Raw genomic sequence first — 55737 nt, 5'->3', positions numbered from 1 at the left:
GAGGAACTCGGGGCGGAAGTGCTGCTTGAGCTCCTCGCCGACCTTGGCCTTCATCCGCTCGTAGCCGGTGGCGGTGTCGCCGGTGGCCGCGAAGCCCAGGTTGAAGCCCTTGGAGATGTCCCGGGTACCGAGGTTGGTGGTCATGATGATGACCGTGTTCTTGAAGTCCACGACCCGGCCCTGGGAGTCGGTCAGTCGACCGTCCTCCAGGATCTGCAGCAGCGAGTTGAAGATGTCCGGGTGGGCCTTCTCGACCTCGTCGAAGAGCACGACCGAGAACGGCTTGCGGCGCACCTTCTCGGTGAGCTGGCCGCCCTCCTCGTAGCCGACGTAGCCGGGCGGGGAGCCGAACAGCCGGGAGACGGTGTGCTTCTCGCTGAACTCCGACATGTCGAGGGAGATCAGCGCGTCCTCGTCGCCGAAGAGGAACTCCGCCAGCGTCTTGGACAGCTCGGTCTTACCGACGCCCGAGGGGCCGGCGAAGATGAACGAACCACCGGGACGCTTCGGGTCCTTGAGGCCGGCCCGGGTGCGCCGGATGGCCTGCGAGAGCGCCTTGATGGCGTCCTTCTGGCCGATGACGCGCTTGTGCAGCTCGTCCTCCATGCGCAGCAGCCGGGAGGACTCCTCCTCGGTCAGCTTGAAGACCGGGATGCCGGTCGCGGTGGCCAGGACCTCGGCGATGAGCTCCTCGTCCACCTCGGCCACGACGTCCATGTCGCCGGCCTTCCACTCCTTCTCGCGCTTGGACTTGGCGTTCAGGAGCTGCTTCTCGTCGTCGCGCAGCGAGGCGGCCTTCTCGAAGTCCTGCGCGTCGATCGCGCTCTCCTTCTCGCGGCGGACCTCGGCGATCTTCTCGTCGAACTCGCGCAGGTCCGGCGGCGCGGTCATCCGGCGGATGCGCATCCGCGAACCGGCCTCGTCGATCAGGTCGATCGCCTTGTCCGGCAGGAAGCGGTCCGAGATGTACCGGTCGGCCAGGGTGGCCGCGGCGACCAGCGCGGCGTCCGTGATGGACACCCGGTGGTGCGCCTCGTACCGGTCGCGCAGGCCCTTGAGGATCTCGATGGTGTGCGGCAGCGACGGCTCGGCGACCTGGATCGGCTGGAAGCGGCGCTCCAGCGCGGCGTCCTTCTCCAGGTGCTTGCGGTACTCGTCGAGCGTGGTGGCACCGATGGTCTGCAGCTCGCCACGGGCCAGCATCGGCTTCAGGATGCTGGCGGCGTCGATCGCGCCCTCCGCGGCGCCCGCGCCGACCAGGGTGTGCAGCTCGTCGATGAACAGGATGATGTCGCCGCGGGTGCGGATCTCCTTGAGCACCTTCTTCAGGCGCTCCTCGAAGTCACCGCGGTAGCGCGAACCGGCCACCAGGGCGCCGAGGTCGAGCGTGTAGAGCTGCTTGTCCTTCAGCGTCTCGGGGACCTCGCCCTTGACGATCGCCTGGGCCAGGCCCTCCACCACGGCGGTCTTGCCGACGCCGGGCTCACCGATCAGCACGGGGTTGTTCTTGGTGCGGCGGGACAGCACCTGCATGACCCGCTCGATCTCCTTCTCGCGCCCGATCACCGGGTCGAGCTTGGCCTCGCGGGCGGCCTGGGTCAGGTTACGGCCGAACTGGTCCAGCACCAGCGAGGTGGACGGGGTCCCCTCGGCGGGCCCGCCGGCCGTGGCCGACTCCTTGCCGCCGCCCTGGTAGCCGGAGAGCAGCTGGATCACCTGCTGGCGCACCCGGTTGAGGTCGGCACCCAGCTTCACCAGGACCTGGGCGGCGACGCCCTCGCCCTCGCGGATCAGGCCGAGCAGGATGTGCTCGGTGCCGATGTAGTTGTGGCCGAGCTGAAGGGCCTCGCGGAGCGAGAGCTCCAGCACCTTCTTCGCCCGGGGCGTGAAGGGAATGTGTCCGGACGGGGCCTGCTGGCCCTGGCCGATGATCTCTTCGACCTGCTGGCGGACTGCCTCAAGAGAGATCCCGAGGCTCTCCAGGGCCTTAGCGGCGACACCCTCGCCCTCGTGGATCAGGCCCAGGAGGATGTGTTCGGTGCCGATGTAGTTGTGGTTGAGCATCCGGGCTTCTTCCTGAGCCAGGACGACAACCCGCCGCGCGCGGTCGGTGAACCTCTCGAACATCGTTAATCGCTCCTCAGAGCGGTCGGTCAGTTCGGGGTCGGTCCCCGCCCTGTCCTTCCGCATGCTAGTCCCGCTCAGCGGCGCGGCTTTGGGCCCCTCCTGCCCGATGGCGGGCGAGAGGGAGGTACTCCCTCACGGTTGTGAGGAATCGTGCTGCGCGACCGGCCGACACCCTTCCCAACCTGATGCTGGGAGACGGTGTTCCCTCCGGTACGCCCATTGCACGTCTTGCCGCTACGCCAATGGCGAACACGCCCCCGGTCCCGCTCGGGGAGAAGGGCGCCCTCGCCTGGTTCGCCGGCTTCGCGGCCTACCTCCGGTCCGGGGTCGGACCCGTCCCACCTGCATTCATACCGGAAATTCGGACCGTTCTCGTGCAGTTTCCCGGGTGGCGTTGTTCGCCTGGCGAGAAGTCTGCCGATCGGCGCCGCGGACGGTACGGTCCCGGGTCGGCCGGTCCTCGCGCTCCGGACCCTGGTGGGGCCAATCGGGGCGGACGGCGTGACCGGCCCGCTGCTCCAGCGTTGCACAGCCCGTGAGTGTCCCGCAGTGCGAGCGGCCCCCGATCCGGAACAGCCCGGAACCCCCGACCCGGAAGGCGGCCCCGGAACAGCCGCGGGGCGCGGAGGAGTGCCTCCACGCCCCGTGAGCGCTGCGCGCGCGGTCGGGCGGACGGATCGCCGCCGGGGCCGCTCCGAACCGGTGGGAGACCGTCGGGAGCGGGGCCTCGACGGCCCTCAGGAGACGTTGGCCGCCTCGTACGCCTCGCGCACGTTGCTGGGGACCCGGCCCCGGTCGTTCACGTTGTAGCCGTTCTCCTTCGCCCACGTGCGGATCTTCGCGGTGTCCGCGCCGCCGGAGGCCGCCCGGGCGGCGGCCCGGCCGCCGGCGCGACGGGCGCTGGTGAGCCGGCCGCTCTGCTTGCGGCCCTTGTCGACGTACGGAGCCAGCAGACCACGCAGCTTCTCCGCGTTGTCCGACTTCAGATCGATCTCGTAGGCAACGCCGTCGAGGGCGAACGTCACCGTCTCGTCCGCCGAACCGCCGTCGAGATCGTCTTCAAGAATGACCTGCACCCTCTGTGCCACGGGCTTCCCTTTCCGCTTAACAGACCCAATGCCTTAGGGAAAGGAAACCGCCTTTTCTCGGAAAACACAAACCCCGGTCTCTTCGGGCAAGCCCGGCAAGCACCCCCGGGGCGCCGTTCAGAGGTGCAGCAGCATGCGCGAGTTGCCCAGGGTGTTGGGCTTCACCCGCTCCAGGTCGAGGAACTCGGCCACGCCTTCGTCGTACGACCGGAGGAGTTCTTCATACACTTCCGTAGCGATGACCGCCGGGTCTGTCGTACCATCATTGGTTTCGCCGATCTCGATGAAGCCGTGTTTCGCGAAGAAGGCCACCTCGAACGTCAAGCAGAAAATCCGACGGACGCCCAGCCAGCGTGCGGTGTGCAGCAGCTTCTCCAGCAGCAGGTGGCCGATGCCGTGGCCGCGGCAGATCGGATCCACCGCGAGGGTGCGCACCTCGGCGAGGTCCTCCCACATCACGTGCAGCGCGCCGCAGGCGACCACCGTTCCGCTGTCGTCGCGCTCGGCCACCCAGAACTCCTGGACCGATTCGAACAGGGTGACGGTGGGCTTGTCGAGCAGAATGCCGTCCCGTGAGTAGCCGTCGATGAGCCGCCGTACGGCCCGCACATCACTGGTCCGCGCCCGGCGGATGGTGACCTCCATGCCGGGACGCTATCGCGTCGTGGGCGGTTCGGACTCACCGGTTCCGGGTTCCCCGACTTCCCCGACTTCCTCGACGCGCTCCGGCCCGACCACCCGCAGCGCGTCCCGCAGTGCCGCGCGCTGCTCGCCGGTCATCAGCCCGAAGAAGTGCACCAGTGCGGCCGCCGGATTGTCGCTGGTCGACCAGGCGTCGTTCATGAGTGCCGCGGTGTAGGCCTCGCGGGAGGAGACCGGCACATATCGATAGGCCCGGCCCGCGCGCTCCCGGCGCAGCCAGCCCTTTCTGTACAGCTTGTCCAGCACGGTCATCACGGTGGTGTACGCGATTTCCCGTTCCGCGCGCAGATCGAGCAGTACCTCGCGAACCGTCACCGGGCGGTTCCACTCCCACACCCGGGTCATGACGGCGTTCTCCAGTTCACCGAGTGGCCGCACCATGGGACCACCCTAAGGAAACAATCCGACAAACCGCACTAATTGCGTCGGGGCACGCCGCAGGCCGCCACTCCCGGGTGGGGGGTGGCGGCCTGGAAACCGGTGGGGACTACTCGCCGGAGGCGCGGGTGGTGGTCGCCATCGCGTCGGCGGCGGCGTCCTCCTTGCCCTTCTGGGCCCCGCCCTGGCTGCGGATGATGGCCCGCACCACGAACCCGAAACCGATCGCCATCACCAGCGGCGGCACGATCGCGCTGACATACTGCACCAGGTCACTCTCCCTCGGTCGTCTCAGTGGTCCCCGTGGTCTGCTCGCCGGCCGCGCCGGTCGTCTTCTCGGGCTTCACCAGCGGGAAGAGCACCGTCTCGCGGATGTTCTTGCCGGTGAGCAGCATGATCAGACGGTCCACCCCGAGCCCGAGCCCGCCGGTGGGCGGCATCGCGTACTCCAGGGCGCGCAGGAAGTCCTCGTCCAGCTGCATCGCCTCGACGTCGCCGCCGGCGGCGAGCAGTGACTGCGCGGTGAGCCGGGCCCGCTGCTCGACCGGGTCGATCAACTCGGAGTAGGCGGTACCGATCTCGGTCCCGAAGATCACCAGGTCCCACTTCTCGGCCACGCCCGGGACGGACCGGTGCTGGCGGGTCAGCGGGGAGACCTCGGTCGGGTAGTCCTTCAGGAAGGTCGGCCGGATCGCGTTCTCCTCGAGCAGCCGCTCGATCATCTCCAGCACGATCTGGCCGTGGCCCCAGCCCTGCTCGTAGGGCACGCCGGCCGCGTCGCAGAGCTTGCGCAGCTCCTCGACCGAGGTCTCGGGGGTGACCTCGGTGCCCAGCCGCTCGGAGATGCCGGGGTAGACGCTGATCTCGTCCCAGGGCTCGGCCAGGTCGATCTCGTGCTCGACGCCGTGCGGGTCGGTGCCGCGGACCACGGTGGTGCCCAGCGCGTCCCGGGCCGCGTTGACGATGATCGCCCGGATCAGCTCGGCCTGGGTGTCGTAGTCGCCGTAGGCCTCGTACGACTCCAGCGCGGTGAACTCCGGGTTGTGGGTCGCGTCGGCGCCCTCGTTGCGGAAGTTCCGGTTGATCTCGAAGACCTTCTCGGCGCCGCCGACCACCAGCCGCTTGAGGTACAGCTCGGTGGCGATCCGCAGGTAGAGGTCGATGTCGTAGGCGTTGATGTGGGTGACGAACGGCCGGGCGTTGGCGCCGCCGTGGATCGGCTGCAGCATCGGGGTCTCGACCTCGAGGTAGCCGCGCTCCTCGTAGGTGCGGCGGATCGAGCGGACCACCTCGCTGCGCAGCCGCAGCATCTCCCGGGCCTCGGGGTTGACGATCAGGTCCACGTACCGCTGGCGGACCCGGGCCTCCGGGTCGGTCAGGCCCTTGTGCTTGTCCGGCAGCGGCCGCAGGCACTTGGCGGTGAGCGCCCAGCTCTCCACCATGACGCTCAGCTCACCGCGCTTGGAGGTGATCACCTCGCCCTCGACGCCGACCTGGTCGCCCAGGTCGATGTCGGTCTTCCAGGCGGCCAGCCGCTCCTCGCCCAGCTTGTCCAGGGAGAGCATCACCTGGAGGTCGCCGGAGCCGTCCCGCAGCGTCGCGAAGCACAGCTTGCCGCCGGTGCGGGCCAGGATCACCCGGCCGGTCACGCCGACCCGCTCGCCGGTCGCGGTGTCCGGCGCCAGGTCGGGGTGCTTGGCGCGGAGGTCGGCGATGCTGGTGGTCCGGGGGAAGCCGACCGGGTACGGGTCGATCCCGGCGGCCCGGAGCCGGTCCAGCTTCTCGCGCCGGACGCGCATCTGCTCGGGAAGGTCGTCGGTCGCGGGGAGGCTGCTCTGATCGCTCACCTCACCAGGGTAGCGACCGAACCGGACTGCCCCGTCACCGGCTGACGCGGGTGGCGGGGCAGTGCTTCGGGCGTCGGGCGGGCCGCCGGTGGGGCGGTCAGCCGGTGCCGGTGGCGAGCTCCTCCTCGTCGGGCGCGGCGGGCTTGGCGCGGCGGGCGAAGAGTTCGGCGGGGGTGGGGATCCGGGGGCTGCGCGGACGGGCCGGCGGGGGAGGAGTGGGGGCGCTCTCGGGGCGGCGGGGCTCGGGCGTGGGGCTGCTCATCGGGATCGGTCCTCCGGCTCGGTCGGTGGGACTGCTGGGAACTGCGGCCAGATGGCGCGTCGGGACGGCGCCGCGGACGGCGTCGGGGGCGATCGCCGGGCGGGGCAGGCCGGTGCTGAGCGCGAGGCGTTCCCGGACCGCGGTCTCGGCCAGCGCGTGGCAGCGGCCGGCCAGCCGGGAGCGGCGGCTGCGCTCGGTGGTGCCGCAGGGCAGCCGGGAGAGCGAGCGCAGCGCGGACAGGTCCTCCGGGGTCGGGAGGTAGCCGTCGGCGACGGCCTCCTCCAGCCGTTCCAGGTAGCCGCGGGCACTGCCGGGCAGCGCGCCGCGGTAGCGGACCAACTCCGCGAGCAGGAACCCGCGCAGCCGGCCGCCCTCCTGGGCGGCCTCGTCGATCGCCTCGGCCAGGCGCAGTGCTTCCTGGACGTCCTCCGCCCACAGGTCGGCGCCGGCCGGTAGTGGGGCGGGGACAGCGGGGTGCAGGGCTTGGGCGAGGGCACGGCGCAGCACGCGCACTTCGTCGGCGCTGAAGGCCATGCCGCCGCGGGACCCGTGTGGCGTAGGCATGAAGTGACCCTACGTGAGGAATATCCGATTTGCCGGTAATGTCGCGCCGAGCCGCGCCCGATCCCTCGTTAGTCGGAGGGGTAGCGGATGTTCCTCCTCGGAGAGCCGCTTCCGCTGCGGCTAACGAGCGATCAGCTCGGCTTGTTGCGCTCGAACACCAGTCTCAGGCCGATCAGGGTCAGCCAGGGCTCGTGCACGTCGATCGCGGCGGCCTCGCCGAGCACCAGCGGGGCCAGCCCGCCGGTGGCGATCACCTGGACGTCCTCCGGGTCCTTGGGCGACAGCTCCCGCGCCATCCGCGTGACCAGGCCGTCCACCTGGCCCGCGAAGCCGTACAGCACGCCGGACTGCATGCCCTCCACGGTGTTCTTGCCGATCACGTTGCGCGGCCGGGCCAGCTCGATCTTGCGCAGCTGCGCGCCGCGGGCGCCGAGCGCCTCGACCGAGATCTCGATCCCCGGCGCGATCGCGCCGCCCACGTAGTCACCGCGCTCGTTGATCGCGTCGAAGGTGGTCGCGGTGCCGAAGTCGACCACGATGCACGGCCCCCCGTACAGGTGGTTCGCGGCCAGCGCGTTGACGATCCGGTCGGCGCCGACCTCCTTGGGGTTGTCCATCAGGACGTGCACCCCGGTCTTCACCCCGGGCTCCACGAGCACCGCGGGGACGTCGCCGTAGTAACGGCGGGTCACCTCGCGGAGCTCGTGCAGCACGGCGGGCACCGAGGAACAGATCGCCAGCCCCTCGACCCGGTCCTCCCGCGAGACCACCGGGTGGTGGCCCATCAAGCCCTGCATCAGCACGGCGAGTTCGTCCGCCGTGCGGCGCGGATCGGTGGAGATCCGCCAGTGTTCGACGACCTCCTCGCCATCGAACAGGCCGAGCGTGGTCTGGGTGTTGCCGACGTCGATGGTGAGGAGCATGGGCCGCTTTCCTGAGGAGGGGCGATTACGGGCGAAGGTCCAGGCCGATGTCCAGGATCGGCGCGGAGTGGGTGAGCGCGCCGACCGCCAGATAGTCGACACCAGTCTCGGCGACCTCCCGCGCGGTGGCCAGGGTCAGGCCACCGGAAGCCTCCAACTTGGCCCGGCCGGCGACCAATCGGACCGCCTCGCGCAGCTGCGGGACCGAGAAGTTGTCGAGCAGGATCAGGTCCGCCCCGGCCTCCAGCACCGGCGCGAGCTGCTCCAGGGTGTCCACCTCGACCTCGACCGGCAGCTCCGGGTAGGCGGCCCGGACGGCGCGGAACGCCTCGGCCACGCCGCCCGCGGCGACCACGTGGTTGTCCTTCACCAGCGCCGCGTCGGAGAGCGCCATCCGGTGGTTGACGCCGCCGCCGGCCCGCACCGCGTACTTCTGCAGCGCGCGCAGGCCCGGGTGGGTCTTCCGGGTGTCCCGGACCACCGCGCCGGTGCCGGCCAGCTCGTCCGCCCAGCGGCGGGTGGCGGTGGCGATCCCGGAGAGGTGGCAGAGCAGGTTGAGCGCGGTCCGCTCGGCGGTCAGCAGGTCGCGGGTGCGGCTGCGCACCGAGAGCAGCACCTGGCCGGCCTCGACCCGGTCGCCGTCCTCGACGTGCCGCTCGACCTCGAACTCCTCCTCGCAGATCAGCGAGACCACGGCCTCGGCGATCCGCAGGCCGGCCACCACGCCGGCCTCCCGGGCGGTGAAGTCCGCGGTGGCGACCGCGTCGGCGGGCACCGTGGCGACCGAGGTGACGTCCTCGCCGCCGGCCAGGTCCTCGGCCAGCGCCAGGGTGGCGATGTCCTCGACCTCGACCGGGTCGAGGCCGGCCGCCTCGAGCAGCTCGGCCAGCGCCGGGTCCAGGCCGGTCTCGTAGTCCTCGCCGTCCCCGCAGGCACAGCTCTCCCCGCAGGTGTCGGCCATCGGCAGTTCCTGGTGGGCCGTCGGCGGCTGGTGAGGCATGGTCAGTGCTCCTCGGGGGTGCTGGTGGGGACGCCGGAGACGGCGTCCAGGGTGGTGATCAGATGACGGCGCCAGTGCTCGTCGTCCCGCTCGGGGAAGTCCTCGCGCCAGTGGCAGCCGCGGGTCTCCGCGCGCTGCGCCGCGGCGGCCACCAGGGCGGTCGCCACCAGCAGCAGGTTGGCGGCCTCCCAGGTCTCCACCCGGGGGTCGGCCGGCTTCTGTTCGGCCTGGTCCGCCTCGGCCGCCCGGGCCAGCGCGGCCAGCCCCTCGGCGGTGGCGGCCATGCTGGCGGCCGAGCGCAGCACGCCGGCGCCGGCGCTCATCAGCCGCTGGACCTCGGCCCGGGCCTCCGGCGCGGGCAGCGGGACGGGCCGCGCGGCGCGCGCCGCCGGGACGTCCACCACGCGCTCGGGCAGTTCGCCGGCGCGGTGCCGGGCGGCCAGGTCGGCGGCGATCCGCTCGGCGAAGACCAGGCCCTCCAACAGCGAGTTGGAGGCCAGCCGGTTGGCGCCGTGCACCCCGGTGCAGGCCACCTCGCCGCAGGCGTACAGGCCCGGCACCGAGGTGCGGCCGTGCAGGTCGGTGCGGACCCCGCCGGAGGCGTAGTGGGCGGCCGGGGCGACCGGGATCAGGCCGGTCACCGGGTCGATGCCGTGCGCCCGGCAGGAGGCCAGGATGGTCGGGAACCGCTCCTGCCACATGGTGGCGCCGAAGTGCCGCCCGTCCAGGTACATGTGCCCGGCGCCCTGCTCCTGCATCCGCCGGGTGATCGCCTTGGCCACGATGTCGCGCGGGGCCAGCTCGGCCAGCTCGTGCTGACCCACCATGAACCGGACTCCGGCGGCGTCCACCAGGTGGGCGCCCTCGCCGCGGACCGCCTCGGAGACCAGCGGCTGCTGGCCCTCGGCCTCCGGGCCGAGCCAGAGCACGGTCGGGTGGAACTGGACGAACTCCAGGTCGGTCACCTCGGCGCCGGCCCGCAGGGCGAGCGCCACCCCGTCGCCGGTGGAGACCGCGGGGTTGGTGGTGGCCGAGAAGACCTGGCCCATGCCGCCGGTGGCGAGCACCACGGCCCGGGCCCGGATCGCGCCGACGCCGTCGCGCTGGCCCTCGCCCATCACGTGCAGGGTGAGGCCGGCCGCGTGGCCGCTCTCGTCGGTGAGCAGGTCGAGCACCAGCGCGTGCTCGATCAGCTCCAGGCCGGGATCACTGCGCACCGCGGCGACCAGGGCGCGCGATATCTCCGCCCCGGTGGCGTCGCCGCCGGCGTGCGCGATCCGGCGGCGGTGGTGGCCGCCCTCGCGGGTGAGCAGGATCGCCCCGTCGGCGTCCTGGTCGAAGGCGGCGCCGGTGGCGATCAGGTGGCGGACGGCGTCCGGGCCCTCGGTGACCAGGACGCGCACCGCGTCCTCGTCGCACAGCCCGGCCCCCGCGACCAGCGTGTCGGCCAGGTGCTGCTCGGGGGTGTCGCCCTCGCCCAGGGCGGCCGCGATGCCGCCCTGGGCCCAGCGGGTGGAGCCGTCGTCGAGCATCGCCTTGGTGACCACCGTCACCCGCAGGCCGGCCTGGCGGGCGCCGAGCGCGGCGGTCAGCCCGGCCACGCCGGAGCCGACCACCACCACGTCGGTGGTGGCGGTCCAGCCGGGCGCGGGGGCGGTGAGGCGGTGGGTCACAGGCATGGCGGTGCTCCGGTCTGGTCTAGTTTGCGGCGGTCCGGACGGCGTCCCCGCGGACGGTGTCCGTGCCGGGCAGCGCCTCGGCCGGGTCCGAGCCCGTGCCGACGATCTTGTTCTCCGCGTCCACGAAGACCACCCTGGGCTGGAACTCCCGGGCCTCGGCGGTGTCCATCTGCCCGTAGGCGATCAGGATCACCAGGTCGCCGGGGTGGACCAGTCGGGCCGCCGCGCCGTTGATCCCGATCACGCCGGAGCCGCGCGGCCCGGCGATGGTGTAGGTCTCCAGCCGGGCGCCGTTGTTGATGTCCACGATGTGGACCAGCTCGCCGGGGAGCAGGTCGGCGGCGTCCAGCAGATCCTGGTCCACCGTGACCGAGCCGACGTAGTGCAGGTCGGCCTGGGTCACGGTGGCCCGGTGGATCTTGGACTTGAACATGGTGCGGAGCATTGGTCACGCCTCCTGAGCTGAGTGCATGCCGAAGTGGCTGCCGGAATCTACCGGACGATCATGCGGACGTTGTCGATCAGGCGGGTGCCGCCCACCTTCGCGGCCACGGCCAGCACGGCCTCGCCCTGGAAGTCGTCCGGCACCTCGGTGAAGTCGTGCGGATCGATCAGGGCGAGGTAGTCGAGGTCGAGGCCGGCCGCGCCGTCCAGCGCGGTCGCGGCGGCCTCGCGGACGGCCTTCGGGCCCCGGGCGGCCGCGTCCCGGCCGGCGAACAGGGCCCGGGAGAGCGCCAGCGCGTGCCGGCGGTCGTCCTCGGAGAGGTAGCGGTTGCGCGAGGAGAGCGCCAGGCCGTCCTCCTCGCGGACGGTCGGCACGCCGATGACCTCCACGTCGAAGTCGAGGTCGGCCACCATCCGCTGGACGATCGCCAGCTGCTGGGCGTCCTTCTCGCCGAAGAAGGCGAAGTCGGGGTCGGTGATGTGCAGCAGCTTGGCGACCACGGTCAGCATGCCGTCGAAGTGGCCGGGGCGGGTGGCGCCCTCGAAGCGCTCGCCCATCGGGCCGGCCGAGAGCGTCACCTGCGGGGCGCCGTTCGGGTAGACCTCCTCGACGACCGGCGCGAAGACCACGTCGGCGCCGTTCTCCTCGGCGAGCCGGACGTCGGCGGCCAGCGTGCGCGGGTAGCGGTCCAGATCCTCGTTCGGGCCGAACTGCAGCGGGTTGACGAAGACCGTCACCGCCACCCGGCCGTCGCGGCCGACCTCCTTGCGGGCGGCCCGGATCAGCGCCGCGTGCCCCTCGTGCAGCGCGCCCATGGTCATCACGACCGCGTTGTCGACCGGCTGCTCGTCCGGCCAGAAGGCGGCCTCGAAGTCGGCGACGGTGTGGGTGAGCGCGGTGCTGCGGGTCTTGGGCGCCTTGGCGGCGGGCTTCGGGCGGGCCATCAGTGCATCTCCTCGTCGAGTACGTCCAGCAGCGCGGCGGCCGCCTCTTCCTTCAGCGTCCCGTTGGCGAGCGCCCGCTGCGCGGTGGCCCGGGCCATCGCCCGGTAGGCCGACGGGATGTCCGGGGACACCGTACTGAGCTGCGCCAGGTGGCGGCGCACCGTCCCGCTGTCGCCGCGGGCGACCGGGCCGGTCAACGCGGCGTCACCGGAGCGCAGGGTGTTGTCCAGCGCGGCGCCGAGCAGCGGGCCGAGCAGCCGGCCGGGCTCGGCCACGCCGGCCGTCCGCAGCAGCTCCATCGCCTGCGCGACCAGGGTGACCAGGTGGTTCGCGCCGTGCGCCAGGGCGGTGTGGTAGAGCGGGCGGACCGCCTCGGGCACCCACTCGGGCTCGCCGCCCATCTCCACCACCAGCGCCTCGGCGACGGTCCGCAGCTCCTCGGGCGCGGTCACCCCGAACGGGCAGCCGGCCAGCCGGGCCAGGTCGACCGAGGTGCCGGTGAAGGTCATCGCGGGGTGCAGGGCGAGGGGCAGCGCACCGGCCCGGGTGGCCGGTTCCAGCACGGCCACCCCCTGGGCGCCGGAGGTGTGCACGATCAGCTGGCCCGGGCGCACCGCGCCGGTGGCGGCCAGCCCGGCCACCAGGTCGGCCAGCGCGTCGTCCGGGACGGTCAGCAGCACCAGGTCCGCGGCGGCCAGCACCTGCGGCGGGGAGACCACCCGGACCCCGGGCAACAGCGCCTCGGCCCGGCGGCGGGAGGCGGTGGAGACCCCGGAGGCGGCGACCACGGTGTGGCCGGCCAGCTGGAGCGCGGCGCCGAGGGCCGGGCCCACGCGGCCGGTCCCCACCACGCCGACGGCGAGTCGCCCCGGCCGGCTGCCCGGGTCGGTGGGGTCGGCGGGGTCGAACAGATCGGAGGTGTGCACGGCTCGCGTTCCAGTCCTCTACGGGTACCAGACGTACCGCATCATCCTACGGCCCGCCCCGGGGTCAGTCGGCGCCGCCCGCCCGGACCAGCCCGGCCTCGTAGGCCAGCACCACGGCCTGCACCCGGTCGCGCAGGCCGAGCTTGGCCAGGATCCGGCCGACGTGGGTCTTCACGGTGGCCTCGGAGAGCACCAGTTCGGCGGCGATCTCGGCGTTCGACAATCCCTGGGCGACCAGCAGGAAGACCTCGCGCTCGCGCTCGGTGAGCGGCTCCAGCGCGGGCGGACCGGCCGGCGCCTGCGGCAGCGGCAGGACCTCGGCGAAGCGGTCGATCATCCGCCGGGTGGTGGTCGGCGCGACCACCGCGTCCCCGCCGTGCACCGAGCGGATCGCGGCCACCAGCTCGGTCGGCGGCACGTCCTTGAGCAGGAAGCCGCTCGCTCCGGCCTTGAGCGCGGCGAAGGCGTACTCGTCCAGGTCGAAGGTGGTGAGGATGAGCACCCGCGGCGCGCCCGGCAGCGGGGTGCCGTCGGCGTCCAGGCAGATCCGCCGGGTGGCCTGCACGCCGTCCAGCCGGGGCATCCGGACGTCCATCAGGATCACGTCCACCTGCGTGCGGGAGAGCACCTCCAGCGCCTGGGCGCCGTCCCCGGCCTCGGCGGCGATCTCGATGTCGCCCTGGGACTGCAGCACCATGCGGAAGCCCGTGCGGAGCAGTTCCTGGTCGTCGACGAGCATCACGCGGATGGTCACAGTGCAACTCCTGAGGGTTACTTGGCGGTCTTGAGGGGGAGGACGGCGCGGATCCGGAAGCCACCGCCGGGCCGCGGCCCGGCGTCCAGGCTGCCGCTCACCATGCCGATCCGTTCGCGCATGCCGATCAGACCATGGCCCTGCCCGTCGGCACCGCCCCGGTTGACCTGCTCGTCGGTGGTGCCACGGCCGTCGTCCTCGATCAGCACGTTGAGGTCGCGGTCGCCGAAGTCGACCGCGACCCGGGCGCTGGCGCCGGGCCCGCCGTGCTTGCGGACGTTGGTGAGCGCCTCCTGGACGATCCGGTAGACCGTCAGCTCGACCCCGCGCGGCAGCTCGCGCACCTCGCCGGTGGCCCGGTACTCGACCGGCAGCCCGGCCGTGCGGACCTGCTCCAGCAGCTCCGGCAGCTCCTCGACGCCGGGCTGCGGCACGTACTCCTCGGCGGCGTCCGCGGTGCGCAGCACGCCGAGCAGTCGGCGCATCTCGACCAGCGCCTGCCGGCCGGTGGAGGCGATGGTGCCGAGCGCCTCCTTGGCCTGCTGCGGCGAGTTGTCCATCACGTAGGCGGCGCCGTCGGCCTGCACGATCATCACCGAGACGTTGTGCGCCACCACGTCGTGCAGCTCGCGGGCGATCCGGGCCCGCTCGGCCGCCACCGCCACCTTGGCCTGGGCGTCCCGCTCGCGCTCCAGCCGCTCGGCGCGGTCCTCCAGCTCCTCGAGGTAGGCGCGGCGGACCCGGGTGAGCCGGCCCCAGGCCCAGCAGAGGATGAACGGGGTGGAGAGCAGCGCCGCGGTGAAGACGGTCTGCAGCAGCCCGTGGACCGTGTCGGGCTCCTTGGCCATCTGGAAGCCGTGCACCGAGAGCGGCCCGGCCAGCAGACCGCAGACCAGCGCGGCCCGGGAGGTCCAGCGGGAGCCGAAGGCCGCGCCGGTGTAGCAGAAGACCAGGTAGGCGAGGGAGGAGGCGCCCGGGTCGATGTGCAGGCCGACCTGGGCCAGCGCGAGCGCCGCGGCGGCCACCACGGCGGCGTTCGGCAGCCGGCGCCGGACCACCATCAGGCCGCAGACCAGCACCGAGATGGTGAAGTAGGCGGCGGTGTGCCAGCCGCTGGTGGAGACGCTGGAGACGGCGGTGAAGAAGAGCACGAGGAGCGCCCAGCCGCCATCGACCACCATGGGGTGTCCGCGAAGCCAGGCGTTGAGTCGATGCACGTCCCCAGCCTAGGCAGTCGAAAAGCCCCCTCCCGTCCGCCGAGAGGGCGATCCCGGCTCGTTCGCAGGTCGGAGCCCGGTAACGTCCCGGGCATGACCTGGATGCGCTGGCGGCCCGCCATGGAGCGGGCCCTGTACGGGCCGGAGCACGGCTTCTACCGCCGGCCGGAGGGGCCCGCCGGGCACTTCCGGACCTCGGTGCACGCCTCCCGGCAGTACGCCGAAGCGGTCGGCCGGCTGCTGCTGGAGGTGGACGAGGCGCTCGGCCGTCCCGAGGAGCTGGCGCTGATCGACGTCGGGGCCGGGCGCGGCGAGCTGGTCGGCGCGCTGGCCGGCCTGCTGCCGGGACGGCTGCGCTGCTACGGGGTGGAGCTGGCCGGGCGGCCGGCCGGGCTGCCGGAGGCGGTGCGCTGGACCGAGCGGGTGCCGGCCGGGGCGGTCGGGCTGGTCTTCGCCAACGAGTGGCTGGACAACGTGCCGCTGGACATCGCCGAGGTGGGGGAGGGCGGCGAGCTGCGCTACCTGGAGGTCGGGCCGGACGGCGCGGAGCGGCCCGGCGGTGCTCTGGAGGCGGCGGACGCGGCCTGGGTCGAGCGCTGGTGGCCGCGGGTCGCCGCCGGGGACCGGGTGGAGCTGGGCGGCCCGCGGGACGCCGCCTGGGCGGCGGCGGTCGGTGCGCTCGACCGCGGGCTCGCGGTGGCGGTGGACTACGCGCACCAGGCGTCGGACCGGCCGGCCTTCGGCACGCTGACCGGCTTCCGGACCGGCCGCGAGGTGCGCCCGGTGCCGGACGGCAGCTGCGACCTGACCTGCCACGTGGCGCTGGACGCGGTCGAGGCGGCCGGCGCGGCGGGCGCGCGCGGGTCCGTCCACAGCCTGTGGACGACCCAGCGCGCCGCACTGCGTGCCCTCGGCGTGCGCGGCGACCGCCCGCCGCTCGCCCGGGCCGGCACCGACCCGGCCGGCTACCTGCGCGCGCTGGCCGCGGCCGGCGAGGCGGCCGAGCTGACCGCGACCGGTGGTCTGGGCGGCTTCGGCTGGCTGCTCCAGGCCGTCCGCATGCCGGTACCGCGGAGCTTGGCAGACCTGCCGGGATGGCAGACTCTGAACCCATGAGCATCAGGGAGACCACGGTCGGCATCGGCGCCGGCGCGGAGCAGACGGCCACCGACATGGTGCTGAACATCGGCCCGCAGCACCCGGCCACCCACGGCGTGCTCCGGCTCAAGCTGGTGCTGGAGGGCGAGCGGATCCTCTCCGCCGAGCCGGTGATCGGCTACATGCACCGCGGCGCCGAGAAGCTCTTCGAGGCCCGGGACTACCGGCAGATCATCATGCTGGCCAACCGGCACGACTGGCTCTCCGCCTTCTCCAACGAACTGGGCGTGGTGCTCGCGGTCGAGCGGATGCTCGGCATGGAGGTCCCCGAGCGGGCGGTCTGGATCCGCACCCTGCTGGCCGAGCTGAACCGGGTGCTCAACCACCTGATGTTCGCCGGCTCCTACCCGCTCGAACTGGGCGGGATCACCCCGATCTTCCACGCCTTCCACGGCCGCGAGGAGCTCCAGCACGTGCTGGAGGAGGCCAGCGGCGGCCGGATGCACTACATGTTCAACCGGGTCGGCGGCCTCAAGGAGGACCTGCCGGCCGGCTGGCTGGACCGGGTCCGGGCGGCCGTGGCGATGGTCCGCGGCCAGCTGCCGATCCTCGAGGACCTGGTGCTCGGCAACGAGATCTTCCGGGCCCGGACGGCCGGGGTCGGCGTGCTCTCCGCCGCGCACGTCAAGGCGTACGGGGTGAGCGGCCCGATCGCCCGGGCCAGCGGCGTCGACTTCGACCTGCGCCGGGACGAGCCCTACCTGGCCTACGGCTCGCCCGAGCTGCGCGAGGTGCTGACCGTGGCCACCCGCGAGGAGGGCGACTGCCTGGCCCGCTTCGAGTGCCTGCTGGAGCAGACCGCCAACGCGCTCGACCTGGCCGACGCCTGCCTGGACAAGCTGGCCACCCTGCCGCCGGGGCCGGTCAACCTGCGGCTGCCGAAGGTGCTGAAGGCTCCCGAGGGCGAGACCTACGCGTGGACCGAGAACCCGCTCGGGGTCAACGGCTACTACCTGGTCTCGCGCGGCGACAAGACGCCGTGGCGCCTCAAGCTCCGCTCGGCGTCCTTCAACAACATCCAGGCGCTGATCGAGCTGCTGCCCGGGACCCTGGTCGCCGACATGGTCGCGATCCTGGGCTCGATGTTCTTCGTGGTCGGCGACATCGACAAGTAGCTCCCGGCTACTGCTTCTTCTTGGGCTTCTTCGGGTCGGCGGGGTGGGGGGCGAGCCTGCGGTCGCCCTTGGCGGCGATCCGCTGCTCGCACAGCTCGACCAGCACGGCGTAGCCCTGCGGGCCCATCAGCTCGGTGAGCTCGGCGCGGTAGCTGAGGTACACCGGGTCCGCCCCGACGTGCGCGTCCGGGCTGCTGGTGCACCACCAGTGCAGGTCGTGGCCGCCCGGGCCCCAGCCGCGGCGGTCGTACTCGCCGATGCTGACCTGGAGGTAGCGGGTGTCGTCCGGGCGGTCGATCCAGTCGTAGGTGCGCCGGATCGGCAGCTGCCAGCAGACGTCCGGCTTGGTCTCCAGCGGCTCCTTGCCCTCGGCCAGCGCCAGGGTGTGCAGCGCGCAGCCCTCACCGCCGGCGAAACCGGGGCGGTTGAGGAAGATGCAGGCGCCGTCGATCCGGCGGGTCTGCCGGTCGCCGTCCTCGTCGAGCATGGTGATGCCGCCGTCGAGCCGGATCCTGCCGCGCTTGTCGGTGCCCTCGGCGAAGAACTGCCAGCTCTCGGGGGTGAGCCGGGCGGCGTGGCCGGCCACGCGCTGCTCGTCGTCCTCGTCCGAGTAGTGCGCGCCGAGCGTGCAGCAGCCGTCGGAGTCGCCCCGGCCGGGCCGGATGCCCTGGCAGCCGCGGCCGAAGATGCAGGTCCAGCGGGAGGTGAGCCAGGTCAGGTCGCAGCGGAAGACCTGCTCCTCGTCGGCGGGGTCGGCGAACTCCACCCAGGCGCGGGGGAAGTCGAGCGGGACCTCGCGCCCGGGCTTCTTGATCTTCGGAGTGGGGATGTCGATGGCTGCCACCCGGCAAGGGTAAGGCCGCCGGAGCACCGGCCCCTAGCCGTGGTGCAGGCGCAGGGCGAGTTGCAGGTCGAGCGCGCGGGCCGGGCGGTGCCAGGCGGGGTCGTCCAGCAGGGTCGCCACCCGGTCCAGCCGCCGGGCCACCGTGTTCGGGTGGACGAACAGCGCCTCGGCCGCCCGGGTCGGGCTGCCGCCGGCGGCGAAGTAGGCGGCCAGGGTCGGGACGAGTTCGGTGCCGCGGCGGGCGTCGTGGTCGAGCAGCGGGCCCAGCGTCCGGCGCAGGAAGTCGGCCGGGTCGACGTCGCCCGCCAGCAGGACCTTCAGCAGCTCGGCCGCCGGCCCCCGGGCGCGCAGCGCGTCCAGCTCGGCCGCCTGTCGGGAGAGCAGTTCGGCGGTGCCCAGCGCCACCCCCGCGAGATCGGCCAGCGAGCACATCAGGCCCAGCTCCTCCGGGCTGAAGTGCCGCACCGACCGCTCGCCGCCGTAGAGCACCCCGAAGACGGTCGACCCGTGCCGCAGCGGCACCGCCAGCAGCGCGTGCAGCCCCTCGGAGTCCACCACCGGGTCGAGCGAGGAGGAGTGGGTGATCCGCTCGTCGGTCAGGTAGTCCGAGGTCCAGAACGGCGCCCCGGTGCGCCGCGCGACGGCGCCCGCCCCGGAGCCGTCCCCCGGCACCGGCATCCCGACGGTCAGCGCGGTCACCGAGCCGCTGGCCGCGCGGACCGTCGCCGGGCCGTCCGGCTCCTCCAGGATGGTCAGCCAGGCCATGTCCAGGGTGAGCAGCCGGCGGGCCCGCTGGGTGACCGCGGGCAACACCTGGTCCAGGTCGTGCCGGATGGCCAGGTCACGCGCGGTGTCCACCAGCCCCGCCAGGCCCGCCTCGCGCCGGTGGCGGCGGACCGTCAGCGCGTGCACCCGCAGCGCCAGCCGCAGGGCCTCCGGATCGTCGGCGGCCGCCTCGGCCAGCTCGGCCGGTCCGGCCTGCCGGGCCAACAGCCGTAACAGCCTGTTCTCCATGACGAGCAGTCAACCAGTCGGGCGGGAAAGCCTCCAGAGCGTCCGCGGGGGCGGCCGTGCCGGGCGGCCGGGAAATCGCCCGGTCCGGTGCCGTAGCGTGGTGGATTATGCGACTCGGTGTGCTCGACGTAGGTTCCAACACCGTCCACTTCCTCGTGGTGGACGCCCACCCCGGTGCCGCGCCGCTGCCCGCGTACTCGCACAAGGCGGAGCTGCGGCTCGCGGAGCTGCTCGACGCGGACGGGGCGATCAGCGACGCGGGGGTGGCCCGGCTGGTCGACATGGTCTCCTCCTCGCTGCGGGTCGCCGAGGACAAGGGCGTGGTCGACCTGCTGCCGTTCGCCACCTCCGCGGTGCGCGAGGCCGCCAACGGCGAGGCGGTGCTCAAGCGGGTGCAGGACGAGACCGGCGTCGAGCTGCAGGTGCTCTCCGGGCAGGACGAGGCCCGGCTGACCTTCCTGGCGGTGCGCCGCTGGTTCGGCTGGTCCTCCGGCCGGCTGCTCAACCTGGACATCGGCGGCGGCTCGCTGGAGATCGGCTGCGGGCTGGACGAGCAGCCGGACGCCGCGGTCTCGTTGCCGCTCGGCGCCGGCCGGCTGACCGCGGGCTGGCTGCCCGGTGACGTCGCCGACCCGGAGGCGGTGCGCGAGCTGCGCCGGCACATCCGGGCCGAGATCGCCGGCGTGGTCGGCGAGATCGCCCGGCTCGGGCCGCCGAACCACGCGGTGGCCACCTCCAAGACCTTCAAGCAGCTGGCCCGGATGACCGGCGCCGCCCCGGCCGAGGCCGGCCCGCTGGTGCCGCGCAAGCTCACCCGCAGCGGCCTGGCCGCCTGGGTGCCCCGGCTGTCCACCATGTCGGTGGCCGAGCGGTCCCGGATCCCCGGGGTCTCCGAGGGCCGCGCCAAGCAGCTGCTGGCCGGGGCGCTGGTGGCGGACGCCGCGATGGACCTGTTCGGCCTGGACGAGCTGGACGTCTGCCCGTGGGCGCTGCGCGAGGGCATCATCCTGCGCCGCCTCGACACCCTGGACGGCCAGGGCACACGCTGAGCGGACCCGTCCGGCGCGCGGTCCGCATACGCTTGCTCCCGTGGTGGAAGCAGACGGACCGGACGAGGAAGCGAACGCCCGCGCGGCCCGCCGCCGCGGCCGTGGGGCCGGCGGCGGGGGTTCCGACGGCGACCCCGGACCAGCCCGCCGGCGGGTCCCGGCCCGGGGGCGGGCCACCCGGAAGGCCGCCGCGCAGCGGCCCGCCCCGCTGCTGCGCACCACCGACCGGCTGGTGCTCCCGGCCCACCCCGCGCTGCACATCCCGGACACCAAGATCGCCCTGTCCACCGCCTCGGTCTACCCCGAGAGCACCTCGGTCGCCTTCGAGCTGGCCGCCAAGCTCGGCTACGACGGCGTCGAGGTGATGGTCTGGAACGACCCGGTCAGCCAGGACATCGACGCGCTGCGGGCGCTCTCCGACCAGTACCGGCTGCCCATCCTCGCGGTGCACGCGCCGTGCCTGCTGATCACCCAGCGGGTCTGGACCACCGACCCGTGGACCAAGCTGCAGCGGGCCCGGGCCGCCGCCGACCGGCTCGGCGCGGACACCGTGGTGGTCCACCCGCCGTTCCGCTGGCAGCGCCAGTACGCCCGGGAGTTCGTCCGCGGCATCGAGCGGATGGCCGACGAGACCGAGGTCCGCTTCGCGGTCGAGAACATGTACCCGTGGCGCTACCGGGACCGCGAGATGCTCGCCTACGCCCCCGGCTGGGACGTCACCGAGGAGGAGTACCGGCACTTCACCATCGACCTCTCGCACGTCGCCACCTCGCGGATCGACGCCTTCGCGCTGGCCGACCGGATGGGCGAGCGGCTGGCCCACGTCCACCTGGCGGACGGCTCCGGCTCGGGCAAGGACGAGCACCTGATCCCCGGCCGCGGCAAGCAGCCCTGCGCCGAACTGCTGGAACGGCTCGCCCGGACGGGCTTCGCCGGGCACGTGGTGCTGGAGGTCAACACCCGCCGCTCCGGCTCGCCCGCCGAGCGGGAGGCCGATCTGGCCGAGGCGCTGGCCTTCACCCGGCTGCACCTGGCCACCCCCTCGCGCGTAGGCTGAGTGGCGGACGAACCTTTCCGGGAGGCACGGCAGATGACGGACGTTCAGCGGCAGGACGGCTCCTTCAGCCACCAGGCCCACGCCGACTCCTTCGGTGCGGTGGCCGCCGAGTACGACCGGGCCCGGCCGTCCTACCCGCCCGAGCTGTTCGACGAGATCGAGCGGCTGACCGGCCGGCCGCTGGAGGGTGCGGACCTGCTGGACGTCGGCGCCGGCACCGGCATCGCCACCCGGCTGTTCCAGCAGCGCGGCGCCCGGGTCGTCGCGGTCGAGCCGAGCGCCGGGATGGCCGCCCAACTGCACCGGGTCAGTCCGGAGATCCCGCTGGTCAAGGGCGACGGCAACGCGCTGCCCTGCCACGACGGCACCGCCGACCTGATCGCCTACGCGCAGGCCTTCCACTGGACCGACCCGGACCGCTCGCTGCCCGAGGCGCTGCGGGTGCTGCGCCCGGGCGGGGCGCTGCTGCTGATCTGGAACGTCAAGGACCGCACGGGCGGCTGGCTGCGCGAGCAGGAGGAGCGGCTCGCCGCGGCGCTGCCCTCGTACCACTACTACGGCGCGCTCAACTCGGTCACCGACGCGCTGGCCCATCACCCGTTCGAGGTGCGCACCGCCCAACTGCCCTGGGAGCGCCGGGTCGGCGTGGACGACCTGATCACCGACCTGCGCTCGAAGTCGTACTTCGCGGTGCTGACGCCCGAGCAGCGCGAGCCGGTGCTGGCCGCCGAGCGGGCCGCGCTGCTGGCCGAGTTCCCGGGCGGACTGGTCACCGAGCCCTACACGGTGGACCTCACGGTGGCCGTCAAGCGCGGCTGACCGGCATGCGGACGGACCGTCCGCCGGGCCGCCGGTGGCGCGTACCCTCGGCAGAACAGCGGTGAGAGCGTTCCGCAACCGAAGGAGTGGAGTCCAGTGCCCGAGCTGAAGTCCCGTACGGTCACCCACGGTCGCAACATGGCGGGCGCCCGCGCCCTTCTCCGGGCGGCCGGTGTAGCCCGGGAGGACTTCGGCAAGCCGATCATCGCGGTGGCCAACTCCTTCACCGAGTTCGTCCCCGGCCACACCCACCTGCAGCCGGTGGGCCGGATCGTCTCCGAGGCGATCCAGCGGGCCGGCGGCATCGCCCGGGAGTTCAACACCATCGCGGTGGACGACGGCATCGCGATGGGCCACCACGGGATGCTCTACTCGCTGCCCTCCCGCGACCTGATCGCCGACTCGGTCGAGTACATGGTCAGCGCGCACTGCGCGGACGCGCTGATCTGCATCTCCAACTGCGACAAGATCACCCCCGGCATGCTGATGGCCGCGCTGCGGCTCAACATCCCGACCGTCTTCGTCTCCGGCGGCCCGATGGAGGCCGGCCAGGCGGTGCTGGTCGACGGCACGGTGCGCAAGCTCGACCTGGTGAACGCGATCTCGGACGCGGTCAACGAGAACGTCTCCGACGAGGACATCGCGATCATCGAGGAGAACGCCTGCCCGACCTGCGGCTCGTGTTCCGGCATGTTCACCGCGAACTCGATGAACTGCCTCACCGAGGCGATCGGCCTCTCGCTGCCCGGCAACGGCTCCACGCTGGCCACCCACACCGCCCGTCGGGCCCTCTACGAGGACGCCGGCCGGACCGTCGTCGAGATCACCAAGCGCTACTACCACCAGGACGACGCCTCGGTGCTGCCGCGCAGCATCGCCTCGCGCGCCGCGTTCGAGAACGCGATGGCGCTGGACATCGCGATGGGCGGCTCGACCAACACGATCCTGCACCTGCTCGCCGCCGCCCAGGAGGCCGAGCTGGACTTCGACATGCGGGCGATCGACGCCATCTCGCGCCGCGTCCCGTGCCTGAGCAAGGTCGCGCCGAACGGCTCGTACTACATGGAGGACGTCCACCGGGCCGGCGGCATCCCCGCCATCCTGGGCGAGCTGTACCGCGCCGGGCTGCTCAACGAGGAGGTGCACACCGTGCACAGCGGCTCGCTCGCCGAGTGGCTGAAGACCTGGGACATCCGCGGCGGCTCGCCCTCGCCCACCGCCGTCGAGCTGTTCCACGCGGCGCCCGGCTGCGTCCGCTCGGCCAGCGCCTTCTCGCAGTCCGAGCGCTGGGACGGCCTGGACACCGACGACGCCCAGGGCTGCATCCGCAGCGTCGAACACGCCTACTCGACCGAGGGCGGCCTGGCGGTCCTCTACGGCAACCTCGCCGAGGACGGCTGCATCGTCAAGACGGCCGGCGTCGACGAGTCGATCTGGACCTTCAGCGGCCCGGCGGTGGTGCTGGAGTCCCAGGAGGACGCGGTGGACGCCATCCTGTCCAAGCGGGTCAAGGAGGGCGACGTGGTGGTGATCCGCTACGAGGGCCCCAAGGGCGGCCCGGGCATGCAGGAGATGCTCTACCCGACCTCGTTCCTCAAGGGCCGCGGCCTGGGCAAGGCCTGCGCGCTGATCACCGACGGCCGGTTCTCCGGCGGCACCTCGGGCCTGTCGATCGGCCACGCCTCGCCCGAGGCGGCCTCCGGCGGCACGATCGCGCTGGTCGAGGACGGTGACGTGATCTCGATCGACATCCCCGGGCGCAAGGTCACCCTGGAGGTCTCCTTCGAGGAGCTGCACGAGCGGCGGCTGCGACTGGAGGAGGGCGGCGGCTACCGGCCGAAGAACCGCGACCGGCAGGTGAGCCAGGCGCTCCGGGCCTACGCGGCGATGGCCACCTCGGCCGACCGCGGCGCGGTGCGGGACGTCAGCAAGCTGGGCTGATCCGCGGTCCGCCGGTGGGCTCGGGGATACTCGGGGGGTGAGCGACGACCGCACCACCCCCACCCCCGAGCCCATCCGCTTCTTCGGCACCAGCTGGGTCGAGCGCGGCGGCGACTACTGGCTGCGGCGCGTGCTGGTGCCGGTCGGGGCGCTGGTCACGGTGGCGGTGGGCGCCCTGGTGCTGCGCTTCGCGGTGTCCGGGGTGGAGATCTCCAAGGCCGGCGGCTTCGTCAACGGGCTGCTGCTGGCGGCCATCGCGATCTGCACCTGCCTGGCCGGGCTGCGCACCTGGAAACTGCTCACCGACGGCCGCGACGCGCTGACCGGCTGGATGGCCGAGGACAAGTCGCTCGGCGCGGTCTGGCTGATCGGCTGCGTCGGCGCGGCCTTCGCGTACTTCCTGCGCAGCCTGGTCGAGGCGCCCGGCGAGGCGCTCGCCCGGGCCCGTTACGAGCGGCTCGCCGCCCAGCGGGCGCGGCGCCGGTCCGGCCGGTCGGGTCGGCCGGACAAGCGGCGCAAGCGCTGAGTCAGGTCCGGCTCTCGGTGTCGCACCTGCCGTCGTCGGGCAGCGGCTTGCTGCGGTCGTACGGGTCGACGGTCGGCCCGGCGTCCGGGCTCGCGGTGTCGTCGCCGTTGAGGTCGAAGTCGTACTGCGGGAACTCCGGTTCCAGCCAGCCGTCGCCCGTCTCGCAGTAGTTGCCGCCCATCGAGCTCTGCGCGTTCTCGACGTACAGCTTGCCGCGGTCGACGTCGTAGCTCCCGGGATCGTAGAAGCGGAAGTCCTGGACCCGACGGACGATCTCGCGGGTGACCGGCGTCGAGCCGGCCAGCGTCAGCGACGCCGACCGCGCGGAGGCGCCACCGCCGGGCGGGGCGGGCGGGGTGTACTGCTGGGGGCCGGGGGTCAGCGCGTAGACGAAGGTGTAGTCGCTGTGGACCAGCACCCCGTGGTCCCCGTCGCCCTCGAAGGTGATCCGGCCCTGGAGCTTGACGTCCGGCCCGACCGGGACGGCGGTGGCGGGGTTGAAGCGGCTGATCCAGTTGGTCGGGTCGTGGTCCTTGTCCGGGTGCGCGAGGGCCTGGGACAGCTGGTCGTGCTCCTGGCCGTTCAGCAGGGCGAGCACCGGCGCGGGGTCCCCGCCGGCCACCACCTTCGGGTCCAGGTTGCTCTCCACCAGGTAGTTCTTGACCAACTGGAGCTGGGCGGCGACCTGCTGGCCGCTGAACACCCCGGTCGCCTGGGCCGCCGGCAGCACGACGGCGTCCGGGCCGGCCGGCCACGCGTCGGCGGGGGAGCCCGCCCAGGGGTGGTCCACGGTGGGGTCCTGGGGAGCCTGGCTCGGCGGCGCGGCGGTCGGCGCGGCGGTCTCCGGCGCCTGGGTGACGACCGGGGCGGCGACGCCGCTGCCGTCCGGGCCGCCGCCGAAGCGGCCGGTGTACCAGTCGTGCAGCCGGTCGACGTTCAGCCCGGCCAGCACCACGGCGCCGGTCAGCACCACGTACAGCGGGGCCTGCCAGTTCCGCCGGGTGGGCCGGCTGTTCCCCCAGGGGTCGACCGCCTTCGGCCGGCGGCCGAAGCGGCGGCGCCGGGCCTCCGTCGGCGGGCGCCAGGGCTGCTGCGGCTCCGGGGGCTCGCGGCGCCACTTGGCGGCGAGCATCCGGGACCGTCCGGACCCCTCCCTGACGCTGGCTGAGCGCACGAACTCCTCGTCCAGGACGAGGTCGGTGAACGGGTCCCGCCCGGGCTCGGTGGAGGGCGGGAGATCGGGGTCTTCGGCTATCGGCACGCGGTCAGTATGCAGAGGTCAGAGGCGCTTTCCAGGACCGGGCGGGCAGCTGGCGGCGGCTCGGCGCGCACTCTGTGCCGATACCTCCCGCGATGCCCGGCCGGCGGACGCCCGGGGAGCTCGCTCGCGGCGAACGTCGCAGGTCGGACCCGGTCCGGGCGGCCCGATCCGACCTGTGCCCCGGCCCGGGTCAGGCGCTGCCCCGGGCGGCCTTCACCGAGCCGACCACGCCGGCGATCACCAGCAGCAGGCCGGCCGGCAGCAGCGAGGTGAAGAGCGCGCCGAACAGGCCCCAGCCGCCGAGCAGGGTCAGCGCCACGGTGTTCAGCACCAGCAGCGCGCCGCTGGCCGGGACCGCGGCCTTCCAGGGGTGCGCCTCGGCCCAGCGGCGCAGCCGGCGGTCGCCGGTGTCCCGGCGCAGCTTGCCGCCCACCGTGCCGACCAGGAAGAAGAAGAACAGGGCCAGGCTCACCGGGCCGGCCAGGATTCCGGTGGACCAGTGGCCGGTCACCACGTCCACTCCGAGGGCGGCGCCGCCCACCACGGCGCCCACGGCCGCGGCGGACTTCCACGGCCCGGTCGTCGCCGACGCGATGGCCAGCTGACGGTTCTCACCACGTGACATCTCTGCGTGTCCCATACCCCCACGTTGCTCCTCGCGCCGCCCCGGGGCCATAGGGGAAACCCCCGAGTCTTCCCCTACTGGGAGCCGGCCCGCCGTCCTCCGCCACCCCGCCGTCCGTCCCGTGGACGCCCGCCGGGCGCCCGGCGGGCAGGTGCGAGGATTGGGCGGAGTACCGTCGCGGTGATCAAGGAGCAGCCATGAGCAGCAGCGCCGTCCACCCCCAGCGGATCGCCTTCCTCGGCACCGGCAAGATCGGCGAGGCCCTGCTCTCGGGCCTGCTGCGGGCCGGCAAGGACCCGGCCGACGTCCTGGTCACCGCCCGCCGCCCGGAGCGCGCCGCCGAGCTGGCCGAACGCTACGGCGTCGGGGTGGCCAGCAACCAGGAGGCGGCCAAGCTCGCCGACACCCTGATCCTGGCGGTGAAGCCGCAGGACATGGGCACCCTGATGGAGGAGCTCGGCCCGCACCTGGCCGGCGACCGGCTGGTCATCTCCGCCGCCGCGGGCATCCCGACCCGCTGGCTGGAGGCCCGGCTGCCGGCCGGTACCCCGGTGGTCCGGGTGATGCCCAACACGCCCGTCCTGGTGGACGAGGGGATGAGCGTCATCTCCGGCGGCACCCACGCCACCGAGGAGCACCTGCGGCGCGCCGAGGAGATCTTCCAGTCGGTCGGCAAGGCGCTGCGGCTGCCGGAGTCCCAGCAGGACGCCGCCACCGCGCTCTCCGGCTCGGGCCCGGCCTACTTCTACTACCTGGTCGAGGCGATGACCGACGCGGGCATCCTGCTCGGCCTGCCCCGCCAGGTGGCGCACGACCTGATCGTGCAGTCGGCGATCGGCGCCTCCGTCATGCTGCGCGACTCCGGCGAGCACCCGGTCAAGCTGCGCGAGGCGGTCACCTCGCCGGCCGGCACCACCATCGCGGCCATCCGCGAGCTGGAGAACCACGGCGTCCGGGCCGCCCTGCTCGGTGCCCTGGAGGCGGCCCGCGACCGCTCCCAGGAGCTCGCCTCGGGCGGGAAGTGATCCGCCGGTGCCCCGCTACGACCTGGTCATCCTCGACAACGACGGCGTGCTGGTGGACAGCGAGCCGATAGCCAACCGGGTGCTCGCCGAGTACCTGACCGAACTCGGCTACCCCACCACGGTCGAGGACTCCTACCGCGACTACCTGGGCTCCGCCGCGCACCGGATCCACGACGTGATCGCCGAACGGCACGGTGCCCGGCTCCCCGACGGCTTCGACGAGCTGTTCCACGCCCGGGTCTTCGCCGCCTTCACCACCCGACTCACCCCGGTGGCCGGCGCCGTCGAGCTGCTCGAGGAGCTGCGCCGGCGCGGCGTGCCGTACTGCCTGGCCTCCTCCGCCCACCACGCCTGGATCCGCACCGCGCTCGACCTGACCGGCCTGCGCGCCGACTTCCCCGAGGAGCGGATCTTCAGCGCCCAGGACGTCGGGGCCGGCAAGCCCGCCCCCGACCTCTTCCTGCACGCCGCCCGGACCCTGGGTGCCAGCCCGGCCCGCTGCCTGGTGATCGAGGACAGCCCGAACGGCGTCCTCGCCGCCCGCGCCGCGGCCATGCCGGTCTACGGCTACGCCGCGCTCACCCCGGCCGACCGCCTCACCACGGCCGGCGCCACCGGCCTGCTCGACTCGCTGGACGAGGTGCTCGACCTGCTGGCCTGACCCGCGGGGCGGCGGGTCCCCGGTGCCGGGAAGACCGCGGGGGAGCGGACCCGGCCCCTTCCGCGGGCACAACTGCCGCTACCGGCAGGCGGGTTGACTCCGGTTTGCCTGAACCGTCGTGCCAGCCGGGGCTGCTGGGTCCGCCCGTCGGCGTCGGTACGCGGCCCGCGTCCTCCGGGCCCCGCCCCCGCCGCGGCTCCGCCGCCCGGCAGGCGCCTCGGGGGCCACCGCACGGTGCCTCCGCCGAACGTCGTGTTCGACCCCTCCCCAAATCGCCCGTCGCCCCCTACGCTCGCGCCAATATCGTCGTACCGGCCGGTATGCCGCCCGGTGGTGAGCGAGGTCCGGATGGCCAGCGAGAGACCGCACCACCCCGCACCCGGCCACCGGCTGCGCCAGGCCCGGGCCGCGCTGCTGGTCAGCTTCCTGCTCCAGGGCACCACCTTCGCCCTGCTGGTCACCCGGATCCCCGGCATCCAGCGGCAGTACGGGCTCGGCGACGGCACCCTGACGGTCTTCCTGGCAGCCGTGCCGATCCTGGCCGGGGTCGGGTCGATCAGCTCCGAGCAGCTGGTGAAGCGGACCAGCCCGCGCGCCGTGCTGCGGGTCGTCCAGCCCGCGGTCTGCCTCACCCTGGTCGGGGTCGGCCTCGGCCACCGGCTCTGGGTGCTCGGTCTGGCGCTGGCCGCCTTCGGGCTGCTGGTCGGTGCGCTGGACGCGTCGATGAACATGCTCGGGGTCGGCCTGCAGCACCGCTACGGCCGCTCGATCATGATCGGCTTCCACGCCGCGTTCAGCCTCGGCGGGATCATCGGTGCCCTGCTGGCCAGCGCCGGGGCCGGCGGGCACCTCAGCCTGCTGACGCTCTTCGGCGGGACGGTGGCCGTGCTGATCCCGGCCGCACTGGTGGCCGGCCGCTGGTTCGCCGGCCCGGCGGAGCTCGGCGACGCGGTCCGGCAGGCCGCCGAGGCCGCCGCCCGGTCGATCCCGTGGCGGCCGCTGCTGCCGCTCTGCGCCGCGATGGCCTTCGCCTACATCGCCGACTCCTCGGTCTCCAACTGGAGCGCCAAGTACCTGACCGAGACGCTGCACAGCGGCGACCGGGTGGGCGCGCTCGGCTACGCGGGCTACATGGTGGCGATGCTGCTCGGCCGGGCCTTCGGTGACCGCGGGGTGCAGCGCTTCGGCGCCGCGCCGGTGGTCCGCACCGGCGCCGCGGTGGCCGCGCTGGGCTTCGGGATCGCCGCGCTGGCCCCCGCGCCCTGGGCCGGGGTGGCCGGGTTCACCGTGCTCGGGCTCGGCATCTGCGCGATCATCCCGCAGGTCTTCGCGGCCGGCGGGCGGCTCTTCCCGCACGACTCGGACGCCGCGGTGGCCCGGCTCAACCTCTTCAACTACGTGGGTTTCCTGGTCGGTTCCCCGCTGGTCGGCGCGATCGCCGGGGCCAGCTCGTTCCGCTGGGCGTTGACCGCGCCGATGGTGATGGTGCTGGTGGTGGTCCCGTTGGCCGGCCACTTCGCGCCCGCCGCGGCGGAGCCACTACGGTTGGACCATGCCCCAAGCCCAGCCCGGCCGGCCGCCTGAGCAGCCTGAGCAGCAGTCCGGCAGCCACCTTCCCGTCCAGCCCTGCACCCTCCGGCTCTGCTGGGACGCGGCGGTCACCGGCTACGACTTCGGCCCCGGCCACCCGATGGACCCGACCCGGCTCGCGCTCACCATGGGGCTGGTCGAGGCCTTCGACCTGCCCACCGCTCCCGGGGTGGCGGTGGCCGCCGCGCCCGCGGCCGGCGAGTCGACCCTCCGGCTGGTGCACCGGCCGGAGTACCTGGACGCGGTCCAGCGGGCCGCCACGCACCCGGGCACCGTGGACGACCGGCACGGCCTGGGCACCGAGGACAACCCGGTCTTCCCGGCCATCCACACCGCCTCCGCGCTGATCGCCGGTCAGTCGGTGGGCGCGGCCGAGGCGGTCTGGCACGGCACCGCCCGGCACGGCGTCAACTTCGCCGGCGGTCTGCACCACGCGATGCCCGACCGGGCCTCCGGCTTCTGCGTCTACAACGACGCCGCGCTGGCGGTCGCCCGGCTGCTCGAACTGGGGGCCGAGCGGGTCGCCTACGTGGACGTCGACGTGCACCACGGCGACGGCGTGCAGCGGGTCTTCTGGGACGACCCGCGGGTGCTCACCATCTCGCTGCACGAGCACCCCAGCACGCTCTTCCCGCAGACCGGCTGGTCCACCGAGACCGGTGGCGACGCGGCCCCCGGTTCGGCGGCCAACCTCCCGCTGCCGGCCGGCACCGGCGACGCGGGCTGGCTGCGCGCCTTCCACGCCGTGGTGCCCGAGCTGCTGGCGGCCTTCCGCCCGCAGGTGATCGTCAGCCAGCACGGCGCGGACACCCACCTGGAGGACCCGCTGGCCCACCTGGCGGTCACCGTGGACGCCCAGCGCGCGGTCGCCGCCAGCATCCACGAGCTGGCCCACCGGCACTGCGGGGGCCGCTGGGTGGCGCTCGGCGGGGGCGGCTACGCCGTGGTGGACGTGGTGCCGCGGACCTGGACCCACCTGGTGGCGATCGCCGCCGGCCGGCCGATCGACCCGGCCGTCGAAACCCCCGAGGTGTGGCGCGGCGAGGTGTACCGGCTCACTCGCCAGCTCGCCCCGCTGCGGATGACCGACGGCGTCGAGCCGCACTGGAAGGACTTCGCGGAGTCCGGCTACGACCCCGGTGACCGGCTGGACCAGGCGATCCTGGCGACCCGCCGGGCGGTCTTCCCGCACCACGGCCTGCTGCCCTGACCCGATCCCCGTGCCGGCCCTCACCCGGTCGGCGGGCGCTCACGGTGCGCGCGGGGGCGCGGACGGGCCCGGGGCCGCGCGCGTCCGTACGCTTGCCCGAGTGCCGCGCTTCCGTGCGCCCACTCGGTCCCGGCCCGTCCCGCCAACGGTCGTCCGGGCGCAGACCAGCTGCGCCAGACCACGGAGCGACTACCTACTGCAGCAGGCGGATCTCTGACCGTACAAGGACTCCGCATCCCCCTCTTCCCACTGGTACCACCCGCAACTACTCTGGGGATACGCGTGTGTCGGTGGAGTCACCGGAGGGGAAGCCGGTGCCTTGCACACGGAAAAGGGTCGGGTGAGGTCATGAGTTCCGGCGAACGCCCCCTGCAAGAGGTCAACTTCCTGACCGTGGCGGAAGTCGCCTCGGTCATGCGGGTGTCCAAGATGACGGTGTACCGCCTGGTGCACAGCGGAGAGCTGCCGGCCATCCGGGTCGGCCGCTCCTTCCGGGTTCCGGAGCAGGCGGTGCACGACTACCTGAAGGACTCCTACGTGGGTCGGCAGACCGCGTAGCGGCCGGGTGACGGCCCTGGTCGGCGTCCCGATTACGGCCACGGGCGCGCGGACGGTAGGCTAGGCCCTCCGTCAGTCGTATGGACTCCGTCTCTCACGGGCGGGAGTCTCAGTGAGCGAGGGTTGTTCCGTGGGCTCTGTCATCAAGAAGCGTCGCAAGCGTATGGCCAAGAAGAAGCACCGCAAGCTTCTGAAGCGGACCCGCGTGCAGCGTCGCAACAAGAAGTAACACCTGCGGAGCCTCGCTCCAGGTGCACAGCTGCCCGTCCCGGCTCGGCCGGGGCGGGCAGCACCAGTTTTCCGGCCCCGACGCGGTACGGTGCAGGCACGGCCCGGCGGGAACACCGTCCGGGCGGGCCGGTCGGAAGCGGAGGGGCAGCGTGGGCAGGGTCGTGCTGGTCACCGGAGTGGCCAGGCATCTCGGCGCCCGGTTCGCCGAACGGATCCGGCGCGAGCCCGGCGTGGAGCTGGTGGTCGGGGTGGACACCGAACCCCCGCGGCACCGCCCCGAGGCCGCCCCCGGCCCGCTGGCCGAGTACCACTTCGCGCCCGCCGACCTGCGCCGCCCCGCGATCGCCCGGGTGCTCGCCGAGTACGGCGTCGACACCGTGGTGCACCTCAACGTCAGCGCCACCAACCCCGGGGCTCCCGGCCGCGCCGCGGTCAAGGAGATCAACGTCATCGGCACCATGCAGCTGCTGGGCGCCTGCCAGCAGTCGGCCGGTCCGCGCCGGCTGGTGGTCAAGTCCACCACCGCGGTGTACGGCTCGACCTCGCGCGATCCGGCGGTCTTCGGCGAGCGGACCCAGCCCAAGACCCTGCCGGCCGGAGGTTTCGCCAAGGACGCCGCCGAGGTCGAGGGGTACGTCCGCGGCTTCGGCCGGCGCCGCCCGGACATCGCGGTGAGCGTGCTGCGGTTCGCCAACATCGTCGGCCCGGGCGCCGACACCCCGCTCGGCGAGTACTTCGCGCTCCCGGTGCTGCCCACCGCGCTCGGCTACGACCCGCGGCTGCAGTTCGTGCACGAGGACGACGCGGTCGAGGTGCTCCGGCTGGCCGCGCTGGACGCCGCCCGCGGCACCACCAACACCGGCACCTTCAACGTCGCGGGGGACGGCGTGCTGCTGCTCTCCCAGTGCGCCCGCCGGCTCGGCCGGCCGACCGTGCCGATACTGCGGCCCGCCCTGGGCTGGGTGGCCGCGCTGGCCCGGCAGACCAGGGTGTCCGACTTCTCCCCGGAGCAGATCGGCCTGCTCACCCACGGTCGGGTGGTGGACACCACGCAGCTGCGCGAGACCTTCGGCTACCAGCCGCGGTTCACCACCCCGGAGGCGTTCGCGGACTTCGCCGCCGCGCAGACCGGAGGGCTGCTGCCGCCGGAGCGGCTCACCGTGCTCACCGACCGGCTGGCCGGCTGGCTCGGCGGCCCCGAGCACGAGGGCCCCGAGCGCGACCCGCATTCCCCTACCGCAGACAGGAGTTGACGGGCCGATGACAGCCGCTTCGAGGCGCGTTCCGGACCAGGCCACGGTCATCCCGATCGAGTCCGCGCCGAGCTGGACGCCCCCACCGGGCGCGGCCCCCGCCTTCGCCGACCGGCTGGCCGAGGCGGTCGGCGGCGCGCTGGCGGGCCGGCTCGGGCCGGTGGCCGAGTCGGTGCTGGGCAAGGACTGGGAGGGGCGGGCCGCCAACGGGCTGGCCTTCCTGCGCCGCCGGATCACCGGCGACTACGAGGTGGACGAGTTCGGCTTCGACCGCGAGCTGACCGAGGAGGTCTTCCTCTCGTTGCTGCGGCCGCTGGCGGAGAAGTACTTCCGGGTCGAGGTCCGCGGGATCGAGCACATCCCCGCCGAGGGCGGCGCGCTGGTGGTGGCCAACCACTCCGGCACCCTCCCGCTGGACGCCCTGATGACCCAGGTGTCCATCCACGACCACCACCCCGCCGGCCGCCACCTGCGGATGCTCGCCGCCGACCTGGTCTTCGTGCTGCCGGTGGTGAACGAACTGGCCCGCAAGGCCGGGCACACCCTGGCCTGCAACGAGGACGCGCAGGCGCTGCTGGAGCGCGGCGAGGTGGTCGGGGTCTGGCCGGAGGGCTTCAAGGGGATCGGCAAGCCCTTCTCGGAGCGCTACAAGCTGCAGCGTTTCGGACGCGGGGGGTTCGTGGCCTCGGCGCTGCGGGCCCGGGTGCCGATCGTGCCCTGCTCGATCGTGGGCGCCGAGGAGACCTATCCGATGATGGGCAACGCCAAGGCGCTGGCCCGGCTCCTCGGCCTGCCGTACCTGCCGATCACACCGACCTTCCCCTGGCTGGGGCCGCTCGGGCTGGTGCCGCTGCCGACCAAGTGGACCATCCAGTTCGGCGAGCCGATCCGCACCGACGGGCACCCGCCGGAGGCGGCGGACGACCCGATGCTGGTCTTCAACCTGACCGACGAGGTCCGCGAGACGATCCAGCACACCCTCTACCGGTTGCTGGTCGAACGGCGCTCGGTCTTCTTCTGAATCCCGGGAAGGGCTGACGAACCCCGGGAAGGGCTGACGGCCGGGCCCCACCACCGCGTGGGAGCCCGGCCGCCAGCCCTTCGCTCAGTTGCCGGTGCCGCCGATCACCCCGAGCCCCGGCAGCAGGCCGGGGACCAGCGGTGGCAGGTCGAGCCCCGGGTCGTTCTGCGACGCGCCCGGCGAGGCCCCGGCGGCGGGAGCACCGCCGGCCGGAACGCCCGGCGCCGGCGCGGCCGGACCGTTCTGCGGCGAACCGGCCGCCGGCGCGGGCGAGGACCCCGCACCGCCGGCGGTCCCCGTCAGGTTGCCGGTCAGGCCGTTCACCAGGCCGCCCACCGGTCCGCCGACCGCGCCGCCGGCGGACCCGGCCGCCGGGCCCTGGCCCTGCCGCTGAGCCGTGCCGGAGCCGTCGGAGGGCTGCGCGTCGCCCGCCTGGCCGCCGGTCGAGGACGCCGGGCTGCCGCCGGACTGCACGGCCGAGGCGCTCCCACCGGTGGGGGAGGACGACCCGACGGCCGGCGATCCCGGCGCCTGGGCCGGCGCGCCCGACCCGCCCTGGCCGGTGCCCTGGTCGAGGTGGAGCGGTGCCACCTCCGCGTTGAAGTTGTCGAAGAGCTGGTCCACCTGGCCGGCCTCCGGGGTCAGCTGCGGCGGCAACTCCCGCTGCAGTGCGGCCCAGTGGTCGTCCTGCCGGTCGGTGAACGCGGCCAGCCGGCGCATCGGGTCGAGCGAGCCGTTGGCCTGGTAGACCCGGCGCAGCAGATCCCCGCCCTTGGCCGCCTCGACGTTCATGTCCTTGAGCGCCGCGCCGAGTCGGGCCACCGTCTCCGGGCTGAGCGCCGAGCCGTCGCCGGCCCGGCCGACCAGCTCGTGCGCCTCGGCGAGCCGGTTGGAGGCCTGGTCCAGCAGCAGCGCGCCGCGCTCGGCGTCGCTGCGGGCCAGATCGAGCCGCAGGTCCTCCAGGCCGCGCTTGACGGGATACAGGGTCTCCCCGGGCAGCGCGCCGGTACTCGCCGCGGCCACCCCGGCCAGACTGCCCACCGTCACCCCGGCCACCAGGCCACCGATCGCGAACCGGCGGCCCCAGCGGCGGCCGCGCGGGGCGATCCGGTCGGCCCGGTGCCGCCGCTGGCGCGGCACGGACGGCAGTCCGCCGCCGGCCACCGCCTGCTCGAACGCGGCCATCAGCTGGGCGCGTTGGGTCGTCCGGACCTCAAGGTCCAGGGCGGGCACCGAAAGCTCGCCCAACGCCTGCGCGGTGGCCACGAGTTCGCCCAGCGCGGGGCTGCCCGCCTGCTGTCCTGTCCGGTGGGCCTCCAGCGCCTCGGCGAAGGCCTTCGCCCGCCGGTGCTCCAGCACGTTTGCCGTCACGGGCCACACCTCCCTTCGTCGTTGTCGACTCCCCGGCCTGCCGGACGGTTGCCCCGGCGGGCCAAATCCACTCCATCGGGTGACTGTTCGCGGTCTGACTTGACCGTGCGTCCCGAGATGGTCTGCACGCTGGGCAACGAGTGGCGTCGGTCGTCGGTTACGCACGAGTGATCATGTGACCGCATTCTCACTCGGACGTGTGGGAACGGTCCGGAGGATGACGGGCAGTCAATGGTGGTCATCGGGCGTCGGGCGGCAGCAGCCGGGCCAGCGTGCGGACCGCGCGGTACTGCAGGGTCTTGATCGCGCCCTCGTTCTTGCCCATGATCCGGGCCGTCTCGGCGACCGAAAGCCCTTGCAGGAAACGGAGCGTGACGCACTCCTGCTGCTGCGGGTTGAGCCGCCGGACGGCGTCCAGCAGGGCCGCGTTGGAGAGCGACTCCAGTACCGAGTCCTCGGGGCTGCGCTCGCACTCGTTGGAGTCGAGCATCTCCCCGGTGGTGACCTCCAGCCGGAACCGGCTGGACTTGAAGTGGTCGGCCACCAGGTTGCGGGCGATGGTCACCAGCCAGGCGCCGAAGTCCCGGCCCTGCCAGGTGAAGGTGCCGATCCGGCGCAGCGCGCGCAGGAAGGTCTCGCTGGTGAGGTCCTCGGCGGTGGCCCGGCTGCCGACCCGGTAGTAGATGTACCGGTAGACCGTGTCGCAGTAGTGGTCGTAGAGCCGCCCGAAGGCCTCGCTCTCGCCGGCCTGGGCCCGCTCGACCAGTTCCATCACCGGGTTGTGCTCGGTCTCGGTGCTCTGGTGCGGCAGGGTCGCCCTGGTCCGGCCGCGGGAGCCGGCGCCGCCGGTGGTGCCCCGGCTGCGGGTGGGGGTGCCGGTGCCGCCGGCCGCGGTGCTGCGCAGCGCCAGGCCGGGCCCGAACGGGGCGCCGGCGGTCGCGAGTTGGGGGGTGGCCAGGAGTAACTGCCGGTGCAGCAGGGAGCGCAGCTGTCGGAGGTTGCGGGCGGCGGCGACGGCGGCGACGGTGGTGACGGCGGGCGACGGGCGGGCGGGAGCAGGCGCGTCGTTCCGGACGGGTGGGTACACGGGACTCCCAGAGGCAGAACTGTGGACGGATCACCTCCGCCTGCGCGGAGAGCACACTCCCCGGCACCCCGCCGGGGGGACACGTGGGGTGGGCGTGCATCCAGGAGAGGATAACGCTTTGTGCAATGACAGCTACACCCTGTGGCCGAAGTGGTCGATAGGGATCCACTTTGCGTGGTATATGAGCTGAAAGTGACCGAACAAAGCTCCGAGCTGGGCACTCTGGCGGGTCATTCAGCAGCGCAGTGTGACCATTTTCGAGGTCGTCCCGCCGGTTTCCCCGGTTGTGACCGTGCCAATCCCAGACTTTCCGGAGCGTCCGAACGATCAGAACCGGTCAGTGGTCAAGCGGTGCTGATGTCCCGTCAGCGCTCCCCGGTGTTCCCCGGTGGCGGTCAGTTCCGCCGGCGGCGCAGGGCGATCCCGGCCAGCGCGGCTCCCGCGGCGGCGCCCAGCAGCACCGCGGCCGGGATGCCGACCCGGGCCGCCTTGCGGCCGGTTCGGAAGTCCTGCACCCGCCAGCCCTGCGCCCGGGCGTACTTGCGCAGCGCGCCGTCGGGGTTGATCACGAAGGGGTGCCCGACCAGTGAGAGCATCGGGATGTCGTTGGCCGAGTCGCTGTACGCGGCGCAGTGCCCGAGGTCCAACTGCTCGCGCCGGGCCAGCGCGCGGACCGCCGCCGCCTTCGCCGGGCCGTGCAGCATCTCGCCGACCAACCGCCCGGTGTAGACGCCGTCCTCCGCCTCGGCGACGGTGCCCAGCGCGCCGGTCATGCCGAGTCGCCGGGCGATGATCCGGGCCACCTCCTGCGGCGCGGCGGTGACCAACCAGACCCGCTGGCCGGCGTCCAGGTGCATCTGCACCAACGCCCGGGTGCCGGGCCAGACCTTGGCCGTGACGATCTCCTCGAAGATCTCCTCGCAGATCGCCTCCAGGTCCGCGGTCCGCTTGCCGGCCACCAGGGAGAGCGCGGTGTGCTGGGCGTCCGCGATGTGCGCCGGGTCCTCGGTGCCGGCCAGCCGGAACCAGGCCTGCTGCCAGGCGAACCGGGCGACGTCCCGCCGGCTGAAGAACTTCCTTCGGTAGAGCCCGACTCCGAGGTAGAAGACGGCGGCGCCCTGCAGGATCGTGTTGTCGCAGTCGAAGAAGGCGGCGGCCTGCGGGTGGTCCGGCAGCTCCGCCTCCTCCTCGGGTTCCTGCGGCAGCGGGGCGTGCGCGCGCAGCGCCCGCTCGGCGGCGTCGGCCGAGGCCTCGCCGGCCAGCGCGGTCCGCTCGGAGGGGGAACGCCTTGCCTGGGTGAGCCTTCGCAGCGCGGCCATGGACACGAGCATAGTCAGCCGGATTGACGGCGTGCGCGGCGGCCGGAACGGCGGCTTCCGCACGCGGGCGCACAATGGGTCGGTGAGCCCACTGCTGCGTCGTGACAAGAGCCCCCAGCCCGCCGACCGGACGGTGACCCTGGTCGCCAAGCCCGGCTGTCATCTCTGCGACGAGGCCCGGGAGGTGATCCTGCGGGTGACCGGCGAGCTCGGGGCGCGGTTCGAGGAGCGCGACATCACCCAGGACCCGGAGCTGTACCGGACGTACTGGGAGCAGATCCCGGTCACCCTGATCGACGGCCGGCAGCACGACTTCTGGCGGGTCGACGAGACCCGACTGCGGACCGCGCTCACCCGCTGACCCGCGGTCGGGCCGGCCGGCCGGGTCGCGCACCGCGTCGTACTGGAGTCCGAGCGTGATGGCACTGAAGTCCGAGCGTGATGCGCGTCACTGTGGCGGGACAAAACGGACACCATCTTTGTGCACACGTTCACAAAGACTTAGCCTGGCAGCCAAAGCCCAAGCTTCACCCACAGGAGCGCCGTGGCAATCGGTCGATCCACCCCCAAGTCCTCGCCCCCCAGCCCCGCCGACGGAGGCACCATGCGCCGCACACCTGTGGGACGTCAGACGCGTGCCCGCGGCATCCCCGAGGCCACCGTGGCCCGGCTGCCGCTGTACCTGCGTGCGCTGACCGCGCTCTCCGAGCGGTCCGTCCCGACCGTCTCCTCCGAGGAGCTGGCCGCGGCCGCCGGGGTGAACTCGGCCAAGCTCCGGAAGGACTTCTCCTACCTGGGGTCCTACGGCACCCGCGGGGTCGGCTACGACGTCGAGTACCTCGTCTACCAGATCTCGCGCGAGCTGGGCCTCACCCAGGACTGGCCCGTGGTTATCGTCGGTATCGGGAACCTGGGCCACGCGCTGGCCAACTACGGGGGCTTCGCCTCCCGCGGCTTCCGGGTGGCGGCCCTGCTGGACGCCGACCCGGCCGTGGTCGGCAGCACCGCGGCCGGTCTGCCAGTGCGGCACATGGACGAACTGGAGGACATCGTGGAGAGCCAGCAGGTCTCCATCGGCGTCATCACCACCCCGCCGGGCGCGGCGCAGCAGGTCTGCGACCGGCTGGTCGAGGCGGGCGTGACCAGCATCCTGAACTTCGCGCCGACCGTGCTGACCGTTCCGGACGGCGTCGACGTGCGCAAGGTGGACCTGTCGATAGAGCTCCAGATCCTGGCCTTCCACGAGCAGCGCAAGGCCGGCGAGGAACCCGAGGCCGAGCCCGGCCGCGAGGAGTCGATGCTGGAGCGCGCCCCCGGCCCGGTCCGCGCGGCGGCGGCCAAGCTGCGCCGTGCCGCCGGCGGGGTCAAGGACGCCAAGGCCGAGGCCAAGGGCGACGCCGAGCGGTCGGCGGTGATGCCGGCATGAGCCTGCTCGTCGTCGGTCTGAGCCACCGCACCGCCCCGGTGGGCGTCCTGGAGCGCGCCGCGCTGACCGGGGAGACCCCGAACCGGCTGTTGCACGACGCGGCGGCCACCGCCACCGTCTCCGAGGCGGCCCTGCTCAACACCTGCAACCGGATCGAGCTCTACGCGGACGTGGACAAGTTCCACGCCGGCGTCGCCGAACTCTCGTTGCTGCTCGCCCACCACAGCGGAGTGGACCTGGAGGAGCTGACCGAGCACCTCTACGTGCACTACGAGGACCGGGCCGTCCACCACATCTTCTCGGTGGCCTGCGGCCTGGACTCGATGGTGGTCGGTGAGGGCCAGATCCTCGGCCAGCTGCGCGACGCGCTGGCCCGGGCCCAGGACGAGCACACCGCCGGCCGGGGCCTGAACGAGCTGTTCCAGCAGGCGCTGCGGGTCGGCAAGCGGGCCCACAGCGAGACCGGCATCGACAAGGCCGGCCAGTCCCTGGTCACCTTCGGCCTGGAGCAGGTCGCCGCCGGGGCCGGCGAGATCGCCGGCAAGCGGGCCCTGGTGGTCGGCGCGGGCTCGATGAGCTCGCTGGCCGCCGCCACGCTCTCCCGGGCCGGGGTCGGCGACCTGCTGATCGCCAACCGCACGCCCGAGCGCGCGGAGCGGCTGGCCGCCACGCTGGGCGCCCGGACCGTCGAGTTCGGCAAGGTCCCGCAGGCGCTGGCCGACGTCGACCTGGTGGTCTCCTGCACCGGCTCGGCCGGCGTGGTGATCGGTGCGGCCGAGGTCGCCGCGGCGGTCGCCGCCCGCACCGGCGCCGGCCCGCTGGCCTTCCTCGACCTGGCGATGCCGCGCGACGTGGACCACGCGGTCCGCGCGCTGCCCGGCGCGCTGCTGGTCGACCTGGAGTCGCTCTCCGAGGTCGAGTCCGAGACCGCCGCCGCGCCCGGCGCCGGCGACGTGGACGCGGTGACCCGGATCGTCGCCGACGAGGTGGCCGCCTTCGGCGCCGCCCAGCGCGCCGCCCGGATCGCGCCCACCGTGGTCGCCCTGCGCGCGATGGCCTCCGAGGTGGTCGGCGCCGAGCTGGCCCGCCTCGACTCCCGGCTGCCCGGCCTGGACGAGCGCTCCCGCGCCGAGATGGCGCAGACCGTCCGCCGGGTGGTCGACAAACTGCTGCACGCCCCCACCGTGCGGGTCAAGCAGCTGGCCGCCGAGCCGGGCGGCGCCTCCTACGCGGAGGCGCTGCGCGAGCTGTTCGACCTCGACCCGGCCGCCGTGCACGCGGTGTCCGGCACCCCGGTCGGGCCGCAGGCCGCGTCCGCCGAGGGTAGTCTCGCGGGCGGAGCGGCCCGATGAACCCACGTCCAGCCCACCAGCACCACCGGGATGATCACGTTATGAATGGTCAACTGAGCACCCAACAGGGCCAGTTGGAGGTCGAGGCGATACCGCTGCGGCTGGGCACCCGGCGCAGCGCGCTGGCGATGGCCCAGTCGGGCATGATCGCCCGCGAGGTCACCCGGGTCACCGGCCGCCCCGTCGAGCTGGTGGAGATCACCACCTACGGCGACACCTCCCGCGAGCACCTCGCGCAGATCGGCGGGACCGGCGTGTTCGTCTCCGCGCTGCGCGAGGCGCTGCTCGAGGACCGGATCGACTTCGCCGTGCACTCGCTCAAGGACCTGCCCACCGCGGCCCCCACGGGGCTGCTGCTGGCCGCGGTGCCCGAGCGCGAGGACGTCCGGGACGCCCTGGTCGCCCGTGACGGGCTGACCCTGGAGCAGCTGGTCGAGAAGTGCGCCGGCCACCGGGCCCGGATCGGCACCGGCTCGCCGCGCCGGATGGCCCAGCTGAACGCCTGGGCCGCGGCCCGCGGCGTCGAGATCGAGACCGTCCCGATCCGCGGCAACGTCGACACCCGGATCGGCTTCGTGCACTCCGGCGAGCTGGACGCCGTGGTGCTGGCCGCGGCCGGCCTCAACCGGCTCGGCCGGGCCGCCGACCGCACCGAGGCGCTCGACCCCGCGCTGATGCTGCCGGCCCCCGGCCAGGGTGCGCTGGCCATCGAGTGCCGGGCCGACCGCCCGGAGCTGGCCGCCGCCCTCGGCGCCCTCGACCACGCGCCCACCCGCGCCGCCGTCGTCGCGGAGCGCGCCCTGCTGGCCGCGCTGGAGGCGGGCTGCTCCGCCCCGGTCGCCGCGCTGGCGACGCTGAGCAGCGAGAACGAACTGCGGCTGGAGGGCGTCGTCGGAACCGTCGACGGCGCCACCCTGCTGACGATGTCCACCACCGGTCCGCTCGTCCTCGACGGGACGGCCGAGCAGCAGGCGCGGGCCCTCGGGCACGCACTCGCCGCCCGGCTGCTCGCCGAGGGGGCGGCCGGTCTGATGGGGGAGCGAGCCCGATGAGCCCCACCGCCACCGCCGACCGGTCCGGACGCTGCACCTTCCTCGGGGCCGGCCCCGGCGACCCGGGCCTGCTGACCCTGCGCGCGGTCGAGGTGCTGGCCTCGGCGGACCTGCTGATCGCCGACCCGCTCACCGCCGCCGCGGTGCGCACCCACTGCCCCGAGGGCGTGCAGCTGCAGGCCCCGGGGGCGGTGGACGGCGAGAGCGCCGCCTTCGACGCCGCCTCGCTGGCCAAGCTGGTCACCGACGCCGTGGAGGCCGGCAAGCACGTGGTCCGCACCGTCGACGGCGACCCCGGTCTCGACGGCCGGGCCGCCGAGGAGATGCTGCTCTGCGCCAAGGCTGGGCTGCCCTTCGAGGTGATCCCGGGCGTCGCCCAGTCGGTCGGCGTGCCGGCCTACGCCGGCGTCCCGCTGCGCGGCAGCAACGGTGCCGACGTCCGTTTCGTGGACGCCGCCACCCTGCTGGCCGGCGGTCTGGTCGACCTCGGCGCCCCGGAGACCACCCTGGTCGTCCGCACCACCCTGGGCCAGCTGCCGGCCACCGCGAACGCGCTGGTCAGCCACGGCCGCAAGCCGGACGCCGCGCTCTGCGCCACGCTCTCCGGCACCACCACCCGGCAGCGCACCTTCACCGCCACCCTGGCCACCATCGCGGCCGAGCTGAAGGCGGCCCGGGTGCTGCCCTCGCCGGTCTCCGCCCCGGTCGACCCGGCCACCTCGGTGATAGCCGTGGTCGGCGAGCAGGTGGCGCACCGCTCCTCGCACTCGTGGTTCGAGACCAAGCCGCTGTTCGGCTGGAACGTGCTGGTGCCGCGGACCAAGGAGCAGGCCACCGGCCTCTCCGAGCAGTTGCGCTCGTACGGCGCGGTGCCGCAGGAGGTGCCGACCATCGCGGTCGAGCCGCCGCGCACCCCGCAGCAGATGGAGCGGGCGATCAAGGGCCTGGTCACCGGCCGCTACGAGTGGATCGCCTTCACCTCGGTGAACGCGGTGCGCGCGGTCCGGGAGAAGTTCGAGGAGTACGGCCTGGACGCCCGGGCCTTCGCCGGGATCAAGGTCGCGGCGGTCGGCGAGACCACCGCGCAGGCCCTGGTCGACTTCGGCGTCAAGCCCGACCTGGTGCCGTCCGGCGAGCAGTCCGCGGCCGGCCTGCTGGAGGACTGGCCGCCGTACGACCCGGTCTTCGACCCGATCGACCGGGTGCTGCTGCCGCGCGCCGACATCGCCACCGAGACCCTGGTGGCCGGCCTGGTCGAGCTGGGCTGGGAGGTGGACGACGTGACGGCCTACCGGACCGTGCGCGCCTCGCCGCCGCCGGCCGAGACCCGGGAGGCGATCAAGGGCGGCGGCTTCGACGCGGTGCTCTTCACCTCGTCCTCGACGGTGCGCAACCTGGTCGGCATCGCCGGCAAGCCGCACAACGTCACCATCATCGCCTGCATCGGTCCGGCCACCGCCAAGACCGCCGAGGAGCACGGCCTGCGGGTCGACGTGATGGCGCCCATGCCGTCCGCCTCCGCGCTGGCCCAGGCGCTGGCCGACTTCGGTGCGGGCCGCCGGGACACCGCCCTCGCGGCGGGCGAACCGGTCTACCGGCCCAGCGAGCGCCGCCCCGGCTCCCGTCGCAAGGCCCGTTGACACAGCACTGAACCCGATAGGAGTCAGTCTTGACCGCGTTCCCCGCCATCCGGCCCCGCCGACTCCGCTCCACCCCCGCCATGCGGCGGCTGGTGGCGGAGACCCGGCTGCATCCTGCCGAGCTGATCCTGCCGGCCTTCGTCCGGGAGGGGATCGCCGAGCCGGTGCCGGTGACCTCGATGCCGGGCGTGGTCCAGCACACCCGGGACACCCTGCGGAAGGCCGCGGTCGAGGCGGCCGAGGCCGGGCTCGGCGGGATCATGCTCTTCGGGGTGCCCGAGGTGCAGGACGCCGTCGGCAGCGAGGGCACCAACCCGGACGGCATCCTGCAGCGGGCGATCCGGGACGTGGTCTCCGAGGTCGGTGACGCCCTGGTGGTGATGTCGGACCTCTGCCTGGACGAGTACACCGACCACGGCCACTGCGGGGTGCTGGCGGCGGACGGCAGCGTGGACAACGACGCGACGCTGGCCCGGTACGCCGAGATGGCCGTGGTCCAGGCCGACGCGGGCGTCCACCTGGTCGGGCCGTCCGGGATGATGGACGGTCAGATCGGTGTGGTCCGGCGGGCGCTGGACGAGGCCGGGCACCAGGACACCGGCATCCTCGCCTACAGCGCCAAGTACGCCTCGGCGTTCTACGGGCCGTTCCGCGAGGCGGTCGGCTCCTCGCTCAAGGGCGACCGGAAGACCTACCAGCAGGACCCGGCCAACGCCCGGGAGGCGCTGCGCGAGCTCGCGCTGGACCTCGAGGAGGGCGCCGACCTGGTGATGGTCAAGCCGGCCATGGCCTACCTCGACATCCTGCGGCAGGTCGCCGACGCCTCCCCGGTGCCGGTGGCGGCCTACCAGGTCTCCGGCGAGTACGCGATGGTCGAGGCCGCCGCGGCCAACGGCTGGATCGACCGGGACCGGATGATCATGGAGACGCTGACCTCGCTCCGGCGCGCCGGCGCCGAGCAGATCCTCACCTACTGGGCGGTCGAGGCGGCCCGTCAGCTGCGCTGAGCGGACGCGTGGGTCGGGCCGGGGAGGCGTCCTCCCCGGCCCGAGCCGTACCGGCGGCCGGACTCCCGGTCAGCCGATCAGGTGCGAGATGCCGCCGTCGCCACTGGACTGGGTGGCCTGCCCCTGGTTGCAGATCTGCTTCGGCGTGTTGTTGAGGGCCGAGACCTCGACCGGCACCGCGACCCCGATCAGCGCGCCGACCCCGATGTTGTGGATCTCGGGCAGGCAGATGTTCGGGTTGTCGAGCACGTGGAAGTTCGGGCTGTTGTTGCCCACGGTGCCGGTGTTGTTGGTACCGCCGTTGCCCTGGACCGACGCGGCGGAGCCGTCCGAGTCGCCGATCGCCACCGCGGGGGCTGCGGCCAGGGTGAGCACGGCGGCAACCATACCGGCGGTGAGGGTCTTCTTGATCATTTCTGCTTCCTCCGAAGGCTGGTCGGTGGTGCGGATGGTTCAGATGGTGCGGTCTGTCCGTCGGGTGGGGAGGACGGACACGCCGCCGTCACCCGGGCTCGCCGTGCCCTGCCCCTGAGTGCAGTACTGCTGACATGCCGGAGGGGGCACCGGCCAGGCCGGTGCCCCCTCCTCACGGTGCGTCAGTGGCCCCAGCCGTCGACGGAGACCATGCCCCCGCCCCCGCCGCCGGCCGCCGTGCTGGTGGCCCAGCCACCGCGTGCGCCGGCCAGGTGGATGTGGCTGGTGTCCGCGAAGCCCAGGTGGCCGCCGGCCAGGAAGACCGGATGGGCGGAGGCCACGCCGCCGCCGAGGCCGCCCGCGTCGACGTGGGCGTAGGCGGGGGCGGCGATGCCGACCGCGATCAGGGCGCCGGCCGCGATCGCCGCGGCCCGGCCGAGGGTCCTCTGCATGGGATTGGTCCTTTCGTCTGACAGGTTCGTCTGACAGCTTCGTCTGGCGGGTTCGTCTCACTGGGCGTCCGGTCGGGTGCCGCCGTCCGCCGAGTGCTCCGAAGCGCGCGTCGGGGCCGGGGAGGAGTTCTCCCCGGCCCCGACACGTACTGCTCCGTTGGGTCAGGTCGTGCTCTGGAGGGTCAGGTACCGCGGGGGCCTGATCAGCCGATCAGGTGCGAGACGCCCGAGTCGCCGCTGCTCTGGGTGTTCTGGCCCACGTTGCAGATCTGCTTCGGCTGGTTGTTCAGGACCGGGACCTCGACCGGCACCGCGACGCCGACCACCGCGACCGCGACGTTGTGGACCTCGGGCAGGCAGACGTTCGGGTTGTCGAGGGTGTGGAAGTTCGGGCTGTGGTTGCCCGTGGTCCCGGTCGCGTTGGTGCCACCGTTGCCCTGGACGGACGCGCCCGAGCCGTCCGAGTCGCCGATCGCCAGCGCGGGGGCGGCGGTCATGGCGAGGGCGACGGCGGCCATACCGGCGGCGGCGAGGGACTTCTTGATCATTTCAATTCCTCTGTGAGTTGGTTCGGATGGTGCTGGTGGTTCGGGTGGTTCAGACAGCGGTCGGCAGATCAGCCGACGAGGTGGGACACGCCGCCGTCACCGGTGCTCTGCGTGCCCTGACCCTGGGTGCAGTACTGCTTGCCGCCGCTGTTGGCGATCGGGACCTCGACCGGAACCGCGACGCCGAGAACGCCGACCGCGACGTTGTGGACCTCGGGCAGGCAGACGTTCGGGTTGTCCAGGAAGTGGAAGTTCGGGCTGTGGTTGCCCCAGGTGCCGGTCACGTTGGTGCCACCGTTGCCCTGCATCGAGGCGCCGGAGCCGTCCGAGTCCCCGATGGCCACGGCCGGGGCAGCGGAAGAGGCGACTGCGGCGGCGACCAGGCCGACCGCGGCGAGCGTCTTCTTGATCATGAGAAATTTCCCTCTCTGAAATGCTTTTCTGCGGGCTGGCATGGTGGGCAGTCGTCTCGGATGAGACGTTCAACGAATGGCCCGGTCCTCCGTCACTGCTCTCTCCGGCGGATTCAGGAATGCGATCACGCGCTGCGGATCCACGGGTCCCAGGCTGGTCAGGCATCCGATCCGGCCGTCGTCGTGCGGCGACATCGATATCAAAGAATGGCGACCCGGAAAGTTACGCGGCAGGTTCGGAAAAACTCCTCGCCGACTTTTCGCGGTCAGTCGTCCGATCCGATTACTACGCCGTTCCGGTTAACCATTGCCCACTCCCCGGAGCCCGGATCGTTGAGGCAGATCGGCCTCGGCTGTATTCGTCAGCGGGGGCGGCTGTCCGGAAGCTCTCAAAAGATCGGGTAGGAACACGATGAAGTTCACCAAGCGGACCGGTGCGGTGTTGCTGGCGGTCGGCGCCTCGGCGGTCGCCGGCCAGGGGGCGGCGCTCGCCGCCACGTCGCCCACCCCGACACAGGTCAAGGCCGTCGAGGACCAGCTCGCCACCAAGTCGGTCCCGTTCCAGCTGCCGGTGGCGACGGTGACCGAGAAGGCCCTGATGATGCCGCTGGGCGGCGACCTCAACGGTTCGCTGCCGGCCTCGCCGGTGCAGCCGCCGGTGCCGGCCGCGCAGGACCACCACCAGGTGATGCCGGACCAGGTGGTCCGTCCGCTGCGCTTCAGCCAGGTCGGCCCCGGCCTGGACGGCGCGCTGCCGCTGCCGGCCGCCGCGGACGGCGTGCGGCCGGGCGGCCTGGCGCTGGCCGCGCCGCGCTCCCCGCTCAACGCGGTCGGTCCGGCGGTCGGCGTGGGGCGCCCGCTGGAGTTCGTCGACGGTGCGGACGGCCGGCTGAAGGACGGTTCGCTCTCGGCCGGCGACCTGGACCCGCGGCTGATTCCCGGGGCGGTTTCGGTGGTGCCGGGGGCCAAGGCCACGCTGGGCGGTCCGGACCGGCACCTGACGCTGGTCGACCAGAGCCGGTCCCTGCTGGCCACGGTCGACGGGGTCGCCGAGGAGGCGCCGCTGGACGCCGCCACCTCCGCGATGCCCCTGGACAGCGCCACGTCGGCGCTGCGGGGCTGACGTCGCGGCACACGCGAGGCCCGGTGCGTCCGTCCGCACCGGGCCTTCGTCGTGCGCGGTCCGCCGCTCAGCCGGGCAGCGCGGAGAGCGGCAGGCCGACGACCGGGACGTCCTTGGGGCCGCCGCCGTTGCTCAGACCGTTGGTCAGGCTGGTGGTGCTGAGCGGCCGCATCCCGGGGTTGTCCGGCTTGACCGCCACGGCGTTGGTCAGCGGGTCGGCCGAGGACTGGGCGAACGGGTCCAGCCGGAGGTCCTTCGCCGGGGCCACGGCGTAGCCGAGCGCGCCGAGGGCCGGCCCGACCCGGGTGGGCTGCAACTGGGCGGCCGCGGCGGCCGGTCCGGCCGGGGCCAGCAGCAGGGCCGTCCCCAGCGCGGCCAGCAGGCCGCCGGTGGTGCTCTTGTTCAAGGCGCGTCCTCTCCAGAGGGATGTGGGGTCTTTCGCGGGGACGGCAGCGCCCCCGGACGCGGAGTCCGGGGGCGCTGCTCACAAGACGTCCGCTGCTCAGCAGTCGGGGTCGACGTGCTGGTCGATGTTGGCGCAGCCGTTGCCGAACGCCGGGTTCAGGGCACCGATCACGTTCACGCTGTTGCCGCAGAGGTTGACCGGGACGTGCACCGGAACCTGGACGCCGTTGCCGGAGAGCACGCCGGGGGAGTTGGCGACGACACCCTGGGCACCCGCGCTGGCGGCAGCCGCACCGGCGGCACCGAGAACGAGGCCGACCGCGGCGGTGGACAGGACGGCGATCTTCTTCGCCTTCTGCATGGCGATCTCCTTACTGGATCAAAACGAGAGAGGGGTGCCGCGCGCTCGGGCGGGCCGGGCGCGCGGTGGGCCGCCCGGGTCGGCGGCCGGGGGATCAGGCGTGCTGGTGCTCGTCGGCGTTGACGCAGGTGTTGCCGAAGGCCGGGTTCAGCAGGCCGACCACGTCGACGGTGTTGCCGCAGAGGTTGACCGGGACGTGCACCGGAACCTGGAGCAGGTTGCCGGAGAGCACGCCGGGGGAACCGGCGGCGACGCCCTGGGCACCCGCACTGGCGGCGGCCACACCGGCACCACCGAGCAGCAGACCCGCGGCGGCGGCGGACAGGACGAGCGTCTTCGAGATCTTGCGCATTGGGGTTAACCCTTCAATTGGTTTTCCGAGACGGTTTGGCCCGGGTACCGGGCGAAACCGGAATGCTGGCCGAGAGGTTGCGGCCGACCGTCGAACATCACTCACGCGGAGGATGCCCGGGGCGGTCCGACCGGGAAATCGCGGGCCCGGATCAGGCGGAAAGAACCCCCGGGGACGGGCCGACGACCGGCGCGGCAGCGGCGGCGGTGCCGGCTGCGCCGAGGGCGGGACCGCGGGCGGACTTGCACATGAACGGGGGTCTCTTTTCCGGATTCCGGGTCGGAGGTGGAAACGGCTTCGATGGGAGAACGACCGCCGGCCCGGGCGGAAACGGGTGGCCGCCCCGATCACCCGATCGCCTGGCGCCGAATCGCGGGGTGGACGGGCGTCGACTGACTGCAAACGGGTGATGATCGAAGGCTCCGCGCAACCTGGTTCCGAGTGAGTCGTTGGTGATTGCGCACGCATCGTGCTCAGCAACAAGGAGACTCAGATGAGCATCAAGAAGGCCGCCGCCGTCGGCGCCGCCGTGGTCGGCATCGTGGCCGCGGGTGCCGGGACCGCCATGGCCAGCGCCGGTGCCGAGGGTGTCGCCGCCGGCTCCCCCGGTGTGATCTCCGGCAACCAGATCCAGGTGCCGGTCCACGTCCCGGTCAACCTCTGCGGCAACAGCATCGACGTGGTCGGGCTGCTGAACCCGTCCTTCGGCAACACCTGCGTCAACGCCGACGAGCACCAGCACGCCTGAGCCTCCCGCCGCCGCCCGCCGCCTCCCCTCCTGGGGCGCGCGGGCGGCGGCTTTTTGCTGCCCGGGACGGCCCGAGCAATGTGAGGGTCGCTCAACTTTCCTTGTCATGAGCCTTGTTGCACTACTTGTCAGTACCTACGATGTGAACCCGCTCACAGCACCACTCCGCCACCCCACGAGGAGTCATGCGTGATCAGGAAAATGTCGTCGGGTCCCCCCACCGCCCTGCTCGCCGTGGCCGCCCTGGTCGCCGCCCTCGGCCTGGGCGCCGGAGCCCCCCGGGCCAGCGCCGCCACGCCGGTGGCCGCCGCCGCCAGCGCCCGGGCCGCCCTGCCGGGCGCCATCGTCTCGCTGGGCGACAGCGCCATCTCCGGTGAGGGCGCCGGAACCGACACCGACGACGGCTACTTCCCCGGCACGGACGGGCCGAAGGACTTCTGTCACCGGCACCCGCAGTCGGAGATCTTCGACACCGGCCTGAGCAACGTCACCCCGATCGACCTGGCCTGTTCCGGCGCGCAGACCGGCGACCTGGTCAGCGATCCCACGCTGGCGAAGATCACCGGCGGTGGCAGCGGCGACTTCGGCGAGCCCAAGCAGGACGTCCAACTCGCCCAGACCGCCGCCAAGTACGACGTCAAGATGGTCGTCATCACGATCGGCGCCAACGACGACTTCGACTTCAGCGGGATCATGGAGAGCTGCCTCGGCCAGTACTTCCCGATCCCGAAGTCACAGGGCTGCCGGGACACCATCGGCAGCGCCACCATCACCCAGCGGGCCGCCGCGGTGATCCCCAAGGTCATCGCGGCGATCACCGACATCCGGCAGACCATGCGCCAGGCCGGCTACGCGGACGGTGACTACCAGCTGGTCTTCCAGTCCTACTTCACCCCGATCACCCCCGACATCCGCAGCAACGACTACCTCACCAAGGTCGCCCAGGGCTGCCCGGCGTTCCCCGAGGACCTGGCCTGGGGGCACAACTGGGTGGTGCCGACCTTCGACGACGCGCTGCGCCAGGCGGCCGAGGCCGTCCCCGGGGTGCGCTTCCTGGACCAGCGCCGGGTCTCCTACGGCCACGAGGTGTGCGCGGAGTGGACCACCTCGCCGTACGAGTACACCAACGGTGACGTCATCGACCTCTCGGAGAACACCCGCAACGGCTGCGACTACTCGATCGGGATCCTCTCGCTCTGCGAGGACGAGATCCGGCAGTCCTACCACCTGCGGGTGGCGGGGTACAAGGGCGAGGGGGCCTGCCTGGGCAGCTTCTTCGACGAGCCCGCCCAGCAGGAGGCCTACTGCACGCTCAACCAGTCCGACGGGACGTCGATCATGCCGCTGACGGCCGGTCAGCCCTTCGGTGACGGGCCGCAGGACGGCGCCTGGTTCCAGCTGACCAACGCCGCCAACGGCAGGGTGCTCGACCTCTCGGGCGGCGGGACCTACGGCGACAGCACCAACGGCCGACTCGCCATCACGTATCCGGCCGACGGCGGCCTCAACCAGTCGTTCGTCATGGAGGCCAAGCCCGGCGGCGGATACCTGCTGGCCTTCAGCGGCAACCGCGGCATGTGCCTGGATGCCACCGGCGCCGCCACCACCACCGGCACCCGGCTGGAGCAGTGGGCCTGCAACGGCGGCGGGAACCAGCAGTGGATCGTCGAGCCGGCCGGCGGCGGGGAGTACAAGCTCGCCGACTCCCAGGCGCCCGGCCAGGTGGCCACCCTCAGCGGTGACGTCGACGGCCAGGGCAACCCGGTCGTCGAACTCGCCCCGGACACCGGCGCGGCCGGCCAGCTCTGGCAGCTGACCAAGCTCGGGATCGTCTACCTGCCCAGCTGACCCGGCCCGGAGACCCCCGGCGCGCCGGTCCACCCGCCGCGCGCGCCGGGACTCCCGCCCGCTACCGCCGGACCTCGTAGGAGCCCCGCCCGAACCGGGTGCCGCAGCGCTCCCCGGGGGCGTCCGCGTGTTCGGTGACGTGCACCAGGACCGGCTCCGAGCCGTTGTTGTCGTACAGCCGGGCGGCACCCGGGCCCCACATCTCACCCCACCCGACCCGGGTGCGCCGGTCGTCCCCGCCGGTGTAGACGGTGAAGACGGTCGGCCCGTCGGTCTCCTCGCCGACCCAGAGGTGGGCCCCGGGCGGGACCACCAGCGGCGGACCGCACTCCAACTCGCCCGAGTAGGGCACCTCGCAGGCCCAAGGCCGGTGCCCCAGCACCGGGCCGGCGTGCGCGGGGGCGGCCGCACCGAGGCTCGTGACGGCGGCGAGGGCGGTGGCGCCGAGGGTGTGCAGGGTCTTTCGGGGGCGCGGTGTCTTTCGCATACGACCGATGTTCCGGTCGCCCCTCCCCGAGCCCGCCGCTTTTCGCCGTTACTCCACCCGTTCGGACCAGGCGACCGGCCGCGCGACCGGTGATGTCACGTCAGCCGCCGCGCAGTGCGCCGGCCACCGGCCATGGCTGACCGATCGTCAGGGTGCGGCCGGTCAGGGCCAGACCAGGCAGTACAGCTGGTGCCCCGCGTCGTGCAGCCGGTTGGCGAAGTCCTGCCACTCGTGCAGCGAGTGGTCGGGGCGGGGCTGTGACCTGGGGTTTTGTCGCCAAAGCGCCGCTGACCTGCGAAGACGACCTTCACTGGTCGGCACTGGTTGGCGGCGTTTTTGGGCTCCATGTGCCCCGGATGTGCCCTGCGGGGATTGGACGCGGGGCACGGTCAGCTCCTCTGGGACGGAGCTTGGGCGGGCCTGAGGTAGCCGATGCCGGAGTCTGTGATCCACTCGGCAGTCACGGTGTCCAGCTCCCAGGGAACCTTCAGCAGAGTGGCGCGCAAGGCGCGGCGGTCTCGTAGTCCGGCCGGCTCGGGCAGCAGTCGCTCGCGGTACTCCCCGGCGGGGCCCCAATAGGGATCTGCGGAGTCGTCGAGCACTGCCACGAACTGATCGACTCGCGCCGGCCAAGAGGGATGGGCCCACCAGCCCTGGCACGCCAGCGCGCCGTGGGCGGCCGCGTGGAGGAGCGCGTGGCGGAGGCCCCTGGTCTCTGCCTGCCAGGCGAAGCCGCCGAGGCTGCGCTCCGCGTTCCCCTCGTACTCTTTGAGATCTTCCCTGGTCCGGGCGAGAGCGCCGAGCGTCATGCCCGTGGGGAGTTTGCGTCTGGGGTTCGTCAACCAATGGAAGAGTCGGTAGGCGAGGTCATCGGTGTCCTCCACGGTGAGCTGCGCCAACTCCTCGTGTGTCCCTGTGGTGATGCCGAAGTCCTTGGCCCATTGGCGTAGGCGCTGTCGCACGCCGTGGGTCGTGTGACTGTTGATACGCATCATGTCCCCGTCTGACAGCCGCCCCTCCGCGTGCCAGTTCTCGACGCAGCTGTTACGCCAAGATCCGTTCGTGAGACCGATCGCGACTACGTCGAGCAGCACCGTCAGATCGGCAGGATCTATGCCCTCCCTCGACAGCATCTCCTCGAAGACCTCTTCGGTCATCAGGGCCTGTACCTCGTCGATCCTTTGCTGAATCTCTGGAGAGAGGCTGACCTCCTTGCTCATCTTGGGTTTCCTCTCGCGGACTACAACGGTTGGCTTGGGCTGAGCCTAGGGCGGCTCGGGAGCGAGGAAGGGCGAAAGCGTCGCTGTGAGCCGTTCGCGGCTGACGGTCCCAGGTGTGCTGCCCAAGCCGAGGCTGCGATCAATCGAACTGGCGATCAGGGCATGCGTTCTGCCGTCGGAAGTCGAACTGGTGGCCCGTTTGCCATGACCTGCCGGGTGCCTGCCCGTTGGCGGACTAATGAGCAGTTGTCAGGGATCGCTGAAGCATCTCGGGTTTAGGTGCCGCCCGTTCTAGACAGGGCTTGAGGAGCGGGGCTGCGGAGAGCAGCCCGATGGAGGGGGTTTGATGGTGCTCAAGATCGTACCTGTGACGGGGGCGCAGGAGGAACTGCTCGCTGCGGCGATCGCGTTGGGTGATCGCTATACCAAGACGCTGGGTCTGATGACGCCGCCGGCCTACGAGAAGATGGCAGACGACGGCGGGCTCCTCGTCGCTGTCGATGGTGACGTCGTCGTCGGCTACGCGCTATTCGGGCTCCCGAAGCGAACCCCGCACGTGCGGTTGGCCCATCTCTGCGTTGCCCAGGAGCACCGAGGCAAGGGCACCGCACGCCGATTGGTGGAGGCGATCCGGGTCAGACACGGGCAGCGGTTCGGGATCAAGGCCAAGTGTCGCCGCGACTACAGGCTCGCCGGGATGTGGGAGAGCCTCGGGTTCAATCCGCGGGGCGAGGTCAAGGGGCGCAGCCGTCGCGGCGACATTCTGGATGCCTGGTGGCTGGACTTCCGGCACCCGAGCCTCTTTGCCGAGGTGGACAGCGATGCCCTGCTGACCGTTGTGGTGGACCACGGCGTCTTCGCGGATTTGCACGGAAAGGCGTTGTCACCCGACGCCGTCGAGTCGCAAGCACTTGCGGCCGACTGGATGGCTGACCTGGTCGAGGTGGCGATCACACCTCGGATCAATCACGAGGTCCGCGCGATCGAGGACACGGTTGAGCGTCAGCAGCAGCGTTCGGCTCTTACCGGGCTGCGGGAAATCTCCCCCGATCCTGAGGCCGCCGCCACCTACGGTCGCGATCTGCTGGATGCTGCGGTCGCGGCCTTTCCCGACCTCACCGAACGGTCCGGACTGGAGGCCCGATTGCGCTACGTCGCCGAGACGTCGGCCGCCGGACTGCAGGTGCTGGCTACCCGCGATCCGCTGCTCGCGCAGCTCGCTGATGTGGCTTGGGCAGTCGCCGGGGTCCACGTGGTGGCACCGTCGGTGGTGACCCTGCACGTGGACGAGCTGCGACAGGCCCAGGTCTACCGGCCGGCAGGCCTGATGGGCACCGAGTTCCGGATCAACGAGGTCGCGCTGGGCGCTGAGGCAGAGCTGGTGGCCTTCTTCGAACAGGTGGGGGGCGACGGCGGCTCAGCTTTCGCCGAGCGCCTGAGGGCCCTGGTGGAGGACTCGCTCAGTTGGCGCCGCGAATTGATCCGCGATGGCAGCGGGCATCCGGTCGCGCTGTACGCCTGGGCGGTCGACGGACGTACGCTGGCCGTCCCGGTTCTGCGCACCGCCACCCATCCGCTGGAGGCGACGCTGGTGCGACAGTTGCTCTTCACCTTGAAGCAGAGAGCCCGCGAATCCGGTGCCCACGTTGTACGAATCACCGACCCCTTCATGTCAGCCACCGTGCGGGCAGCGGCCCGTGACGACGGCTTCTTCGAGTACGGCGCTGGCCAGGCAGCGCTGCTGGTGGACGTCTGTGGCACCTCGGCAACGGTCACCAATGCAGCCGCCTCGGCAGCACGGGAGCTGGGCAAAACTGCGGATGTCCTCCCCGCTGGGCTGCCGGCCGAAGTTGCTAGCGTGGCTGAACGGTCCTGGTGGCCGGCGAAGATCATGGATTCGCAGCTGCCGTCCTTTATCGTGCCGATCGCCCCGCGCTGGTCCACTGAACTCTTCAACGTGCCCACGATGCTGTTGCCGCGGCGCAACGAGCTTGGTATCAGCAGGGAGCATGTCTACTACCGCTCGCCAGGGCACCGCGGGGAGAGCGTTCCGGCCCGCCTGCTCTGGTACGTCAGCCAGGGCTTGTCGAACCAGGCAGGGCAGTTGGTGATTGGCTGCTCACGGCTGGAGGAGGTGGTTGTTGACACAGCCGAGGCCCTGCGGGCGCGATTCGAACACTTGGGCGTATATGGTCAGGATGAGATCCACGCAATCGCCGACAGATCGTCAGGCAAGGCTATGGCCTTGCGATTCTCGGACACTGAGCTCTTCCCCAAACCGGTGGCGTACCGGCGCTTGACCTCGCTGGCGGAGGGCCTGGGGCTACCGTTGTCCGTGATGTCGCTGACGAGGATCGACAACAGGCTGTTCCAAGCGGTCTACGAGGAAGGGCACCGAAGGACGTGAACGAGATGGAACGCGCACTCCTGCTCTCAGTCCACCCGCGCTTTGCCACCGCGATCCTCGCGGGCAGCAAGACGGTCGAGGTGCGGCGCCAGCGAGTCGCTGTTCCTCCCGGAACGCCCGTCGTGCTCTATGCCACTGCGCCCACCATGGCCCTTGTGGGCATCGCCCGCGTCGCTGCCGTCCAGGTAGGCACCCCTCGGGAGGTCTGGTCGGCCAGCCGTGCCCGTACTGGGATCACTCGGCGCGAGTACGACGAGTACATGAGCGGCGCCGCCCAGGCCAGCGGTCTCACGTTGGAGGAGCCGGTCACCTTCGAGGAGCCGGTGCCGCTCAGCGCGCTGCGGTCAGCAGGAGCATTCCACCCGCCTCAGAGTTACCGCTACGTCGCCGGCGACGCTCTACGGCAGATGGCCGAGGCTTCACCGGCGACGAGTACAGCCCTGCTCGGAGTGCTGGGCGCCCCAGCGTCGGCGTAGGCGGTCCTGGCCCGGCGCTTCGATGCTTAGCCCGCGGCTGCGCTGGCGAGGCGCCGGATGTCCAGCGCGGTCCTAGCCGCACGCATCGCCTCCCTTGCGCGCGCCGCGCCGCCGCTCGGCGAGGGTGCGCCGCCGCCGATCGCGGCCTGTCGTTCGCCGAGCCCGGAGCAGTCTTGGCAGGTGCCCGGCTGCGGCACCGGATCGTGGCACTTCGCGCACTCGGCATACCGGGCCGTCGGCGGTTGCTCGGGGATGTGGGCGGGCGGCATCTTGCGCTGCAGGCGGTCGCGGAGCATCGCCGTGGGGGAGTGCACGATCGCGGGTAGGCCAGGCAGCAGGGCCTGGGCCAGTGCGCCGGGTGTGCTGCCGCGTTCCAACCACTGTGCCACCAACGGTGCCAGAGCCATCGCCTCGG

58 protein-coding genes (2 of these 58 only partly in view) are annotated in these 55737 nt (G+C 72.7%); 26 read left to right on the top strand and 32 right to left on the bottom strand.

The genetic code is table 11. The features are described from left to right. The 15 genes from ACIGXM_RS01910 to ACIGXM_RS01840 form a co-directional block, all read right to left on the bottom strand. Nucleotides 1-2127 carry the 5' portion of an ATP-dependent Clp protease ATP-binding subunit gene (locus ACIGXM_RS01910; RefSeq protein WP_396555786.1) on the bottom strand. 390 nt of this gene lie to the left of the window's left edge, so the window shows 2127 of its 2517 coding nt (coding positions 1-2127); the start codon lies at nt 2125-2127; its stop codon lies off the left edge, out of view. 737 nt (nt 2128-2864) lie between these two features. Next, the gene (locus ACIGXM_RS01905) at nt 2865-3215 is read right to left on the bottom strand and encodes an Lsr2 family protein (RefSeq protein ID WP_396555784.1); all 351 of its coding nucleotides are present in this window, start codon (nt 3213-3215) and stop codon (nt 2865-2867) included. 117 nt (nt 3216-3332) lie between these two features. Further along, a complete protein-coding gene (locus ACIGXM_RS01900; protein ID WP_396555782.1) occupies nt 3333-3860 on the bottom strand; it encodes an amino-acid N-acetyltransferase in 528 nt (175 codons plus the stop codon). Between the two features lie 9 nt (nt 3861-3869). Next, on the bottom strand, nt 3870-4298 hold the full coding sequence (locus ACIGXM_RS01895) for a BlaI/MecI/CopY family transcriptional regulator (protein WP_396555780.1): 429 nt from the start codon (nt 4296-4298) through the stop codon (nt 3870-3872). Nucleotides 4299-4404: 106 nt separating this feature from the next. Further along, nucleotides 4405-4563 (bottom strand): hypothetical protein, encoded by a 159-nt coding sequence (locus ACIGXM_RS01890; RefSeq protein ID WP_396555778.1) that lies wholly within the window; start codon nt 4561-4563, stop codon nt 4405-4407. A 4-nt stretch (nt 4564-4567) separates the two neighbouring features. Next, nucleotides 4568-6142 carry a bifunctional lysylphosphatidylglycerol synthetase/lysine--tRNA ligase LysX gene (lysX, locus tag ACIGXM_RS01885; RefSeq protein ID WP_396555776.1) on the bottom strand — a complete coding sequence of 525 codons (1575 nt, stop codon included), beginning with the start codon at nt 6140-6142 and terminating at the stop codon, nt 4568-4570. A 97-nt stretch (nt 6143-6239) separates the two neighbouring features. Beyond that, nucleotides 6240-6968: a hypothetical protein gene (locus tag ACIGXM_RS01880; RefSeq protein WP_396555774.1), complete on the bottom strand. Its 729-nt coding sequence runs from the start codon at nt 6966-6968 to the stop codon at nt 6240-6242. 131 nt (nt 6969-7099) lie between these two features. Then, nucleotides 7100-7891 carry a type III pantothenate kinase gene (locus ACIGXM_RS01875; RefSeq protein WP_396555772.1) on the bottom strand — a complete coding sequence of 264 codons (792 nt, stop codon included), beginning with the start codon at nt 7889-7891 and terminating at the stop codon, nt 7100-7102. 25 nt (nt 7892-7916) lie between these two features. After that, on the bottom strand, nt 7917-8891 hold the full coding sequence (gene nadC / locus ACIGXM_RS01870) for a carboxylating nicotinate-nucleotide diphosphorylase (RefSeq protein ID WP_396555770.1): 975 nt from the start codon (nt 8889-8891) through the stop codon (nt 7917-7919). Between the two features lie 2 nt (nt 8892-8893). Further along, entirely contained in the window at nt 8894-10570 is a 1677-nt protein-coding gene (locus tag ACIGXM_RS01865) for an L-aspartate oxidase (RefSeq protein WP_396555768.1), read from the bottom strand. Between the two features lie 19 nt (nt 10571-10589). Next, a complete protein-coding gene (gene panD, locus ACIGXM_RS01860) occupies nt 10590-11015 on the bottom strand; it encodes an aspartate 1-decarboxylase (RefSeq protein ID WP_396555766.1) in 426 nt (141 codons plus the stop codon). A gap of 47 nt (nt 11016-11062) precedes the next feature. After that, complete coding sequence (panC, locus tag ACIGXM_RS01855; RefSeq protein ID WP_396555764.1) at nt 11063-11959, bottom strand: pantoate--beta-alanine ligase; 897 nt, start codon at nt 11957-11959, stop codon at nt 11063-11065. Continuing rightward, a complete protein-coding gene (locus ACIGXM_RS01850; protein ID WP_396555762.1) occupies nt 11959-12885 on the bottom strand; it encodes a Rossmann-like and DUF2520 domain-containing protein in 927 nt (308 codons plus the stop codon). The genes panC and ACIGXM_RS01850 overlap by 1 nt, the downstream gene beginning before the upstream one ends. 64 nt (nt 12886-12949) lie before the next feature. Then, entirely contained in the window at nt 12950-13639 is a 690-nt protein-coding gene (locus ACIGXM_RS01845) for a response regulator (RefSeq protein ID WP_396555760.1), read from the bottom strand. A gap of 17 nt (nt 13640-13656) precedes the next feature. After that, complete coding sequence (locus ACIGXM_RS01840) at nt 13657-14856, bottom strand: sensor histidine kinase (protein ID WP_396555758.1); 1200 nt, start codon at nt 14854-14856, stop codon at nt 13657-13659. 93 nt (nt 14857-14949) lie between these two features. Here ACIGXM_RS01840 and ACIGXM_RS01835 point away from each other — a divergent pair, with 93 nt between their 5' ends. Beyond that, nucleotides 14950-15972 (top strand): SAM-dependent methyltransferase, encoded by a 1023-nt coding sequence (locus ACIGXM_RS01835; protein ID WP_396555756.1) that lies wholly within the window; start codon nt 14950-14952, stop codon nt 15970-15972. A gap of 2 nt (nt 15973-15974) precedes the next feature. After that, complete coding sequence (locus tag ACIGXM_RS01830) at nt 15975-17129, top strand: NADH-quinone oxidoreductase subunit D (protein ID WP_396557332.1); 1155 nt, start codon at nt 15975-15977, stop codon at nt 17127-17129. Nucleotides 17130-17136: 7 nt separating this feature from the next. Here ACIGXM_RS01830 and ACIGXM_RS01825 read toward each other — a convergent pair whose 3' ends face one another. Beyond that, nucleotides 17137-17973, bottom strand: a complete 837-nt coding sequence (locus ACIGXM_RS01825) for a hypothetical protein (RefSeq protein ID WP_396555754.1) — start codon at nt 17971-17973, stop codon at nt 17137-17139. Between the two features lie 33 nt (nt 17974-18006). Next, a complete protein-coding gene (locus ACIGXM_RS01820) occupies nt 18007-18987 on the bottom strand; it encodes a helix-turn-helix domain-containing protein (RefSeq protein WP_396555752.1) in 981 nt (326 codons plus the stop codon). A 107-nt stretch (nt 18988-19094) separates the two neighbouring features. On the opposite strand from ACIGXM_RS01820, the gene ACIGXM_RS01815 reads away from it, so the two are divergent. The 5 genes from ACIGXM_RS01815 to ACIGXM_RS01795 all read left to right on the top strand — a co-directional run bounded on the left by ACIGXM_RS01815 (nt 19095) and on the right by ACIGXM_RS01795 (nt 24379). Continuing rightward, a complete protein-coding gene (locus ACIGXM_RS01815) occupies nt 19095-20036 on the top strand; it encodes a Ppx/GppA family phosphatase (protein ID WP_396555750.1) in 942 nt (313 codons plus the stop codon). Between the two features lie 229 nt (nt 20037-20265). Continuing rightward, a complete protein-coding gene (locus ACIGXM_RS01810) occupies nt 20266-21093 on the top strand; it encodes a sugar phosphate isomerase/epimerase family protein (protein ID WP_396557330.1) in 828 nt (275 codons plus the stop codon). A 33-nt stretch (nt 21094-21126) separates the two neighbouring features. Beyond that, a complete protein-coding gene (locus ACIGXM_RS01805; protein WP_396555749.1) occupies nt 21127-21912 on the top strand; it encodes a class I SAM-dependent methyltransferase in 786 nt (261 codons plus the stop codon). A 96-nt stretch (nt 21913-22008) separates the two neighbouring features. Beyond that, nucleotides 22009-23853 carry a dihydroxy-acid dehydratase gene (gene ilvD / locus ACIGXM_RS01800; RefSeq protein WP_396555747.1) on the top strand — a complete coding sequence of 615 codons (1845 nt, stop codon included), beginning with the start codon at nt 22009-22011 and terminating at the stop codon, nt 23851-23853. A gap of 37 nt (nt 23854-23890) precedes the next feature. Next, the gene (locus ACIGXM_RS01795; protein ID WP_396555745.1) at nt 23891-24379 is read left to right on the top strand and encodes a hypothetical protein; all 489 of its coding nucleotides are present in this window, start codon (nt 23891-23893) and stop codon (nt 24377-24379) included. Nucleotide 24380: 1 nt separating this feature from the next. Here ACIGXM_RS01795 and ACIGXM_RS01790 read toward each other — a convergent pair whose 3' ends face one another. Together ACIGXM_RS01790 and ACIGXM_RS01785 are read right to left on the bottom strand one after the other, a co-directional pair. Beyond that, nucleotides 24381-25640, bottom strand: a complete 1260-nt coding sequence (locus tag ACIGXM_RS01790; protein ID WP_396555743.1) for a hypothetical protein — start codon at nt 25638-25640, stop codon at nt 24381-24383. A 190-nt stretch (nt 25641-25830) separates the two neighbouring features. Then, nucleotides 25831-26280, bottom strand: coding sequence for a hypothetical protein (locus tag ACIGXM_RS01785; protein ID WP_396555741.1), 450 nt, complete (start codon nt 26278-26280; stop codon nt 25831-25833). 182 nt (nt 26281-26462) lie between these two features. Between ACIGXM_RS01785 and proC the strand changes: the two genes are divergently transcribed. The 8 genes from proC to ACIGXM_RS01745 all read left to right on the top strand — a co-directional run bounded on the left by proC (nt 26463) and on the right by ACIGXM_RS01745 (nt 33814). Further along, entirely contained in the window at nt 26463-27290 is an 828-nt protein-coding gene (gene proC / locus ACIGXM_RS01780) for a pyrroline-5-carboxylate reductase (protein WP_396555739.1), read from the top strand. Nucleotides 27291-27297: 7 nt separating this feature from the next. Continuing rightward, a complete protein-coding gene (locus ACIGXM_RS01775) occupies nt 27298-27951 on the top strand; it encodes an HAD family hydrolase (protein WP_396555737.1) in 654 nt (217 codons plus the stop codon). Nucleotides 27952-28299: 348 nt separating this feature from the next. Next, nucleotides 28300-29535: an MFS transporter gene (locus ACIGXM_RS01770; RefSeq protein ID WP_396555735.1), complete on the top strand. Its 1236-nt coding sequence runs from the start codon at nt 28300-28302 to the stop codon at nt 29533-29535. A 106-nt stretch (nt 29536-29641) separates the two neighbouring features. Then, nucleotides 29642-30751 carry an acetoin utilization protein AcuC gene (locus ACIGXM_RS01765; RefSeq protein ID WP_396557328.1) on the top strand — a complete coding sequence of 370 codons (1110 nt, stop codon included), beginning with the start codon at nt 29642-29644 and terminating at the stop codon, nt 30749-30751. 348 nt (nt 30752-31099) lie between these two features. Next, nucleotides 31100-31309, top strand: coding sequence for a helix-turn-helix domain-containing protein (locus ACIGXM_RS01760; protein WP_396555733.1), 210 nt, complete (start codon nt 31100-31102; stop codon nt 31307-31309). Nucleotides 31310-31439: 130 nt separating this feature from the next. Then, entirely contained in the window at nt 31440-31538 is a 99-nt protein-coding gene (locus tag ACIGXM_RS01755; RefSeq protein ID WP_003948845.1) for a 30S ribosomal protein bS22, read from the top strand. Between the two features lie 151 nt (nt 31539-31689). Next, nucleotides 31690-32793, top strand: coding sequence for an NAD-dependent epimerase/dehydratase family protein (locus ACIGXM_RS01750; protein ID WP_396555731.1), 1104 nt, complete (start codon nt 31690-31692; stop codon nt 32791-32793). 7 nt (nt 32794-32800) lie between these two features. Further along, nucleotides 32801-33814: a lysophospholipid acyltransferase family protein gene (locus ACIGXM_RS01745; protein ID WP_396555729.1), complete on the top strand. Its 1014-nt coding sequence runs from the start codon at nt 32801-32803 to the stop codon at nt 33812-33814. Nucleotides 33815-33898: 84 nt separating this feature from the next. On the opposite strand, the gene ACIGXM_RS01740 is transcribed toward ACIGXM_RS01745, so the two are convergent. The 3 genes from ACIGXM_RS01740 to ACIGXM_RS01730 form a co-directional block, all read right to left on the bottom strand. After that, entirely contained in the window at nt 33899-35185 is a 1287-nt protein-coding gene (locus ACIGXM_RS01740; RefSeq protein WP_396555727.1) for a DUF5667 domain-containing protein, read from the bottom strand. Between the two features lie 238 nt (nt 35186-35423). Beyond that, nucleotides 35424-36272 carry an ECF subfamily RNA polymerase sigma factor, BldN family gene (locus ACIGXM_RS01735; RefSeq protein ID WP_396555725.1) on the bottom strand — a complete coding sequence of 283 codons (849 nt, stop codon included), beginning with the start codon at nt 36270-36272 and terminating at the stop codon, nt 35424-35426. A gap of 395 nt (nt 36273-36667) precedes the next feature. Further along, nucleotides 36668-37591, bottom strand: a complete 924-nt coding sequence (locus ACIGXM_RS01730) for an HAD family hydrolase (RefSeq protein ID WP_396555723.1) — start codon at nt 37589-37591, stop codon at nt 36668-36670. A gap of 82 nt (nt 37592-37673) precedes the next feature. Between ACIGXM_RS01730 and ACIGXM_RS01725 the strand changes: the two genes are divergently transcribed. The 6 genes from ACIGXM_RS01725 (at nt 37674) to hemB (ending at nt 44068) form a co-directional block, all read left to right on the top strand. Continuing rightward, nucleotides 37674-37952, top strand: a complete 279-nt coding sequence (locus tag ACIGXM_RS01725) for a glutaredoxin family protein (RefSeq protein WP_396555721.1) — start codon at nt 37674-37676, stop codon at nt 37950-37952. A gap of 243 nt (nt 37953-38195) precedes the next feature. Next, nucleotides 38196-39017: a redox-sensing transcriptional repressor Rex gene (locus tag ACIGXM_RS01720; RefSeq protein ID WP_396555719.1), complete on the top strand. Its 822-nt coding sequence runs from the start codon at nt 38196-38198 to the stop codon at nt 39015-39017. After that, the gene (locus ACIGXM_RS01715; RefSeq protein WP_396555717.1) at nt 39014-40369 is read left to right on the top strand and encodes a glutamyl-tRNA reductase; all 1356 of its coding nucleotides are present in this window, start codon (nt 39014-39016) and stop codon (nt 40367-40369) included. Before ACIGXM_RS01720 ends, ACIGXM_RS01715 begins: the two co-directional genes overlap by 4 nt. Nucleotides 40370-40410: 41 nt before the next feature. Further along, the gene (hemC, locus tag ACIGXM_RS01710; RefSeq protein ID WP_396555715.1) at nt 40411-41421 is read left to right on the top strand and encodes a hydroxymethylbilane synthase; all 1011 of its coding nucleotides are present in this window, start codon (nt 40411-40413) and stop codon (nt 41419-41421) included. Further along, a complete protein-coding gene (locus tag ACIGXM_RS01705) occupies nt 41418-43061 on the top strand; it encodes a uroporphyrinogen-III synthase (protein ID WP_396555713.1) in 1644 nt (547 codons plus the stop codon). The genes hemC and ACIGXM_RS01705 overlap by 4 nt, the downstream gene beginning before the upstream one ends. A gap of 29 nt (nt 43062-43090) precedes the next feature. Continuing rightward, nucleotides 43091-44068 (top strand): porphobilinogen synthase, encoded by a 978-nt coding sequence (gene hemB / locus ACIGXM_RS01700; RefSeq protein WP_396555711.1) that lies wholly within the window; start codon nt 43091-43093, stop codon nt 44066-44068. A 69-nt stretch (nt 44069-44137) separates the two neighbouring features. On the opposite strand, the gene ACIGXM_RS01695 is transcribed toward hemB, so the two are convergent. The 4 genes from ACIGXM_RS01695 to ACIGXM_RS01680 form a co-directional block, all read right to left on the bottom strand. Then, on the bottom strand, nt 44138-44482 hold the full coding sequence (locus tag ACIGXM_RS01695; RefSeq protein ID WP_396555709.1) for a rodlet layer protein: 345 nt from the start codon (nt 44480-44482) through the stop codon (nt 44138-44140). 182 nt (nt 44483-44664) lie between these two features. Next, on the bottom strand, nt 44665-44934 hold the full coding sequence (locus ACIGXM_RS01690; RefSeq protein ID WP_396555707.1) for a hypothetical protein: 270 nt from the start codon (nt 44932-44934) through the stop codon (nt 44665-44667). Between the two features lie 203 nt (nt 44935-45137). After that, the gene (locus ACIGXM_RS01685) at nt 45138-45482 is read right to left on the bottom strand and encodes a rodlet layer protein (protein WP_396555705.1); all 345 of its coding nucleotides are present in this window, start codon (nt 45480-45482) and stop codon (nt 45138-45140) included. 68 nt (nt 45483-45550) lie between these two features. Beyond that, a complete protein-coding gene (locus ACIGXM_RS01680) occupies nt 45551-45895 on the bottom strand; it encodes a rodlet layer protein (RefSeq protein WP_396555703.1) in 345 nt (114 codons plus the stop codon). Nucleotides 45896-46307: 412 nt separating this feature from the next. Here ACIGXM_RS01680 and ACIGXM_RS01675 point away from each other — a divergent pair, with 412 nt between their 5' ends. After that, on the top strand, nt 46308-47018 hold the full coding sequence (locus tag ACIGXM_RS01675) for a hypothetical protein (RefSeq protein ID WP_396555701.1): 711 nt from the start codon (nt 46308-46310) through the stop codon (nt 47016-47018). A 67-nt stretch (nt 47019-47085) separates the two neighbouring features. Here ACIGXM_RS01675 and ACIGXM_RS01670 read toward each other — a convergent pair whose 3' ends face one another. From ACIGXM_RS01670 to ACIGXM_RS01660, 3 genes are all read right to left on the bottom strand, one after another. Next, complete coding sequence (locus tag ACIGXM_RS01670) at nt 47086-47424, bottom strand: hypothetical protein (RefSeq protein ID WP_396555699.1); 339 nt, start codon at nt 47422-47424, stop codon at nt 47086-47088. Between the two features lie 96 nt (nt 47425-47520). After that, nucleotides 47521-47784: a chaplin gene (locus ACIGXM_RS01665; protein WP_396555697.1), complete on the bottom strand. Its 264-nt coding sequence runs from the start codon at nt 47782-47784 to the stop codon at nt 47521-47523. A gap of 94 nt (nt 47785-47878) precedes the next feature. Further along, entirely contained in the window at nt 47879-48136 is a 258-nt protein-coding gene (locus ACIGXM_RS01660) for a chaplin (RefSeq protein WP_396555695.1), read from the bottom strand. 493 nt (nt 48137-48629) lie between these two features. On the opposite strand from ACIGXM_RS01660, the gene ACIGXM_RS01655 reads away from it, so the two are divergent. Further along, nucleotides 48630-48884, top strand: a complete 255-nt coding sequence (locus ACIGXM_RS01655; RefSeq protein WP_396555693.1) for a chaplin — start codon at nt 48630-48632, stop codon at nt 48882-48884. A gap of 189 nt (nt 48885-49073) precedes the next feature. Beyond that, nucleotides 49074-50732 (top strand): RICIN domain-containing protein, encoded by a 1659-nt coding sequence (locus tag ACIGXM_RS01650; protein WP_396555691.1) that lies wholly within the window; start codon nt 49074-49076, stop codon nt 50730-50732. A gap of 61 nt (nt 50733-50793) precedes the next feature. Here the strand turns inward: ACIGXM_RS01650 and ACIGXM_RS01645 are convergent, their stop codons facing one another. Next, a complete protein-coding gene (locus ACIGXM_RS01645) occupies nt 50794-51219 on the bottom strand; it encodes a hypothetical protein (protein WP_396555689.1) in 426 nt (141 codons plus the stop codon). A 389-nt stretch (nt 51220-51608) separates the two neighbouring features. Continuing rightward, a complete protein-coding gene (locus ACIGXM_RS01640) occupies nt 51609-52439 on the bottom strand; it encodes a hypothetical protein (RefSeq protein ID WP_396555687.1) in 831 nt (276 codons plus the stop codon). A gap of 346 nt (nt 52440-52785) precedes the next feature. Here ACIGXM_RS01640 and ACIGXM_RS01635 point away from each other — a divergent pair, with 346 nt between their 5' ends. Next, nucleotides 52786-54846 carry a GNAT family N-acetyltransferase gene (locus tag ACIGXM_RS01635; protein ID WP_396555685.1) on the top strand — a complete coding sequence of 687 codons (2061 nt, stop codon included), beginning with the start codon at nt 52786-52788 and terminating at the stop codon, nt 54844-54846. A 5-nt stretch (nt 54847-54851) separates the two neighbouring features. Further along, nucleotides 54852-55322, top strand: a complete 471-nt coding sequence (locus ACIGXM_RS01630) for an ASCH domain-containing protein (RefSeq protein WP_396557326.1) — start codon at nt 54852-54854, stop codon at nt 55320-55322. Between the two features lie 26 nt (nt 55323-55348). Here ACIGXM_RS01630 and ACIGXM_RS01625 read toward each other — a convergent pair whose 3' ends face one another. Then, nucleotides 55349-55737: the 3' portion of a hypothetical protein gene (locus ACIGXM_RS01625; protein WP_396555683.1), read on the bottom strand. 574 nt of this gene lie beyond the right edge of the window; 389 of the gene's 963 nt are visible here — the last part of the coding sequence; its start codon lies off the right edge, out of view — the gene reads right to left on this strand; its stop codon occupies nt 55349-55351.

The organism is Kitasatospora sp. NPDC052896, from assembly GCF_044547075.1.
Classification (GTDB): domain Bacteria; phylum Actinomycetota; class Actinomycetes; order Streptomycetales; family Streptomycetaceae; genus Kitasatospora.
This window is presented reverse-complemented; position numbering and strand designations above follow the sequence as displayed.

Excerpts from the sequence above, each read along its gene's own strand:
- ACIGXM_RS01900 (WP_396555782.1), bottom strand. The coding sequence starts at position 3,860 with ATGGAGGTCACCATCCGCCGGGCGCGGACCAGTGATGTGCGGGCCGTA.
- ACIGXM_RS01895 (WP_396555780.1), bottom strand. The coding sequence starts at position 4,298 with ATGGTGCGGCCACTCGGTGAACTGGAGAACGCCGTCATGACCCGGGTG.
- ACIGXM_RS01880 (WP_396555774.1), bottom strand. The coding sequence starts at position 6,968 with ATGCCTACGCCACACGGGTCCCGCGGCGGCATGGCCTTCAGCGCCGAC.
- ACIGXM_RS01875 (WP_396555772.1), bottom strand. The coding sequence starts at position 7,891 with ATGCTCCTCACCATCGACGTCGGCAACACCCAGACCACGCTCGGCCTG.
- nadC (WP_396555770.1), bottom strand. The coding sequence starts at position 8,891 with ATGCCTCACCAGCCGCCGACGGCCCACCAGGAACTGCCGATGGCCGAC.
- ACIGXM_RS01865 (WP_396555768.1), bottom strand. The coding sequence starts at position 10,570 with ATGCCTGTGACCCACCGCCTCACCGCCCCCGCGCCCGGCTGGACCGCC.
- panD (WP_396555766.1), bottom strand. The coding sequence starts at position 11,015 with ATGCTCCGCACCATGTTCAAGTCCAAGATCCACCGGGCCACCGTGACC.
- panC (WP_396555764.1), bottom strand. The coding sequence starts at position 11,959 with ATGGCCCGCCCGAAGCCCGCCGCCAAGGCGCCCAAGACCCGCAGCACC.
- ACIGXM_RS01835 (WP_396555756.1), top strand. The coding sequence starts at position 14,950 with ATGACCTGGATGCGCTGGCGGCCCGCCATGGAGCGGGCCCTGTACGGG.
- ACIGXM_RS01820 (WP_396555752.1), bottom strand. The coding sequence starts at position 18,987 with ATGGAGAACAGGCTGTTACGGCTGTTGGCCCGGCAGGCCGGACCGGCC.
- ACIGXM_RS01815 (WP_396555750.1), top strand. The coding sequence starts at position 19,095 with ATGCGACTCGGTGTGCTCGACGTAGGTTCCAACACCGTCCACTTCCTC.
- ACIGXM_RS01805 (WP_396555749.1), top strand. The coding sequence starts at position 21,127 with ATGACGGACGTTCAGCGGCAGGACGGCTCCTTCAGCCACCAGGCCCAC.
- ACIGXM_RS01785 (WP_396555741.1), bottom strand. The coding sequence starts at position 26,280 with ATGGGACACGCAGAGATGTCACGTGGTGAGAACCGTCAGCTGGCCATC.
- proC (WP_396555739.1), top strand. The coding sequence starts at position 26,463 with ATGAGCAGCAGCGCCGTCCACCCCCAGCGGATCGCCTTCCTCGGCACC.
- ACIGXM_RS01770 (WP_396555735.1), top strand. The coding sequence starts at position 28,300 with ATGGCCAGCGAGAGACCGCACCACCCCGCACCCGGCCACCGGCTGCGC.
- ACIGXM_RS01765 (WP_396557328.1), top strand. The coding sequence starts at position 29,642 with ATGGACCCGACCCGGCTCGCGCTCACCATGGGGCTGGTCGAGGCCTTC.
- ACIGXM_RS01760 (WP_396555733.1), top strand. The coding sequence starts at position 31,100 with ATGAGTTCCGGCGAACGCCCCCTGCAAGAGGTCAACTTCCTGACCGTG.
- ACIGXM_RS01745 (WP_396555729.1), top strand. The coding sequence starts at position 32,801 with ATGACAGCCGCTTCGAGGCGCGTTCCGGACCAGGCCACGGTCATCCCG.
- ACIGXM_RS01730 (WP_396555723.1), bottom strand. The coding sequence starts at position 37,591 with ATGGCCGCGCTGCGAAGGCTCACCCAGGCAAGGCGTTCCCCCTCCGAG.
- ACIGXM_RS01720 (WP_396555719.1), top strand. The coding sequence starts at position 38,196 with ATGCGCCGCACACCTGTGGGACGTCAGACGCGTGCCCGCGGCATCCCC.
- ACIGXM_RS01715 (WP_396555717.1), top strand. The coding sequence starts at position 39,014 with ATGAGCCTGCTCGTCGTCGGTCTGAGCCACCGCACCGCCCCGGTGGGC.
- hemC (WP_396555715.1), top strand. The coding sequence starts at position 40,411 with ATGAATGGTCAACTGAGCACCCAACAGGGCCAGTTGGAGGTCGAGGCG.
- ACIGXM_RS01705 (WP_396555713.1), top strand. The coding sequence starts at position 41,418 with ATGAGCCCCACCGCCACCGCCGACCGGTCCGGACGCTGCACCTTCCTC.
- ACIGXM_RS01695 (WP_396555709.1), bottom strand. The coding sequence starts at position 44,482 with ATGATCAAGAAGACCCTCACCGCCGGTATGGTTGCCGCCGTGCTCACC.
- ACIGXM_RS01690 (WP_396555707.1), bottom strand. The coding sequence starts at position 44,934 with ATGCAGAGGACCCTCGGCCGGGCCGCGGCGATCGCGGCCGGCGCCCTG.
- ACIGXM_RS01685 (WP_396555705.1), bottom strand. The coding sequence starts at position 45,482 with ATGATCAAGAAGTCCCTCGCCGCCGCCGGTATGGCCGCCGTCGCCCTC.
- ACIGXM_RS01680 (WP_396555703.1), bottom strand. The coding sequence starts at position 45,895 with ATGATCAAGAAGACGCTCGCCGCGGTCGGCCTGGTCGCCGCCGCAGTC.
- ACIGXM_RS01675 (WP_396555701.1), top strand. The coding sequence starts at position 46,308 with ATGAAGTTCACCAAGCGGACCGGTGCGGTGTTGCTGGCGGTCGGCGCC.
- ACIGXM_RS01665 (WP_396555697.1), bottom strand. The coding sequence starts at position 47,784 with ATGCAGAAGGCGAAGAAGATCGCCGTCCTGTCCACCGCCGCGGTCGGC.
- ACIGXM_RS01660 (WP_396555695.1), bottom strand. The coding sequence starts at position 48,136 with ATGCGCAAGATCTCGAAGACGCTCGTCCTGTCCGCCGCCGCCGCGGGT.
- ACIGXM_RS01655 (WP_396555693.1), top strand. The coding sequence starts at position 48,630 with ATGAGCATCAAGAAGGCCGCCGCCGTCGGCGCCGCCGTGGTCGGCATC.
- ACIGXM_RS01645 (WP_396555689.1), bottom strand. The coding sequence starts at position 51,219 with ATGCGAAAGACACCGCGCCCCCGAAAGACCCTGCACACCCTCGGCGCC.
- ACIGXM_RS01640 (WP_396555687.1), bottom strand. The coding sequence starts at position 52,439 with ATGAGCAAGGAGGTCAGCCTCTCTCCAGAGATTCAGCAAAGGATCGAC.
- ACIGXM_RS01635 (WP_396555685.1), top strand. The coding sequence starts at position 52,786 with ATGGTGCTCAAGATCGTACCTGTGACGGGGGCGCAGGAGGAACTGCTC.
- ACIGXM_RS01630 (WP_396557326.1), top strand. The coding sequence starts at position 54,852 with ATGGAACGCGCACTCCTGCTCTCAGTCCACCCGCGCTTTGCCACCGCG.